The organism is Solirubrobacter phytolaccae, assembly GCF_027587195.1.
Taxonomy (GTDB): Bacteria; Actinomycetota; Thermoleophilia; order Solirubrobacterales; family Solirubrobacteraceae; genus Solirubrobacter; species Solirubrobacter phytolaccae.
The window spans coordinates 1-52,934 of record NZ_JAPDDP010000050.1 but is presented as its reverse complement, the minus strand read 5'-3'; the positions used below and the strand labels follow the sequence as shown (position 1 = coordinate 52,934).

At 72.1% G+C, this 52,934-nt stretch carries 43 protein-coding genes and 1 riboswitch; of the genes, 21 read left to right on the top strand and 22 right to left on the bottom strand.

Annotated elements, in window-relative coordinates; all coding sequences use genetic code 11:
- Positions 1-55 precede the first annotated feature (55 nt).
- Both OJ997_RS23485 and OJ997_RS23480 read right to left on the bottom strand, forming a co-directional pair.
- Complete coding sequence (locus tag OJ997_RS23485; protein WP_270027692.1) at positions 56-952, bottom strand: carbohydrate kinase family protein; 897 nt, start codon at positions 950-952, stop codon at positions 56-58.
- Between the two features lie 51 nt (positions 953-1,003).
- Positions 1,004-1,390, bottom strand: coding sequence for a nuclear transport factor 2 family protein (locus OJ997_RS23480; protein ID WP_270027691.1), 387 nt, complete (start codon positions 1,388-1,390; stop codon positions 1,004-1,006).
- A 25-nt stretch (positions 1,391-1,415) separates the two neighbouring features.
- Here OJ997_RS23480 and OJ997_RS23475 point away from each other — a divergent pair, with 25 nt between their 5' ends.
- From OJ997_RS23475 to glyA, 5 genes are all read left to right on the top strand, one after another.
- Positions 1,416-1,982 (top strand): hypothetical protein, encoded by a 567-nt coding sequence (locus OJ997_RS23475; protein WP_121247535.1) that lies wholly within the window; start codon positions 1,416-1,418, stop codon positions 1,980-1,982.
- Between the two features lie 53 nt (positions 1,983-2,035).
- A complete protein-coding gene (locus OJ997_RS37795) occupies positions 2,036-3,598 on the top strand; it encodes an OmpA family protein (RefSeq protein ID WP_270027690.1) in 1,563 nt (520 codons plus the stop codon).
- Positions 3,595-4,320, top strand: a complete 726-nt coding sequence (locus tag OJ997_RS23465) for a hypothetical protein (RefSeq protein WP_270027689.1) — start codon at positions 3,595-3,597, stop codon at positions 4,318-4,320. Before OJ997_RS37795 ends, OJ997_RS23465 begins: the two co-directional genes overlap by 4 nt.
- Positions 4,321-4,365: 45 nt before the next feature.
- A complete protein-coding gene (locus tag OJ997_RS23460) occupies positions 4,366-4,626 on the top strand; it encodes a hypothetical protein (protein WP_270027688.1) in 261 nt (86 codons plus the stop codon).
- 54 nt (positions 4,627-4,680) lie between these two features.
- Positions 4,681-4,765, top strand: a riboswitch (ZMP/ZTP riboswitch).
- Between the two features lie 18 nt (positions 4,766-4,783).
- Positions 4,784-6,022: a serine hydroxymethyltransferase gene (gene glyA, locus OJ997_RS23455; RefSeq protein ID WP_270027687.1), complete on the top strand. Its 1,239-nt coding sequence runs from the start codon at positions 4,784-4,786 to the stop codon at positions 6,020-6,022.
- A gap of 5 nt (positions 6,023-6,027) precedes the next feature.
- On the opposite strand, the gene OJ997_RS23450 is transcribed toward glyA, so the two are convergent.
- The 6 genes from OJ997_RS23450 to OJ997_RS23425 form a co-directional block, all read right to left on the bottom strand.
- Positions 6,028-6,216 (bottom strand): hypothetical protein, encoded by a 189-nt coding sequence (locus OJ997_RS23450; RefSeq protein ID WP_270027686.1) that lies wholly within the window; start codon positions 6,214-6,216, stop codon positions 6,028-6,030.
- 110 nt (positions 6,217-6,326) lie between these two features.
- Positions 6,327-9,665, bottom strand: a complete 3,339-nt coding sequence (locus OJ997_RS23445; protein WP_270027685.1) for an esterase/lipase family protein — start codon at positions 9,663-9,665, stop codon at positions 6,327-6,329.
- Positions 9,662-12,967, bottom strand: a complete 3,306-nt coding sequence (locus OJ997_RS23440) for an Ig-like domain-containing protein (protein ID WP_270027684.1) — start codon at positions 12,965-12,967, stop codon at positions 9,662-9,664. The genes OJ997_RS23445 and OJ997_RS23440 overlap by 4 nt, the downstream gene beginning before the upstream one ends.
- A 5-nt stretch (positions 12,968-12,972) precedes the next feature.
- Positions 12,973-16,053, bottom strand: a complete 3,081-nt coding sequence (locus OJ997_RS23435) for an Ig-like domain-containing protein (protein WP_270027683.1) — start codon at positions 16,051-16,053, stop codon at positions 12,973-12,975.
- Positions 16,050-22,826, bottom strand: coding sequence for a PKD domain-containing protein (locus OJ997_RS37790; RefSeq protein WP_270027682.1), 6,777 nt, complete (start codon positions 22,824-22,826; stop codon positions 16,050-16,052). Before OJ997_RS37790 ends, OJ997_RS23435 begins: the two co-directional genes overlap by 4 nt.
- Positions 22,827-22,936: 110 nt before the next feature.
- Entirely contained in the window at positions 22,937-23,467 is a 531-nt protein-coding gene (locus OJ997_RS23425) for a cupin domain-containing protein (RefSeq protein ID WP_270027681.1), read from the bottom strand.
- A 94-nt stretch (positions 23,468-23,561) separates the two neighbouring features.
- Here OJ997_RS23425 and OJ997_RS37785 point away from each other — a divergent pair, with 94 nt between their 5' ends.
- The 5 genes from OJ997_RS37785 to OJ997_RS23400 are packed head-to-tail and all read left to right on the top strand — an operon-like array spanning position 23,562 to position 30,523.
- Positions 23,562-24,905 (top strand): ribonucleotide reductase barrel domain-containing protein, encoded by a 1,344-nt coding sequence (locus tag OJ997_RS37785; protein ID WP_270027680.1) that lies wholly within the window; start codon positions 23,562-23,564, stop codon positions 24,903-24,905.
- The gene (locus OJ997_RS23415) at positions 24,902-25,999 is read left to right on the top strand and encodes a hypothetical protein (protein ID WP_270027679.1); all 1,098 of its coding nucleotides are present in this window, start codon (positions 24,902-24,904) and stop codon (positions 25,997-25,999) included. The genes OJ997_RS37785 and OJ997_RS23415 overlap by 4 nt, the downstream gene beginning before the upstream one ends.
- Positions 25,996-26,667, top strand: coding sequence for a class I SAM-dependent methyltransferase (locus tag OJ997_RS23410; RefSeq protein WP_270027678.1), 672 nt, complete (start codon positions 25,996-25,998; stop codon positions 26,665-26,667). Before OJ997_RS23415 ends, OJ997_RS23410 begins: the two co-directional genes overlap by 4 nt.
- Positions 26,664-27,191 (top strand): dephospho-CoA kinase, encoded by a 528-nt coding sequence (locus tag OJ997_RS23405; protein WP_270027677.1) that lies wholly within the window; start codon positions 26,664-26,666, stop codon positions 27,189-27,191. The genes OJ997_RS23410 and OJ997_RS23405 overlap by 4 nt, the downstream gene beginning before the upstream one ends.
- A 47-nt stretch (positions 27,192-27,238) precedes the next feature.
- Positions 27,239-30,523 (top strand): serine/threonine-protein kinase, encoded by a 3,285-nt coding sequence (locus tag OJ997_RS23400; RefSeq protein WP_270027676.1) that lies wholly within the window; start codon positions 27,239-27,241, stop codon positions 30,521-30,523.
- Here OJ997_RS23400 and OJ997_RS23395 read toward each other — a convergent pair.
- From OJ997_RS23395 to OJ997_RS23380, 4 genes are read right to left on the bottom strand one after another with little or no spacing between them, the layout of a single operon-like run.
- On the bottom strand, positions 30,465-31,199 hold the full coding sequence (locus OJ997_RS23395; protein ID WP_270027675.1) for a N5-glutamine methyltransferase family protein: 735 nt from the start codon (positions 31,197-31,199) through the stop codon (positions 30,465-30,467). The genes OJ997_RS23400 and OJ997_RS23395 overlap by 59 nt on opposite strands.
- Positions 31,200-31,229: 30 nt before the next feature.
- Positions 31,230-32,429, bottom strand: coding sequence for a hypothetical protein (locus tag OJ997_RS23390; RefSeq protein ID WP_270027674.1), 1,200 nt, complete (start codon positions 32,427-32,429; stop codon positions 31,230-31,232).
- A 56-nt stretch (positions 32,430-32,485) separates the two neighbouring features.
- Entirely contained in the window at positions 32,486-32,971 is a 486-nt protein-coding gene (locus OJ997_RS23385; protein ID WP_270027673.1) for a J domain-containing protein, read from the bottom strand.
- A 40-nt stretch (positions 32,972-33,011) separates the two neighbouring features.
- Positions 33,012-33,464 (bottom strand): VOC family protein, encoded by a 453-nt coding sequence (locus OJ997_RS23380; protein WP_270027672.1) that lies wholly within the window; start codon positions 33,462-33,464, stop codon positions 33,012-33,014.
- Positions 33,465-33,666: 202 nt separating this feature from the next.
- Here OJ997_RS23380 and OJ997_RS23375 point away from each other — a divergent pair, with 202 nt between their 5' ends.
- Positions 33,667-35,451, top strand: coding sequence for a ThuA domain-containing protein (locus tag OJ997_RS23375; RefSeq protein ID WP_270027671.1), 1,785 nt, complete (start codon positions 33,667-33,669; stop codon positions 35,449-35,451).
- Positions 35,452-35,496: 45 nt separating this feature from the next.
- Here OJ997_RS23375 and OJ997_RS37780 read toward each other — a convergent pair whose 3' ends face one another.
- The 3 genes from OJ997_RS37780 to OJ997_RS23360 are packed head-to-tail and all read right to left on the bottom strand — an operon-like array spanning position 35,497 to position 39,221.
- The gene (locus OJ997_RS37780; protein ID WP_270027670.1) at positions 35,497-37,629 is read right to left on the bottom strand and encodes a putative bifunctional diguanylate cyclase/phosphodiesterase; all 2,133 of its coding nucleotides are present in this window, start codon (positions 37,627-37,629) and stop codon (positions 35,497-35,499) included.
- Between the two features lie 52 nt (positions 37,630-37,681).
- Entirely contained in the window at positions 37,682-37,948 is a 267-nt protein-coding gene (locus tag OJ997_RS23365) for an HAAS signaling domain-containing protein (protein ID WP_270027669.1), read from the bottom strand.
- Between the two features lie 22 nt (positions 37,949-37,970).
- Positions 37,971-39,221: a hypothetical protein gene (locus OJ997_RS23360; RefSeq protein WP_270027668.1), complete on the bottom strand. Its 1,251-nt coding sequence runs from the start codon at positions 39,219-39,221 to the stop codon at positions 37,971-37,973.
- A 52-nt stretch (positions 39,222-39,273) separates the two neighbouring features.
- Between OJ997_RS23360 and OJ997_RS23355 the strand changes: the two genes are divergently transcribed.
- Entirely contained in the window at positions 39,274-40,215 is a 942-nt protein-coding gene (locus OJ997_RS23355) for a methyltransferase (protein ID WP_270027667.1), read from the top strand.
- On the opposite strand, the gene OJ997_RS23350 is transcribed toward OJ997_RS23355, so the two are convergent.
- Both OJ997_RS23350 and OJ997_RS23345 read right to left on the bottom strand, forming a co-directional pair.
- Positions 40,212-40,976, bottom strand: a complete 765-nt coding sequence (locus tag OJ997_RS23350; RefSeq protein WP_270027666.1) for an inositol monophosphatase family protein — start codon at positions 40,974-40,976, stop codon at positions 40,212-40,214. The two genes, OJ997_RS23355 and OJ997_RS23350, sit on opposite strands and share 4 nt — an antisense overlap.
- Positions 40,973-41,914, bottom strand: coding sequence for an RNA polymerase subunit sigma-70 (locus OJ997_RS23345; protein WP_270027665.1), 942 nt, complete (start codon positions 41,912-41,914; stop codon positions 40,973-40,975). Before OJ997_RS23345 ends, OJ997_RS23350 begins: the two co-directional genes overlap by 4 nt.
- Before the next feature lie 68 nt (positions 41,915-41,982).
- Here OJ997_RS23345 and OJ997_RS23340 point away from each other — a divergent pair, with 68 nt between their 5' ends.
- Both OJ997_RS23340 and OJ997_RS23335 read left to right on the top strand, forming a co-directional pair.
- Entirely contained in the window at positions 41,983-42,747 is a 765-nt protein-coding gene (locus tag OJ997_RS23340) for an ABC transporter ATP-binding protein (protein WP_270027664.1), read from the top strand.
- A complete protein-coding gene (locus OJ997_RS23335) occupies positions 42,744-43,511 on the top strand; it encodes an ABC transporter permease (RefSeq protein ID WP_270027663.1) in 768 nt (255 codons plus the stop codon). The genes OJ997_RS23340 and OJ997_RS23335 overlap by 4 nt, the downstream gene beginning before the upstream one ends.
- Here OJ997_RS23335 and OJ997_RS23330 read toward each other — a convergent pair.
- Both OJ997_RS23330 and OJ997_RS23325 read right to left on the bottom strand, forming a co-directional pair.
- Positions 43,468-44,562, bottom strand: coding sequence for a sensor histidine kinase (locus tag OJ997_RS23330; protein WP_372517925.1), 1,095 nt, complete (start codon positions 44,560-44,562; stop codon positions 43,468-43,470). The two genes, OJ997_RS23335 and OJ997_RS23330, sit on opposite strands and share 44 nt — an antisense overlap.
- Positions 44,555-45,226, bottom strand: a complete 672-nt coding sequence (locus OJ997_RS23325; RefSeq protein WP_270027661.1) for a response regulator transcription factor — start codon at positions 45,224-45,226, stop codon at positions 44,555-44,557. Before OJ997_RS23325 ends, OJ997_RS23330 begins: the two co-directional genes overlap by 8 nt.
- Before the next feature lie 109 nt (positions 45,227-45,335).
- Here OJ997_RS23325 and OJ997_RS23320 point away from each other — a divergent pair, with 109 nt between their 5' ends.
- The 5 genes from OJ997_RS23320 to OJ997_RS23300 are packed head-to-tail and all read left to right on the top strand — an operon-like array spanning position 45,336 to position 49,132.
- Positions 45,336-45,893 (top strand): M15 family metallopeptidase, encoded by a 558-nt coding sequence (locus OJ997_RS23320; RefSeq protein ID WP_270027660.1) that lies wholly within the window; start codon positions 45,336-45,338, stop codon positions 45,891-45,893.
- Positions 45,890-46,390: a hypothetical protein gene (locus OJ997_RS23315; RefSeq protein ID WP_270027659.1), complete on the top strand. Its 501-nt coding sequence runs from the start codon at positions 45,890-45,892 to the stop codon at positions 46,388-46,390. The genes OJ997_RS23320 and OJ997_RS23315 overlap by 4 nt, the downstream gene beginning before the upstream one ends.
- On the top strand, positions 46,387-47,265 hold the full coding sequence (locus OJ997_RS23310) for an efflux RND transporter periplasmic adaptor subunit (protein ID WP_270027658.1): 879 nt from the start codon (positions 46,387-46,389) through the stop codon (positions 47,263-47,265). Before OJ997_RS23315 ends, OJ997_RS23310 begins: the two co-directional genes overlap by 4 nt.
- Positions 47,262-47,939: an ABC transporter ATP-binding protein gene (locus OJ997_RS23305; RefSeq protein ID WP_270027657.1), complete on the top strand. Its 678-nt coding sequence runs from the start codon at positions 47,262-47,264 to the stop codon at positions 47,937-47,939. The genes OJ997_RS23310 and OJ997_RS23305 overlap by 4 nt, the downstream gene beginning before the upstream one ends.
- Before the next feature lie 17 nt (positions 47,940-47,956).
- Positions 47,957-49,132 (top strand): ABC transporter permease, encoded by a 1,176-nt coding sequence (locus tag OJ997_RS23300; RefSeq protein ID WP_270027656.1) that lies wholly within the window; start codon positions 47,957-47,959, stop codon positions 49,130-49,132.
- On the opposite strand, the gene OJ997_RS23295 is transcribed toward OJ997_RS23300, so the two are convergent.
- A complete protein-coding gene (locus OJ997_RS23295) occupies positions 49,107-50,141 on the bottom strand; it encodes a Glu/Leu/Phe/Val dehydrogenase family protein (protein ID WP_270027655.1) in 1,035 nt (344 codons plus the stop codon). The genes OJ997_RS23300 and OJ997_RS23295 overlap by 26 nt on opposite strands.
- A gap of 50 nt (positions 50,142-50,191) precedes the next feature.
- Here OJ997_RS23295 and OJ997_RS23290 point away from each other — a divergent pair, with 50 nt between their 5' ends.
- The gene (locus OJ997_RS23290; protein WP_270027654.1) at positions 50,192-50,704 is read left to right on the top strand and encodes an RNA polymerase sigma factor; all 513 of its coding nucleotides are present in this window, start codon (positions 50,192-50,194) and stop codon (positions 50,702-50,704) included.
- On the opposite strand, the gene OJ997_RS23285 is transcribed toward OJ997_RS23290, so the two are convergent.
- On the bottom strand, positions 50,701-50,928 hold the full coding sequence (locus tag OJ997_RS23285) for a hypothetical protein (protein ID WP_270027653.1): 228 nt from the start codon (positions 50,926-50,928) through the stop codon (positions 50,701-50,703). The genes OJ997_RS23290 and OJ997_RS23285 overlap by 4 nt on opposite strands.
- Positions 50,929-51,052: 124 nt before the next feature.
- Between OJ997_RS23285 and OJ997_RS23280 the strand changes: the two genes are divergently transcribed.
- Entirely contained in the window at positions 51,053-52,390 is a 1,338-nt protein-coding gene (locus tag OJ997_RS23280; protein ID WP_270027652.1) for a TIR domain-containing protein, read from the top strand.
- Positions 52,391-52,450: 60 nt separating this feature from the next.
- On the opposite strand, the gene OJ997_RS23275 is transcribed toward OJ997_RS23280, so the two are convergent.
- Positions 52,451-52,934: helix-turn-helix transcriptional regulator (locus OJ997_RS23275; RefSeq protein WP_270027651.1), on the bottom strand; the 484-nt coding region annotated here is incomplete at its 5' end.

The following is a 52,934-nucleotide window of genomic DNA, read 5'->3' as shown; positions in this document are numbered from 1 at the left end:
CCGCCGCGCTTGCCGCCCGCCGCCGCGCTTGCCGCCGCGCTCGCCGGCCGCGCGCCTACTTCGTGACGCCCTGCGGCGGCGCCGGGAGGCCGCGCTGCGTGCCTTCGCCCACGAACTCGTCGAGCTTCGTCGCGCCGCCCGCGCCGGTCGGCACGCGCGTGGACAGCGCCGCGTACAGCGCGGCCCAGCGGAGCGTGTCCTCCACGTCCATCCCGACGGACTCGCCCCAGGCCCAGGCGGCGACGAACAGGTCGCCGGCGCCGGTGGTGTCGATCGAGTGGCCGACGTCGAAGCCGTCCACGGACACGACGCGGCCGTCGATCGAGGCGGCGGCGCCGTCCGCGCCCAGGGACACGACGACGATCGGGACGCGCGCGCCGATCATCGCGGCGGCCTCCTCGGGCGTGCCCGCGCCGGTGAGGACGAGCGCCTCGCGCTGCTCGATGAACAGGCCGCGCACGCGGCCCGCGGTGCCCGGCAGGCGACCGGCGAAGGCGCGGGCGTCGTCGTCCCCGACGCTCACGTACGCGCGCGAGCCCACGGGAACGACGTCCAGCTGGCTGAGGCCGACAATCACGGCCCGCGGCTCCAGCGCGGCGACATCCGACGCGCGGGCCCGCACGCCGGGGTCGTAGGTGACCATCGCGCGCTCGGAGCCGATCGGCATCACGGCCGTCACGGGCGTGCGCGGGCAGCGCGGCCCGGCGAGCCGGACGCCCTCGCGCTCGATCATCGGCCCGATCAGGTCGCCGGCCTCGTCCTGGCCGAGCGGCGCCACCAGCGCCGTCGACAGCCCGAGCCGCGCCGCGCCGATCGCCGTGATCGCGCCGCCGCCCGGCGTGCGGACGAGATCTCCGGCGAACCGCTCCTCCCCCAACGCGGGCAGCCCTTCGAGCCCGACGAAGGTGATGTCCAGGAACGCAGGCACGGCGACGACCACGTCAACACTCATGAGACCTCCAACTCTTTCAGGTCCCGCGGCGAACTTAAAGGCCCAGGGCCTTTAAGTAAGGGAGGCGATGCGCCAAGTGCCGTCGACGCGCGCCAGCTGGAGCGTGTCCCGCGACGGCGGCTGGCCCTGCGCGGCGCTGTTGACCTCGGCCGTCGCCTTGTCGCCGTCGACCTTGATCGCGCCGATCGTGAGCGTCGGCGCCTGCACGTCCCCGAGGCCCTGGCGCAGCGCCGCCTCGCACGGCAGCCCGGTCGACTCGACGTCCTCGACGAGCTTGGGCGCGAGCAGCTCGTCGCACAGCCGCTGGTAGTCCTTGGCCGCCGTGGCCTTGCCGAACGCGTCGACGACGGTGTGCACCTGCTCGCTGTCCGACGGCCCGCCGCCACAGCCGCAAACGCCCACCGCGCCCAGGATCAGAGCAATGAGCGGGCCGCGCACGAGGCGGAGCATAGAATGGCTGCGCATGTCGACTGCGGGACCGATCGGATCGTGGCTGCGGTGCTACCGCTGCTGGTCACAGGACCTCGAGGTCCAGGTCCATTACGAGGGCATCCACCGGATCGACCCGGACACGGGTCGCCGCGCCGAGGTGGTCGACGAGCTCCAGGAAGCCGTCGTCCAATGCCTCGACTGCATGCACGACCAGCCCCACCTCATCTTCCACAACGATCGCATCGAGCCGGTCGAGGACCGCTGGGAGCGGATGGTCGTGGGCACGCCGTGGGTGGCGTCGTGCACGGTCACCGTGGACGCGGAGTCCGTGGAGACGTGCAGCGGCCCTGAGGCCGCGGACGCGCTCGCCTACGCCGCGTTCGGCGACCACGGCACGCGCGAGTTCTTCACCCACGTGCGCTTCCACAAGCACGAGGAGGACCAGATCGTGGTGCATCTGCTCGTGGAGCTGTACGCGCGCAACAACGACGAGGCCACGGGTGTCCTGGAGGACGCCGCACGCGGCCAGCTCGCGATCACGAGCCTCGCCGAGGAGTCACGCCCGCCCGCAGCGACCAGCGGGGACCACCCGCACTAATCGTTGCCCGAAGGGGCTTGCCGGGCTCCCCTGAGCCCGGCTAGTGTCGGGCGGTGACACCGGAGCACAACCCCGGCGAGCAGCGCGAAGAGCAGACCGCGGCTCGCGTCCCGGACGTCGCGCCCGACGTCCCGCAGTCCACCCACGACCGCCTGCTCGGCCTCCAGCAGCAGGTCGGCAACGCCGCCTTCGGCCGCATGGTGAGCCGCTGGAAGGCGGGCAAGGCGATCCTCGCGCGCGAGGACATCCCGACCGAGGCCGAGATCGCGGAAGCCGAGGCGTGGGCCGCCGAAGGCAAGAAGAGCTCGAAGGACCTCACGCCGGGCGCCGGCGGCGCCGGGCTCAACAACGCGCCGGGTGGCTTCGACGCCGAGTACGACCCCAAGCTCGGCGAGCTCACGATCATCATGCGCTGCGGCGTCGAGTTCGTGGACGGCATCTCCAAGGCCGGCGTCGCGCGCAAGGGCCTGGAGAAGGAGCTCGAGAAGGCCAACGCGCTGCCGACCGAGATCGAGCGCCAGCAGCGGCTCGCGCTGTTCCGCTGGGGCGACGGCGAGGACGCGGTCGACAAGACCACCTTCCGCACCGACGTGGAGAAGGAGGTCGAACCGTTCTGGAGCGGCAAGCACCAGTTCTTCATGCGCAAGAAGGGCTGGAGCTGGCTCGGCGCGACGGTCAAGGTGGACCTGAAGGTCGACAACAAGTCGCGCGTGCCCGACGCGCATCTGACCATGAAGCCGGTCAAGGTGCCGGACACCGTCAGCCTCGGCGCGAACGTCGAGCCCGGCGGCGCCACCAACGCGCGTGACCAGGTCATGAACGTCACGAGCAACGTGCACGCGTCCGGCTCGTTCCTGAACCACTTCGTCACGTTCGACGTCGGCAAGTCGGACGTCAAGCCCGGCCAGGACACCAAGCTCCAGAACGTGATCGACACCTTCAAGGGGGCGGAGACGAGCGCCGGCAGCGGCGTCGCGGACGCGCGCTCGATCCAGACGCCCGTCTTCCTCACCGGCCACGCGAGCAAGACCGGCAACGCCGCCTTCAACCAGAAGCTGTCCGAGGACCGCGCCCGCTCCGTCGAGAAGTTCATGAAGGAGCACGGCTTCGTCAACACCGAGGTGCGCACGGCCGAGATGGGCGTCGGCGACACCGAGGCGACCGGCGGCGAGGTCGAGAACGACCGCCGGGTGGACATCCAGATCGGCTCCGGCAACAGCCAGAACACGCTCCGGCACGAGTTCGGGCACGCGTTCGGGCTCGGCGACGAGTACGCGTCCACGCCGCTCGTCAGCCCCGGCCAGACGCCCGCCCAGGGCACGCCGGCGATGGGCGACACCGCGACCCACGACAACCTCGTCAAGAACATGGTCGACGCGGGCGGCACGCCGCTCAAGGGCGCCGTGTGCGAGCCGACGGACTCGATCATGTCGGTCGGCGACGTCGTGCGCCCGCAACACTACGCGACGTTCCACGCCTCGCTGACCAAGATCACGGAACCGCACGGCCCCTGGGCGCTCGGCTCGCCCACCGCCAAGAACGAGGCGCTGCCCGGCTCCGCGGGCACCGGCGCGACGACGGCCCCGGCCCCCGAGCCCGACGCCGTTCCCGTGTGAGATGGCTGGCGTGCGCGTTGATCCTGCTCGCCGGCTGTGGCTCGGCCTCGGAGACCCCCGTGGCTGAGCCCGCGCGCGAGGCCGGGGTGCTGTTCGCCTACGAGGTCGGCAACCACCTGCACCGCTACGGCGGGCGCGTGTTCGAGGACGGGCGCTACGAGCTCTTTTCCGGCGAGCCCGACTGGGAGACGTTCGAGCCGTTCACGCCCGACCAGGTCGAGCAGATCGCCGCCGCGGTGGACAAGGCCGAGTCCCTCCCGGGCGAGATCAAGGGCGGGAGCGACCCGATCCCGCCGGACACCGCCCGCGCGACCTTCACGCTGCGCGGCCGCGAAGTCGTCGTCGACGAGTACCCGCAGGCCTCGCCGCCCGAGCTGGAGGCGATCCTCGAGCTGATCGCGCGGCTGCGCAAGAAGCCGCCGGTGGCGAGCACGTGGGAGGTGTGGACCGGCTCGGAGACCGTCAAGCTCCAGGTGCCGTGCGACATGGGCGACGTCGCCGTGCTCGCCGACCTGCGCGACGCGCTCTTCATGCCCTCCCCCAGCGCGACGGCGTCCCGCTTCCCCGATCCGCCGTCGGGGACCCCGCTCGTCCGGATCGAGTTCGCTGACGGCGAGACCCACGCGGTCGCCGCCGACGACGGCGAGCCCGGCCGCGCCGACGCGGTCAAGGCCGCGCTCGCCGGTACCGACTGGGCCAAGCTCCCGCCACGGCTGTGCTGAGCGTCTACCATCTACGGTCGATTTCGACCCTCACGAGGACGCACCATGGCTGAGAAGAAGAAGAACGCCAAGATGGCGAACCGCAACGTCGGCGTCGAGGTCATCAAGGATGACGGCGACAAGTACGTTGTGATCCGCGACGGCTTCCGCGTCTACGGCGGCAAGGGCGTCGTCCTGGCCGAGGCCGTCCGCCTGGCCACGAGCCTGGAGGAGTCCGCCGGCGTCTCGCGCGTCAACGGCGACGGCTCCGTCACACCCGGCTCGGTCACCGACGCCGGCGAGTTCATCGAGTACCAGGCCGCTTAAGCAGCATTCCGCGAGGCGCCCCTTCCGGGCGCCTCGCCCTTCAGGTACGCTCCGCTCGCGCGCTGTGACTGGCGCTCGGGTGGAAGTGACCACCGGGAAGCGGCGCGCATCCTGATTGCCGCGCGCCTGGGCACCAATCCGCTCCACGGAGGTGCTCATGCCCAGCCCGATCGCCGTCGCCGACCCGCAGGTCGCCGAGCTGATCGACGCGGAGATCGTGCGCCAGCACGACACGCTCTGCCTGATCCCGTCGGAGAACCACGTCTCCCCCGCCGTGCTCGCGGCGACCGGGTCCGTGCTGACGAACAAGTACTCCGAGGGTTACGCGGCCCGTCGGTACTACCAGGGGAACGCGGTCATCGACCGCGTCGAGACGCTCGCGGTCGACCGTGCCCGTGCGCTGTTCGGGGTCGAGCACGCGAACGTCCAGCCGCTCTCCGGCGCGCCCGCCAACCTGGCGGTCTACGCCGCCTTCCTCGACCCCGGCGACACCGTGCTCGGCATGGCGCTGGACGCCGGCGGGCACCTCACCCACGGCTGGGGCGTGTCGGTCACCGGCAAGTGGTTCCGAGCCGCGCGCTACGGCGTGCGCCGCGACACCGGCCGGATCGACCTCGACGAGGTGCGGGAGATCGCGCTGAAGGAACGCCCCAAGCTGATCTGGTGCGGCGGCACCGCGATCCCGCGCACGATCGACTTCGCCGGCTTCGCGACCATCGCCGAGGAGGTCGGCGCCGTGCTGGCGGCCGACGTCGCGCACATCGCGGGCCTGATCGCCGGCGGCGCCCATCCCTCCCCCACCCCGCACGTGGACGTGATCGCCACCACGACGCACAAGACGCTGCGCGGCCCGCGCGGCGCGATGCTGCTCACGCGCGAGCAGCACGCGCGCGCCATCGACCGCGCCGTCTTCCCCGGCCTGCAGGGCGGCCCGCACGACCACACGACCGCGGCCATCGCCGTCGCGCTGCACGAGGCCGCGCAGCCGGCGTTCTCCACCTACGCGCACGCGATCGTCGCCAACGCGGTCGCGCTCGGCGAAGCGCTGCTCGCGCGAGGCTTCGACCTCGTCTCCGGCGGCACCGACAACCACCTGCTGCTCGTGGACCTCACGGCCAAGGACGTCGGCGGCCGCGTCGCCGCCGAGGCGCTCGAGCGCGCCGGCCTGGTCGGCAACTACAACGCGGTGCCGTTCGACCCGCGCCCGCCGCTCGACCCCTCGGGCATCCGCATCGGCACCCCGGCGATCACCACGCGCGGACTGGAGCCGCACCACATGACCGACCTCGCCCGCTGGATCGACGACGCCGTCCAGGCGGTCGAGGCCCCGGACACGCTCGACCGCATCCGCGGCGAGGTCACCGAGCTCGCGCGGGCCTTCCCACCACCCGCTTAGCGCCCTCAGCGCGTCTTGAAGAAGCCGCCGCGCAGGTTCTCGCTCTCCGCCCGGTTCGTGGCGTCGTAGGCGTCCACCACGCCCTTACGACGCTCGCGACGCCAGGCCCGACGCTGGCGCCGATCGCGGAGCCGTGTGCGGAAGCGCTCGGTCCGGCTGGTCTCTGCTGCTGGTCGGGTGCTGCGGTCGTCCATCCCAACCTCCTTGGTCGGGTCGACGCTACGCCCTCCGGCACGCCGGCGTCAAGGCGACCCGTCTGCGGCGGATACCCGAGCGTGGGTACCCGCCGCGAAGGGCTCTCCTCCTAGCGGCGCGCGGGCTTGCCGCCCTTCACGATGCGCGCCTTGCCAAGCTTGCCGTCCACGCGGACCGCGCGAACAGTAACCGATGCGGCGCCGTCGTCAAACATCCGCTTGACGACGACCCGCCGGGCCTTGGTCTCGTAGTGGATCGCGCGGTCGTCGCTCGTGGCCACGTCGACCGTGTAGCGGATGGCGCCGGGGACGGAAGCCCACGTCGCCGTCAGCCGCTCACCGCGCCGCACGAGCTTGAGCTTCCGCGGCGCTGCGAGCTTCCGCGGCGCGCGCGCCACGAAGCGCGCGACGTTCAGCTCGGCCCGCGGCATGCCGCGCTGCTCGACGAAGGCCACGATCCGGCGCGTGCCGCCCTTGCCGAAGCTCGGCGTGAACGTGAACGCGCCCTTGGTGCCCTTCGCGTCGGCGAGCGGCTTGTCGACGTCGCCGCCGACTTCACGGAAGCGCACGACCTGGCCGGGGATCGACTTGACGGTGTAGCTGACCTTCAGCTTGCCGTTCTTGGCCTTGGTCACCTTCGCGCTCGCGGACGGCTTCTCGAGGCCGTTCGCCGCGCGAACCGCCAACAGCGCCGCCGAGCCGGGCTGCGGCTCGACCGTCCAGTCGCCCGCCGCGGGCTTGCCGACGATCAGGTAGCTGCTGTTGGTCGCCGGCGACTGGATGATCATGTAGCCGTCGCCGCGGGTGATGCCGGTCGTCTCGGCGGGCGCCGGGATCGTCTTGCCGTCCGGCCCCTTGAAGGCCACACGCGGCACGCCGCCGTTGCCCTCGACGCCGATCACCGCGTGCGGGAGCCCGCCCTCGACAGCGACCGTGTTCGGGGTGCCGCCGGCCTGTGAAGCACTGGCGGGAGCGGTGTGCCAGGCGTCCACGTCGCACGTGCCCGTGATCGCCTCGGACTTGAGCTCGTCCGGCTGGTCCTTGCCGGCCGTCGCCGACCGCAGGCCCCAGCCGAACGCGCCGTTGAGCACGCCGATGTCGACCTGGCCGCACGCCGTCAGCGCCAGCAGGCCCTTCTTCACCGAGAGCCGCACCTCGCCCTGGCCGAGGCAGGTCTTCTCCTGCTCGCGCTCGTAGTGGGAGCCGATCCGCAGCTCACCCTCGAAGCACGCGGTCGCGTCGCCCTTGAGGTCCACGCCCTTGCTGTCGGCGCTGCCGGTCACGTTCGCCGCGATCGACGTCTTCAGGCGCAGCGAGGCGACGCTGACCTCGGCCCGGACGTTCGTCTCCTTGTTGATGCCGGCCCGGATCTTCACGCCGGCGCCGGTGACGTCGACGTTCGCGTTGCCCCACTCGTCGCCGCCCAGGTACAGCTTGGAGTCGAGCTTGACGCCGTCGGAGCTGAACGCGATGCCGCCGTCGACCTCGATCGCCGCGTGCCGGCGCTTGCCGGCGAAGCCGCCGAGGATGCGCGGGCCGACGGAGACCGCCGCGCCAAGCGAGTACTCGCGCGGGGGACCCTGCGCGTACCCGATCTTGACCTTCTGCAGGATCAGCCCCGCGAACAGCGGCTGGTTGATCCCGTCGCCCTCGGCCTCGAACTTCGTGACCGCGCCGTCCTTCATGGCGATCGCGATCGTGACCTTGGGCTGCTGGAACCATGGGATCGTCGCGCTGATCGAGGCGCCCCACGCGTTGTCGTTCGGCGCGATGTAGAAGGAGGCGCTCGGGAGCGTGAACCCGCCCACCGAGAGGTTGCCCTCGGACTTGAACTGGACCTTGTCGAAGATCAGCCCTTCGACGTTGGCCGACTTGAAGCCGATCGCGACGCCCGGGTTGTCGGCCGCGTCCTCGTAGTTGTCGCCGCGGTCCTCGCAGTTGTCGTCGAGCCCGTCCGTCTTGCCGTCGTCGTCGTTGTCCTTGCCGTCGCCGCACTCGGCCACGCCACCGTCCGGGACCTTGCCCTGGAACATGCCGGGCAGGGCCAGCGAGCCGTCGAAGTTGAACGCGCCCTGGCTGACGGAGAGCTTCAGCGAGCCCTTGAGCTTGCGGCCGAACAGCTTCGCGCCGCCGGCGACCTGGAAGCCGTCGGCGTCGGAGCCGCTCAGGCCACCCGCCTCCTTCGGCAGGATCCAATCCAGCGCCGTGTCGCTCTTGAGCGGGATCGGGATGCCGCCGAACCACTTCGACGGGATCCGCATCGTCATCTTGGTCGCGGTGACGCGGCGGGTGGCCGGGTCGATCGTGATCTTCGTCGCCGGCGCCGGGACGATGTCCAGGCCGTTCAGTCGCACGGTCGTCTCGGAGACGTAGACCTCCGCGCCCTTCTCGCCCTTGCCCTTCTTGAAGCAGTTCGAGTAGGCCTCGAGGATGCCGCTGCGCACGTAGGACATGTCGCCGCTGGAGTTCCAGTCGACGAGGCCCGGGTTGCGGACGATCACCGCACCGCCGGTCTGGTCGTTGGAGCCGGAGCAGCCGATCGGGCTGGTCGTCGGCGTCGTGTACTGGCCGTCGGAGCCGAACACGAGGTTCAGCGCGACGCGGTCGACCAGGTGCGGCGCCTTGCGCCACTCGATGATGTCCGTGCCGCGGTGCTGGTAGGTGACCTTCGCGTCGTACTCGGTCTTGTCGTCGGCGACCATCGACGTGTGCGTGAGCGCCTCGTCGAGGAACGTCGCCTCGTGCGAGGCGTCCATGCCCAGCGCGGAAGCCGCCGGGACGACCTCGTCCTTGAGCGCGGCGATCGCGGTCCAGTCGGTGCCGCCCGCGCCCTGCGGGTTCTGGAACTCGGGCTTGGCCAGCTTCTCGACGAAGAGCTTGCCGGAGGCGGTGCCGGGATCGAGGTCGATGCACGCCTGGCGCGAGCACGAGGCGCTGAGCCCGGCGACGCCGCTGTGGGGCGCGCCGAGCGTCACAACGTCCTCGACGATCAGGTCCGTCGGCCAGCCGGCGGCTTTCTGCGCCGACATCGCCAGCGCGTAGCGGACGACGACGCCGCCCGTGCCGTGCGCGACGACGTCGACGGCCTGCGCCTTGCTCGAGTAGGTGGCCTTCAGCCAGGTCGCGAAGTCCTTGGCCTGGCCCTCGAGGGGCTTCGCGCCGCCGCCGACGAGCACCTTGTCGCAGCCCTTGTCGGCGTCGTAGTCGGTGACGGAGACCCGCGCGCCGGTGAAGCGGAACTTCTTGTCCTTCGCCTCGAGCTCGATCGCGCTCAGGCGCTGCTCGAGCTTGCCCCAGAGCGCGTTGCAGTCGACGGAGGTGCCGTTCTCCCCGCCGCTGAGCAGGACGACCGGCTTGGCGCCGTCATCGGAGCGGCCGGCCTGCGCCGCCGGGGCGGCGAGGCCGAACGTGGCGGCCGCCGCGGCGACCAGCGTGACGAGACGCCTCATCGACGGCCTCCCTTCTTGTTCTTCTTCGTGGGCTTGGAGTTGAGCGGCTTGGCCTTGGCGGGCGCGACGTTGGCGCGGCGCGTGGCCTTCACGCGCAGCTTCGACGCCTTGCCGACCGCGCCGTCCATGCGGGTCGCGCGCAGCTGCACGCGCACCGTCGTGTCCCGGCCGACGCCGCTGACGCGGATCGGCGCCTTGGCGTTGGCGGGCGCGAACGAGAGCTTGCGCCCGTCGCTCGTCGTCACCGTCGCGGTGTAGCCGTTGGCGCCGGGCACGGCCGCCCAGCGCACCAGCACGTTGGAGCCGGAGCGCCGCGCGCGCAGCAGCCGCGGACGGCCGGGCAGACGGTCCTTGGGCGCCGTGTAGGTGGCGATCACCTTCTGATCGCGCGGGCGGCCGTCCTGCTCGATCACGGCGACGATCTCGCGCTTGCCCGCCGGGCCGCGGCCCGGGGTGAACTTCAGCTGGCCGCAGGCGACCGTGCGGTCGCTGTCGACGCCGCCCGGCTGCGCCTTGCAGCGACCGGCCTTGGCGGTGCCGAGCACCTTGGTGGTGCGCGGGCCGCGCTCGACGAACGTGATCGTCTGGCCCGGGTTCGGCGCGTAGGCGTAGCCGAGCGTGCGCTTGTAGCCCTTGCCGCCGACGCCGCCGCCGAGGGTCGGCTCCGGCTCGGCGTAGGCGCGGTCGACGCCGGTGATCGCGCTCGAGTCCGCGTGCGGCTCGATCTTCCACTCACCCGCGCCCGGGTTCGCGACCATGATCGAGGTCGAGTTGTCCTCAGGGTTGGTGGCGATCATGTGCGAGCCGTCGACGAGCGCGCCGTTCTCGGCGTCGGTCATCGCGATCCGGCGGCCGTCCGGGCCGACGAGGTCGACCTTCGGCGGCGCATCCTTGCCGTGCAGGCGCACGGTGAAGGCCGGCATGTCGCCCGGCACCCGGACGAGCAGCATGTCCCCGCCCACCTGCGACGGCCGCGCGAGGATCCACTTGCCGATCGAGCACGAGGCGATCATCAGGTCCAGGTTCTTGGTCTGCCACGTGTAGCCCGCGCCACCGTTGACCTTGATCGGGACCATCTCCCAGTGCATGCGCCAGGGCGCGTACCACTTCCAGTTGTCGTTCTTGACGAGCATCGGGATCTTCACGATCGAGACGCTGATGCAGCCCGCGGCGCCGATCGTGGAGAACACGGCCTTGCCCTCGGCGCACGCGAGGTTGTCCACGCACACCTCGACGTGGCCCTGGACGTTGAAGCGCGACGGGCTCTTGGTCTCGATCCAGCCGCTCACGCCGCCGCCGATGTGGGCGGGGCCGAAGCGCAGCTCGGCCTCGAAGCCGAAGTCGATCATGCCCGTGCCCTGGTACTGGAAGAACGCGGACGCGACCTGCTTGTCGAACAGCGACAGGCGGCCGTCGGCGCGGATCACCCACGGCTCGTTGCCGTAGGCGTCGGAGTAGTACAGGTCACCGTCCAGGCGCACGGCGGACTTGCCGGCGACGGACGGGCCGAAGGCCACGGCCGCGCCGCCCTTGACGCGGAACGGCGGCGGATCGAGGCAGACGCCGAGGCGCACGCTGTCGAGGAAGACGCCGGGCGCGAGCGGCACGGTCGTGCCGAGCCGGTCCACGTAGGCGCCCGCGTGCGAGAGCTTGCCGCCGCGGAGGCCGCCCCAGAGGCCGAGCTCGGTCTTGGAGGCGGTCGGCAGGACGATCGCGATCGCACCGTCCCAGCGGTCGGCCGTGTTGTCCGAGCGGCACTCGATGTACGGCTGCGGCTTGCCCGGGCCGATCGACGGTGCGGTGCACGGCGCGACGGCCGAGGAGCCAGCCGCGGCGAAGCTCAGGCAGACCATCTTCACGCCGAGCTTGCCGATGTAGGCGTTGGTGACCTGGATCTTGAGGCCGTCGAGGTGGACGCCCTCGTTGTCGATGTTGATCGAGACGTCACCGGTGACGCCGCCGGCGCCGCCGTCCGGGCCCGACTTGAAGACCTCGGGCAGCGCGACGTGCAGCGCGAACACCGTCTTGTACGCGCCACCGGCGTTGGCCGGCCGGCGCAGGCGCAGGGCGGCGAAGCCCTCGACCTTCATGCCGAAGAGCTTCTGCCCCATGCCGGAGAGGTCGATCTTCTTGAACTCCTTCTCCTCGCCGGCCCCGCCCTCGGGCAGGTCCCACGAGAAGCCGCCCTCGTAGAGCTTGATGCCGGCGATCTCGATCTTGATGTCCTCGACCGCCAGCGCGCCGCCCTTGCGCTCGGGCGTCGGGCCGGTGAGGACGATCTTCGAGCCGCCGACGACCGGCAGGCGCAGGCCGTTGACCTTGACCGGCTGCGTGGATTCCCACACCGGCGCGTCGCTCGTGCCGACGTTCGCCAGGCAGTCGCCGAGCGCCTCGATCAGGCCGAAGCGCACCTCGGTGTCGCAGACCAGGACGGTCCACGTGCGCTTGGCGGGTGACGGGTCCGTGTTGCCGGCCGCGTCGATCGCGCGCATCTCGACGGTGTGCTGGCCACCCTCGAGCTCGGCGAGCTTCCACGCCGCCGCGCACGGCTGCCAGGCGACGGTGTCGACGCCCTCCTTGGCCTTGTTGTCGAGGCGGCACTCGAAGGTCGAGCCCGGCTCGGACGCGGTCGCCGTGAACGTCGGCGTGCGCAGGACGGACTTGGAGCCGTCGGCCGGGCCGTCGGCGATCGTGGTCTCCGGCGGGTCGGCGTCGACCGTGAACTGGCGCTGCTCGGGCGTCGCGTCCTTGACGCCCTTCGTGTTCTTCGCGCGCACCTTGAACGTGTAGGCACCGGAGCGCAGCTTCGGCGTCTTGAACGGCGCCGAGCAGTCGGCCCACGCCGGCAGCGGGCTGCCGGCGCCTTCGATGAGGCACTCGAACATCGCGCCGGTGGCCGGAGAGCTGAACGTGAACGACGGCGTCGCGTCGTTGGAGAGGCCCTCGGGCCCGGCCTCGAGCACGGTCTCGATCGCCGCGGTGTCGACGGTGAACGCGCGCGACGGCGGGCTGGACTCGACGTTGCCGGCCGCGTCCGTGGCCCGCACGGAGAACGTGTAGGAGCCGTCGGTCAGCGCGACGCTGTAGGGCGACGTGCACGGCTTCCACGCGCCGGGCGGGTCGATCCGGCAGTCGAAGGAAGCGCCCGCCTCACCCGTGAAGGTGAAGGTCGGCGTGGCGTCGGTGGTCGTGCCGGTCGGCCCGCCGTCAACGGTCGTGCCCTGGGCGAGCGCGGGTGCCGCGCTCGCCAGGAGCATGGCCGCGGTCGCCGCCACGAGGCGGCGGAGGATGCGTCCTTGCATCGGTCTTAGTCCCTCTTGTTGGTCGTGTTGGCGGTCGCGGCCGGGCCGGCGCCGTTGTCGGCACGCAGCCCCACCACCCGGACGTCGACCAGCTCGGCGCGGTCGGCTCCGGGGATGCGCACGACGCGCTCATCCGCGTCACGCAGGAAGAACAGGCGGCGGCCGTCACGCAGCTCGACGGTCACCCCGTAGCGGGCGGCGCGCTTGGCGGCGCCCCACTTGATGGTCAGCGGCGTCGCGCGGCTGGCGCGCGCGCCGGCCCCCGACACCTGCAGCTTCGCCGGCTTGCCCGGCTTCGTGCGCGGCGGCGCCTTGAAGGTCGCCACGGTCACGCGCTTGCGCGGCAGGCCGTCCTGCTCGACGAGCGCGACGACCTTGCGGCGGCCACCGGGCCCGTCGGCCGGGGCGAAGCGCAGCTGCCCGCGCCCGCCCGTGCTCACGGCGCCGATCGTGCGCGAGACGCCGCGGCCCTCCTCGAGGAAGGTCACCTTCTGGCCGGTCGCGCGCTTGATCCGGTAGCGCAGCGCCTTGCCCGCGACCTTCGCGGTGACGGCCGGCGCCGGGCGCATGCCCGCGGTCTTGACCTCGGCGATCGCGGTCTCGCCGAGCGGCTTGACCGTCCAGCGGCCACCGCGCGGCGCGGCCAGCACGACGTAGGTGGTCTTCTCGCCGCGGTTGGCGAACGCGATCCCGGCCTTGGTCTTGACGACCTCGTTCGTGTCGCGCGCAGTGCGCACGACCGTCCCGCCGGGCCCGCGCAGCTCGAGCTCCGGCGCCGCGCCGATGCCGCGGACGGCAACCAGCACGCCGCGCGCGCCCTTTGGCAACTCGACGGACTTCGCGCCCGGCGCGGCGGCGCTGGCCTGCGGACGCTGCGCGCGCCAGCGGGCCACGTCGCAGGTGCCGGCCATGAACTTCAGGTCGCCGCCCCACTCGTAGCCGGCGCCCACGCCACCGAGCTTCTTGCCGTCGAGCTCGAGGTTGCCGCACAGCGCGATGCCCTTGCTGGACACGACGCCGGTGACGCCCGGGCACAGGCCCTTGGGGATGTTGACCGGGAGCGCGTCGGCGACGGTGAACTTGCCGGCGAAGCAGCCCTCGGCGTCGATGTCGGCGTTGAAGGCGCTGCCCTGGATCCAGCCCTTGATGCCGGCGTCGATGGTGACGGAGGCGTCGAGCGTGCCGATCGGCACCGAGCCCTTCAGGCCGAGCGCGAACTTCAGGCGCGCGCCGAAGTCGATCGCGCCGTTGGACGCGTACTGGACGAAGACGTCGCTGAAGGTGTAGTCGCGGTCGAGCTTGAGCACCGCGGTCGGCGCCTCCGCCCGCAGCGTCCACGGATCGCCGCCGGTGAACAGCAGGCCGGCGTTCGGGATCGTCAGCCGCGGGTTGCCCGCGTCGTCGGGCATCGCCGTCAGGGCGATCCGCCCCTCGGCCTTGAACGGATCCCCCGCGCAGACGGAGATCGAGATCTTCTGCACGCGGATGCCGCCGCCGATCGACTTGCCCGGCGACGGCCAGTTCAGCGTGCCCTTGGCGTAGCTGAACGCGCCGTCGGCGAAGCCCATGCCGACCGACTCGACCGTGAGCTTGTCCTTGGTCGGCAGCACGATCTTCTCCGCGCCGCCGTCCCAGCGCAGGCCGGGCGACTCCGCGTTGCAGGTCGCGGTGGCGTCGCCGTTGCGCTCGCCGTTGAAGCTCAGGTGCAGCTTGTGGACCTCGACCTTGCCCATGAAGGCGAGCGGCGCGTCGACCTGGATGCCCTGGATGTGGACGCCGCGTGTGTTGTCGGAGGCGACCTGGATCGCGCCCGTCAGGCCCTTGCCCTCGGCGTCCGTGAACACCTTCGGCAGCTCGATGTTCGCGCTCAGCAGCGCCTTGCCGCCCTTGAGCAGCTCGAGCTTCGCGGAGCCCTTGAGGTCGAAGCCCTGGACGTTGGCGCCGTCGTCGCCCTGCAGATCCAGCGCGCCCTCGGTGTCCTCCCCGTCCTGGGTCGGCGCGTCCGTGCGCGAGTGCGTGGCGAGGTCGAACTTGGCCAGCGTGACCTTGTCGCCCTCGGGCACCGTGTACTCGAGCTGGCCCTGGTAGAGGACGATGCCGGCGATCCGCAGCTGGATCTTGCCGAGCGAGACCTTGCGCTTGGCCGGGTCGAACACGAGCGGGCGGCCGGCGAGCGCGTTGATCGTGATGCCGTTGAGCTTCACGGCGCCCTCGGCCTGGTAGTAGCCGTCGGCGTTCTTGGCGAAGCAGTCGCCGACCGCCTCGAGCACACCGATCGTGAGCTTGTCGACGCAGTCCTTGACCTCGACCTCGACGAGCGCCGGCGACGCGTCGAGGTTGCCGGCGGCGTCCGTCGCGCGGGCCTGCAGCGTGTGCTTGCCGGCCGCGAGCTCGGGCGTCGTCCACGCCGCCTCGCACGTGGCCCAGGCGCCGTCGTCGACCTTGCACTCGAACGTCGAGCGCGCGCGGCTGGAGGCGAGCGCGTACTTGGGCGTGCGCTCCTTGGTCTGGCCCGTGATGCCCTCGAGCGTCGTCTCGGGCGGGCTCGCCTCGACGCGCACGAGCTTGGACGCGACGCTGCGGTTGCCGGCGTCGTCGACGGCGATCACCGTGATCGAGTGATGGCCGTTCTTGAGGTCGGACGTCGTGAACGGCGTCGCGCACTCGTCGCCGTCCTCGCCGTCGATCGCGCACACCGTGCTCGCGCCGGGTTCGGCGGTGAAGCTCACCGTCGCCCGCGTGTCCGTCGCCACCAGCTCGCTGGAGTCCAGCTCGAGAGTCGGCGCGACGGTGTCGACGGTGAACGAGCGGATCGCGTTGGCCGCGCGGTCCTTCGTGCGGACCACGAAGATGTGGCCGCCGTCGGTCAGCGTGGGCACCACGTACTGCTCCGTGCAGTCGAGCCACGGGCCGGTGTCGAGCCGGCACTCGGTCGCGTCGGCGGACGTGAAGGCGAACGCGGGGGTCGCGTCATTGGTCAGGCCCTCGGGGCCGTCGGTGATCGTCACGCCCGCGGCAGACGCCGCGGAGGTGAGGCCGAGCAGCAGGGCGATGCTCGTGAGTACGAGCACTGCGAGACGGGTCATCGACGGGCCTCCTGTGCCCTGAGGGTCAGCGTGAGCCGCTTGGACGGGGCCAAGCGGGTGTTGATCCGCACGGACAGCTCCTTGCCGCGCTTCGTGGTCTTGGAGACCGGGATGAGCACCGCTCCGCGGCGCTTGACGTTGAACTTCACGGCCTTGCCCGTCGCGAGCTTGACCGTGCCCTTGCAGGCGGAGCGGCAGGCCAGCCGGAGCTTGACCTTGCCGCCCTTGACGCTGACCTCGCGGCCGGCGTCCAGCAGGCGCGCCGTGCGCGGGTCGGGCGTGAGCACCACGTCGCTGCCGCGGACGGGACGCCCGTTGCCGGTGTCGATCGTGGTGAACACGGCCATCCGCGCCACGCGCTCGACGGTGTTGCGCACCGTCATGGTCAGCGGCAGGCGGACGGAGACGGTCTCCCCCGGCTGGGCGCTGAACTCGGCGCGCGCGAGCGTCACCGCGTTGCTCGGCACGCCCGGACGGGCCTGCGCCGCGCTCGCGGGCTGCGTGGCCAGGCCGACCGCGCCGTTGCAGGCCGGTCCGGTCTGCGGGCAGGACACGTTCACGCCGGCGCTGCCGTCGGCGCCGAGCGCGACCGTCGACCCGCTGCCGCCGCTCGCACTCGCCCCCGCGCCGGTGCGCGCCGCGCCCAGCACCTTGCGGGTGACGCCGTCGATGACGGTGACCGGCGGGGTCGTGTCGATCGCGAACTGCAGCGTCGCCGGGCTCGCGTCCTCGTTGCCGGCGGCGTCGATCGCCTTCACGGCGAACGTCCACTCACCGTCCGCGAGCGCGCTCGGCCGGTAGGTCGGCGCCTCGCAGGCGAACCAGGCGCCGGAGCGGCCCGGTCCCTCCAGCCGGCACTCGAAGCGCGCGCCCGCCTCGCTCGAGCCGAAGAAGAAACCCGGGCGGTTGTCGTTGATCGTGCCCTTCGGGCCGCTGGAGATCGAGGTCGACGGCGGCGCGGTGTCGACGACGAACGTCCGCTTGGCGGGCGTCTCGTCGGCGCCGATCGCGTCGACCGCGCGGGCCTCGAGCACGTACGGGCCGTCGGCCAGCGGGCCGGGCGTGTGCGGGTTGCCCTCGCACGGCGCCCAGGCCGCGTCGCCGAAGCGGCACTCGTAGGTCACGAGCTCCTTGGAGGCCTCGAGCTTGAACGCGGGGTCGCGGCTCGTGGTCATGCCGGTCGGGCCGCTGGTGATGGCCGTGTTCGGCTTGGCGCCGTCGTTCTGGCGCGCGGTCACCGACGCCTTGGCCGGAACCAGGTCGGCGAGGCTCGTCGACGCGAGGTCGGCGAAGTCGCCACCGCGCGGCGTGACCTGGGTGACCGCGACGCGCTGGCCGGAGCGGTGCGTGACGCCGAAGCGCAGCTCGCCCGTGCCGTGGCCGGCGACCTTGAGATCCTTCCAGCTCGCCGTGTCGCCGTTGACGGTCGGATCGGCCGTGGTCATCCCGGTCGTCGTGCCGGGGGTCGGATCCCACGCCGCCTCGTGCTCGACCAGCAGCGTGTCCACCGGCCGCTCACCCGCGTTCGGGTTGCGCAGCGTGACCGTGAACGCGTTCTCGTCCAGCGGCTGGACCTCGCCCTTGTCGGCCTTGAGCGCGAGCGTGAGCGGGATCGAGCCGTCGGGACCGAACGCGGCCAGCGAGCCGACGCGCGCCTGGCCCTTGCCCGGGACCTCGACGCCCCAGCCGATCGCCGTGCCCGGGTCGGGCTGGCTGCCACAGGCACACGTGTCCGCGAGCGGCTGGCCGGCGGCGATGCGGCCGAAGACCGCGGTCGCCGACGCCGAGTCGCGGCGGGCGTTCGGGCTCAGCGGCAACCATGCGGCGAGCGTGCGCCCGTCGTGGGCGCCGTCGCAGCCGGCCATCGAGGTGCCCGCGTCGTGCAGGGAGCGGCGGCCCGTCTCCTCGCCGATCGCGCAGCGCGCGGCGACGTAGACCGTCGCGGCCTGTGCCGCGTCCCCCGCGTTGAGCAGCTCCACGTCCGTGCGGTAGAAGGCCTTGCCGGCCTGGTAGCGGTCGGTCTGCTTGACCCGCACGCCGCTGTCGCCGAGCGCGACCGTCGTCACGAGCGTGGCGACGTCGCCGTCCTCCGTGCGCTCCTGGCTGACGGGCGTGTAGGTCTCGACGCCGTCGATCAGCTCCGGCGGGCCGTACGTCTTGCCGCCGACCGCCACGAACGTGCCGCACGCGCCGCCGCCCTGGGCGAGCAGCGGGATGCCGCGGCGGATGCTGCAGCGCAGGTGCTTGTCGATGCCGATGAAGTCGATCGGCTCCGCGCCCGTGGTCAGGACGCCCTTGATCGCGACGACCTCGAACGTGTGCACGACCTCGTTGCCGGCGTCGTCCTCGATCGTGAGCTTGACGGGGTAGTTGTCCTCGTCGGGGTAGGTGTGCTCGACGACCTCGCCGCTACCGGTCTGGCCGTCGCCGAAGCTCCAGTCGTAGTAGTCGACGGTGCCGTCGGAGTCCGTGGAGTCCGACCCGTCGAACTCGAGCTTGAGCGAGCCGGTCACGCGGGCGTCGGCGACCACCACGGGCGGCGCGTCGTACCACGTGAAGACGTCGGTGCTGTTGCGGGCGTTGCCGTCCCGGAAGCCGGGAAGGATGTTCTCGGCCTCGGTCATGACCGCGATGCGCTTGGCGTCCGCGCTCGCCGCGAACAGCTCGAGGTCGTCGTCGGCCGCCGTGATGACGTCGGTGAACTTGTTGCGCTTGATGTCCAGCCGGCGCAGGTCGTCCGTGCGGCGCTCGCAGTCGCACTGACGCGTCGGGATGAACGCGACGACGAAGCGCGCGTCGTCGGAGAGCCCGCGGATCTGGATGGGGAAGCGGACGCCGTGGTTGGGCTTGAGGTCGTACGTCGCCAGCGCGGCCGGCCCGGCCGGCGTCGCGCCGTCGAACCGGCGCGTGAACAGGTCCGGCTCCGGGCTGGTGTGCGGCAGGTCGTTCTGGTCGACGAAGTCCTCGATGACGGTGCCCGAGTAGGACGTCCACAGCACGGTCTTGCCGTCGCGGCTGAGCCGTGCGTTCTCCAGGTCGCCGCCCGTGCCGGTCTTGGCCGCGTTCGCCCCGTTGGTGACGAGCGCGGCCGGCCCGGTGGTCGTGACGTCGCGCAGGAACAGCTGGTCCTGGCGGAGCTCGGACTCGTGGCCGGCGTAGCCGTCGATGACGTCGCCCGCGCGCCCGCCGAACAGCACGATGCGACCGTCGCCGCTCAGCTGCGGCTCGCCCGAGGTGTCCCGGCCCGCCGGCTTGGACGGGTCGTCCCAGCGGTGGTCGACGAGCTTGGTCGTGCCCGTGTCGAGATCCCGCCAGTAGACGTGCGTGACGTTGCTGTCCAGCGGCTCACCCGGCAGCAGGTTGCGCGCCGAGGAGCGGAAGAGCACCCGGCGACCGTTGTCGCTGACCGCCGCGACGTAGCTCGAACCCGAGCCCGGGAACTGGCCGGTGTGCTCGACCGAGACGAGCGTCACCGCGCCGGTCGCCATCGAGTAGGCGAAGACGTCGCTGGCGCCGTTGGTGTCGTTCGGGACCAGCGCCGGCGCGTCCGCGGAGAACACGACGGTGCTGCCGTCGCGGCTGAAGCGGTACCCGTGCGGCTCGGCGTCGCCGCCCGACAGCCCGGTCTCGCGGTGGCTGACGAGCTTGGTCGTCTTCGTCTGCATGTCGCGGACGTAGAGCTGCTCGCCGGCCGGGAAGTCCTGGCCCGCGACGAGGTCCGTGGCCTCGGAGGCGAACAGGACGTACCGGCCGTCGGCGCTGACGGCGTTGGCGGTCGGCTCGGTCTGCGCCTCCCGGTTGGCGCCGCGCGGGCGGCCGTCGTCGCTCGCGTGCGGCAGGCCCGCGCTCACGACCTCGACCGCGCCGGTGACGAGGTCACGGCGGAAGACGTCGTCCTCGTGCTCGTTGGCGTCGATGAAGGACTCGACGAGGTTGGTCGCGCTCGAGGTGAACACGAGGTAGCGGCCGTCCGCGCTGTAGACGGGGTAGTGGCTGCTGCCGTTGCCGCTGGTGAGGTTGTCGCCGGCCTTGCTCCAGGCGCGGGAGGCCAACGCGGCCTTCTTGTTCGGCGCGGCCACGCGGTAGTCGACCGTGTCGCGCTTCTCGTTGCCGGCGTTGTCGGTCGCGACGACCTCGAACGTGAACGAGCCCGTCGTGGAGGTGTCGATCGGCTGGCCGCTCGGGACGGTGCCCTCGCAGCGCTTGAGCCCGGACGGACCCTCGTCGGCGCACTCGTAGTCGGCGAGCACGACGTCGCCCTCGCGGTACAGGCGGTCGTCCTCGGGCGTCGTGATCGTCACCGTCGGCGCGATCGGGTCCGACTCGGCCGCCGCGCGGGCGAGCCACGCGTAGGCGTCGGAGCCGTCGGCGCCGTTGCCGTCCTGGAAGCTCGCGAGCAGGTTCGTCGACGCGCTCGTGTAGGCGATCCACTCGCCGTCGCGGCTCATCGACTCCGACGCGATCGGCTTGTCGTTGGCGTCGTCGCCGAGCGCGCTGATCGGCTCGGCGTCCCAGTTGGAGGTGGCGACCCGGTAGAGGCTCGGCAGCTCGTCGTGGTGGCGCAGCGGCGCGGTCAGGTCCGTCGCGTCGGACTGCAGGAGGACGTACGCGCCGGTCGCGGAGACGTCGACCAGCGTGGACACCCCGTTGGCGCCGCTCGCCGGGTCAGAGCCCCGCGTGACCAGCACGGCCGGCTGCGTCGGGGCGCCGTTGTCGAGCGTCCGCGACCACACCTGGTCGGCGGCGGTGAAGGCGACGCGCGAGCCGTCCGCCGCGAGCTTCGCCACGGTGGGGGTCGAGCTCGAGCCCGTGATCAGGAACGCCTTGGGCACGACGAGGCGCCGGACGTAGACGTCGGGGGCGGCTCCGTTGCCGTCCACGAAGTCGTCGACGACGTCGCTCGCGGCCGACCGGAACAGCACGATCTCGCCGTCGGCGTCGATGCCCTGCAGCTCGCCCGCGTCGCCGCTCGTGTCGGTCGCGCTGCCGAGCGCGCCGTCGACCAGCGTGGTCGTCTTGGCGTCGAGGTCGGCGACGAAGATGCTCGCGTCGCCCTCGTTGTGGTCGACGAAGCCGGGCACGAGATCCGTGCCGGTCGACTCGAACGCGACACGGCGGCCGTCGTCGCTCAGGAACGCGCGCCCGGGTCGACCGGTGCTGGCGCCGCCGCCGACCTTGGCGGTGACGAGCGTCGTCTGGCCGAGGAGGTCGTCCCACACGAACAGGTCGGTGTCCATGTCGCCGAACGGCTCGGCCTGGTCGGCGAGGAGGTCGTTGCCCGTGGAGGAGAACAGGACGTAGCGGCCGGTGTCGCTGATCGCCAGAGGGCGGCTGTCGCCACTCGGGCCGGTCGTGGCGTGGCGCAGGAAGCGCGAGACGAGCGTGGTCTTGTTGTTGAGCGTGTCGCGGCGGTAGACGGCGGTCGCGCCGCCCTCGAAGCCGGCGAGCACGTTGCGCGCCGTCGAGCGGAAGACGACGAACTGGCCGTCGGCGGAGGCGAACGGCAGGTCCGAGTCACCCTCGGGCACGCCGCCGTCCTCGTCGGCGCTGACCAGCTCGGTCTCGCCCGTGGTCAGGTCGCGGTGGAAGACGTCCAGCTTGCCGTTGTCATCGTTGACGCCCGCGGCGAGGTTCGTGCCCGCGGAGGAGAAGTCGGCGTAGCGGCCGCCCGGGGCGACCTGGAGGTCGGCGGTCGACGCGTCGGCGCTCTCGCGGTCGGAGCCGGGGATGGCGGAGACCAGGCGCGTGCTGCCCTTGGCCGTGCGCAGACCCCAGTCGACGGAACCGACCTCGGTGGTGCCGCCGCAGCCGATCGAGCGCGGGGAGGCGGCGCCCTCGGTGTTGACGACCATCACGTCGCCGGCGCAGCCCTGCGGGTCACCCATGCGCGTGGCGCTGAAGACGACATGCTTGCCGTCGGGCGAGAAGGACGGGCGGCCCTTGACGAAGCGGCCCTGCTCGACCTGGTTGGACCAGAGGATGTCGGGCGCGCCGCCGCCGAGCGGGCGGACCGCGAGCTCGGCGTAGCCGAAGCCGCCGCCGGGCGCGAGCGGGGTGTTCACGTACGCGACGGTCGCGCTGTCGGGCGAGAACGCGGGGAACCCCTGGTGCGCGCCGCCGGTCGTGAGCTGGGTGACCTGCTCGTTCTCGAGGTTCTTGACGTAGACGCGGCGGTCGTTCTGCGCGTCCTCGGCGGAGAAGGCGAGCAGGCGGCCGTCAGGTGAGAAGGTCGGCTCGCGCGGGTCCTCGAAGGCCGCGGGGATCGAGACCTTGGTCAGCGTGCCGCCCGTGGCCGGGACGGTGAAGAGCCCGGAGGCGCCGTCGAAGCCCTCGAGGACGATCGTCTTGCCGTCGGCCGACCAGGCCGGGTTGGCGAGCCCACGCACGGGGGCGGCCGGCCCGGCGGCGTTGGCGACGACCAGCGGCTGGCCCTGGTGGCCGTCGGCGTCGATGACGCCGATCCGGCTCGTCTCGAGCTGGCAGCCGTCGCAGGTGAAGGCGCCGGCGAACGCGAGCTTGCGGCCGTCGGGCGAGGTGACGGGCGCGCGGAGCTTGAGCGTCGACCACGGGGCGCCCTCGCCGCCCGTGTGCCGGTCGAAGGCGGTCTTGCCGCGGGTGCCATCGCTCTCGACCGTGTTGATGGCGATGTCGCTCGTGGCGTAGGCGATCCGGCCATTGAGCCCGGGCGGCGCCGCTTGGGCGGCGGAAGTGGTGGCAGCGAGCGCAGCGGCCAGGCCAACGGCCGCGCGTGCGATCAGTCGTCCGTGAATCACGGTGGGGACCTTGCTGAGCCCCCATTGACCGAACCTTGACGCGCCCTTTAGAAAGGTTGCCGTGGCCTTGCCGCGGCGTCATCCTTAAGGTTGAGGTCGAGCTTTAGGCATTACTTCTTTGGGTTGATCCGGAGCTGGTCGCCGACGGTCACGGTGCCGTCGTCGTCGAGCACGACGACGACACCGTCGATCTCCACGGGCGACGGCGCGGTCACGATCGCGTCCGCGGGCTTGAGGCCGACCCCGTCCGCCGGTGGCTCGAACTGGTCGAACGCCACCTTGACCTTGTCGCGCAGCCCGCGCATGTAGTCGCCGAACCCGGTGCCCGGCATGTGCAGGTTCACGTACCAGACGTCCGCGGCCGAGCCGTTGCGGAAGCCGTGCGCGACCATCGGCGGCACCGCCACCACCGTCCCGGCGCCCACGACCCGCTCGCCGCCCTCGACCTTCAGCGTCAGGTCGCCCTCGAGCACCACGAACACGTCCGCGTGCGCGCGGTGGATGTGCAGATCGGCCCCGTCGCGCCCCGGTCCGAAGCGCGAGAGCGTCGCGTGCACCGCGTCGAGCTCGGCCAGCAGCTCGACCGTCCGCTCCGGCGAGTCCCCGATGATCTCGCCCTCCCCTGGCGTCACTTCATGCATCCGTCACACGCTACCGGCACGGGGATGTCGATCATCAATGCGGATCTGCCGACTGGTTTCGCGTGCTGCCGCACGAACCCGTACCGTATGGGTTGTGAGAGTCCACAGTCCTGCGTCGCTCGAGCGCTTCACGGTCGGCACGGAGACGTTCGAGGCGATGAGCGCACGGGTCGCGTGCGCGCTCGGAGGCAGCGAACGCCCTGAGCTGCAAGACGCGCTGCTCAGCGGTCGCGTCGTCCCCGCGGGCCAGCTGTGGCGAGGCGCGGGCATCGACGACGCGGTGCTCTACAACTGCTTCGTCACCGATCGACGAGCCGCGGAGGATCACGTCGACCTCGCGCGCAGGATCACGCGCTGGACGGCGTACGGCGCCGGTGTCGGCGTGGCGCTGGACGACGCCACGGAGCAGGAGGGGCAGTTGACGGCGGCCGTCGACGCGCTGGGCGCGTCACAGCAGACGCTCTGGGAAGCCGGCGTGAGCCGCACGGCCACGATGGTCTGCGTCGGCTCGGACGTAGCGGAGGCGGGCACGATCGCCCGACGCCTCACGCGGCCGGAGCTGCGGCACCTCAACATGGCCGTGCGTGTGAGCGACGCCTTCGTCCGGCAGTCGGTGGAGCACCCGCGCGGCGATGCGGCGGACGCGCTCCTGCGCCTGGCGGAGGCGATGTGGAGCACGGGCAATCCCGGGCTGACGTTCGAAGACCGGATCCGCGTCGATCACCCGTTCGACGAGGAGCTCCGGGCCTGCAACCCGTGCGGGGAGCAACACCTCGCGCCGGACGAGGGCTGCAACCTCGCATCGATCAACCTCGCCACGCACGTCGTGGACGGTCGTCTTGATCTCGCCGGCGTCGAAGAGGCGACCGAGCTGGCCGTCAGGATGCTCGATCGCGCCGTGGACCAGAGCGCGTTCCCGAGCGCACGCGCGCAGGAGCGCGCGCACGAGCGGAGGCGGATCGGGATCGGCATCCTGGGCCTGGCGACGGCGATGAACGCCGTCGGCGTGTCCTATTCCTCGAGCGCCGCGGCACACCTCGCGGACGAGATCGGGCGTGTCCTGCGGCGCGCCGCCGAACGGGCGTCCGCGGCCCTGGCACGGACGCACGGAGCGTTCCCGGGCTGGTCGCCGGAGCTCGGGGTTCCGTTCCGCCGGCACGCGTACCTGCTCTCGATCCCGCCGACCGGCGGGGTCAGCCGTCTCTGGGGCGTCTCCCCCGGCGTGGAGGCGATCGACCCCCTGGTGCCGTGGGAGCGCCAGGTCGCGATCGTGGCGGCGTTGCAGCGCCATGTGGACGGCGGGATCTCCAAGACCGTCTTGCTGCCGCAGAGATCCACGGTCGGTGACGTGGTCGCGGTCCTCCACGCCGCCTGGTCTCAGGGCCTGAAGGGGATCAGCGTGTTCCGGCTCGGCTCGCGACCCTCCCCCACCTCATGAGCGCACCTCTCCAGCTCGACCACATCGAGATCGACGACGTCGATCGCGACCTCATCGCGCGCCTCAGCCTGCGGACCAAGACGGTCTTCCTCGCCGCGCTCGACAAGGGGCTCAGCGGGTCCAGCGTGTGGCGTGCGCGCTGGGAGGTCGGCGGCGTCGACACCAAGGACCACGTCTTCAAGATCGGCGCGCTGTACAAGATCCAGCGCGAGCTGGACGCGTACGTGCAGGTCGCGTCGGCGATCGACGCGGGATCTCCGCAGATGGCGATCGCCAGGGACGTCGTCAACAAGCGCGGGATCCTCGTGCAGGAGCTGATGTCGTCAGGTCCCGGAAGTGGCAGCCTGCGTGCGCGCATCGCCGCCACGACCGTCCCGGACGAGGCCACGAAGCTCATCGATGACCTCTACCGCAAGCGGCTGCAGGGGTGGCATTTCCCGACGAAGAAGCGGTTCGCGACGGCGAACCTGCCCATGCGCGAGGCGCTCGACTGGTGGACGGACCGGATCGACCTGCCGAAGACCATGGACGAGATCGGCACCAGCGGGCTCGCGACGAGCCTCGAGCGCTTCGTTGCGATCACCCCGGACGAGGTCATCTCGCTGGTCGAGGACATCTTGGACCGGGAAGAGCGGATCACGCTCGGCCCGGTCCACGGCGACCTGCACTCGCAGAACATCCTCGTCGGCACCGGTCGGATCGACCTGATCGACTTCGGCTGGACCAACGAGAGCAAGTGGCGTGCCGTTGACTTCCTGATGCTCGAGTGCTCGCTGAAGTTCCTCGTCACCCCCGCGAACGCGCGCCTCGTCGATCTCCTCAGGATGGAGACCGCTCTCGAGCCGGCGCTCGTCGGTGACGCCGTCGACACCGCGTCGCTGCAGGCCTTGATCCACGGACGCGAGCTCGCCGTCGTGGCCGCCGCCGTCGGCGCGATCCGTCGCGCCGCGCTGGACGCCGGAGCGGTTACCGACGCGTCCCAGTACCGACGGGGGCTGGTCGCGTTGACGGCCGGCCTGGCGTCGCTGCCTGACAAGATCAACCGGGTGTTCCTCCTGCACAGCCTCGCGACCCACGTCAAGAAGGCCGCATGAGCCGGCAGCACGGAAACCGCGCGGCCACGCGCTCGGAGATCGTCGATCGGACGGGCGGCTCAGGCCGTTACGACGCGCTGTACGAAGCCGGCGCCGGTGCGCTGCTCTGGCCGGCCACGCCCGGTCGGATGGTCCGGCTGGCCGCCGAGCTCGCCCCACCCGGCACCGCGCTGGACATCGGCTGCGGCGACGGCAAGAACCTGCTGTACCTTGAGCAGCACGGCTGGACCGTCGACGGGATGGACGTGAGCCGCACCGCGCTCGAGCTCACCCACGCGCGGCTGCGCGACGCCGCGCACGAGCACCGGGGTGGGCTCACGTGCGCCGACGTGACGAGCTGGAAGCCCGAAGCCACCTACGACCTCGTGGTCTGCTACGGCCTCATCCACTGTCTGGACGACGGTGAGGTCGCACTGCTGTCGCGGCGGATCCAACAGACGTTGCGCCCAGGCGGCCTGCTCGCGTTCGCCGCGTTCAACGACGATCTGCCGGTCCCCCCCGGTCACGCGACGGGTCCGCTCGTACTCCGCAGCCGCCGGTCGTTGCTCTCGCTCTACCCGGGCTGGCACCGTCACGCGGTGATCCACGGGTTCATCTCCGAGGACCATCTTCCGCTCGTCGGCCCGCACCGCCACTCCCTCACATGGATGCTTCTGGAAAAGCCGTGAGCCGGCCCCAGGTCGTCGTGCTCACGGGCCAGTCCGGTGTCGGCAAGAGCCACGTGGCCACCTCGCTCGCGCACCACGGCTACAGCGTGCTCGATGTGGCTGAGGCGCTGCGCGACTCCCTCCCCCGCGACGAGCAGCGCAGTCGAGCGTTCCTCGGGGAGGAGTTCATCGCTCGTGAGGGCCGAGCCGCGATCTTCTCCGCGATCCGCGACGCGGTTGAACCGGGCGTGGACACGGTGATGGATGCCGTGCGCCTGGCGGAGACGTGCGAGGCGATCAAGGGGTGGCAGCCCGCCTCGGAGGTGTGGCTCGTCGAAGCCGAGCGGGAGCTTCGGATGGAGCGCCTGCGCAGCCGGCTGCGGGTCACGGGCGAGCTCGCCCCCCGAGCGCTCGAGGCCTATCAACGCTTCGATGACGAGCTGCCTCGTCTGCGGCAGCTCGCCGACGTCGTCCTCGTCAACGATGCGTCCCTTGAGCACCTCGAGGACCAAGTCGTTCGCGTGCTCGCCGCGCGCGAGCACTAGCAAGGGGTTCTTGTGCCCGCCCCGCGGGGGTGATAGAGGTCAAGCCCATGGCGGAACTGTCCGCCGGCGCCATCTTCGCCGGCCATGAGATCCGGGGCGTCGCGGGCCGCGGCGGCATGGGCGTCGTGTACCGCGCGCTCGACCTGCGCCTCAAGCGCGAGGTCGCGCTGAAGGTGATCGCGCCCGAGCAGTCGGCCGAGCCCGAGTTCCGCCTGCGCTTCCGCCGCGAGTGCGAGGTCGCCGCCTCGCTGCACCACCCGAACCTGATCCCCGTCTACACGGCCGGCGAGGAGGACGGGCACCTGTACGTGACGATGCGCTACGTCGACGGCGTCGACCTCTCGCACCTGATCGACCGCCACGGCCGGCTCGAACCCGCGCACGCCGCGCGGATCATCGCCCAGGTCGCCCGCGCGCTCGACGCCGCGCACGCGTTCGGCGTCGTCCACCGCGACGTCAAGCCCGCCAACGTCCTGCTGGACGGCGACCACGCGCTGCTCACCGACTTCGGCCTGCAGCGCGACCTGAACGCCACCACCCGCGTGACCGAGCCGGGCACGCTGATCGGCTCCTTCGACTACACCGCGCCCGAGCAGCTCGAGGACGGCGACGTCGACGCGCGCACCGACGTCTACGCGCTCGGCTGCGTGCTCTACGAGGCGCTCACGGGCGAGGTCCCGTTCCCGCGCGAGACGCCCGCCGCGAAGATGTACGCGCACCTGGACGCTCCCGTCCCGGACCTCGACGGCCCGCTCGCCGGGGTCGTCCGCCGGGCGCTCGCCAAGCAGCCCGAGGAGCGTTTCGCGAGCGCCAGCGCGCTCGGGCAGGCCGCTCTGGCCGTGCTCGGGGCCGCCCCGGCCACGCCCCCACCGCCGCCGAAGCCCACGCCGCTCCCGCCCGCCCTGCTGAACGAGACCGGCGAGCAGCCGTTCGTCGGCCGTGCCCACCACCGCGAGCGGATCGAGCATCACCTCGCCGCCGCGCTCGCGGGCGAGCGCCGCTTCATCGTCATCGAGGGCGAGCCCGGGATCGGCAAGACGCGGCTCGCGACCGAGATCGCCCGCGACGCGCACGCCGCCGGCACGGCCGTCCTCTACGGCCGCAGCGACCCGGACTCCCTCATCCCCTACCAGCCGTTCGCGATGGCGGTCCCGGGCGTGGACGAGCGGGAGCGCTTCGCGTTCTTCGACGCCGTCACGCGCCGGCTCGCGCAGCGCCCCACGCTGCTGATCCTCGACGACCTGCACTGGGCCGACCCCGCGACGGTCCAGCTGCTCGCCCATGTCCTCGGCGACCCCGAGCCGCTGCGCCTGCTCGTCCTGGCCACGACCCGGACGCGCTCCGAGCGCTTCCCGAGCCCGTCCGAGCGGTTGGCGCTCACCGGGCTCGAGCAGCATGAGCTGTCCGCCCTCGTCGTCGCGCTCGGCGAGCCCGCCCCGAGCCTCGACTCGCTCCGCAGCCTGCACGAGCGCACCGCCGGCAACCCGCTGTTCGTCGCCGAGACCCTGCGCGCCGACGGCCTGCCGGACACGATCCGCGATGTCATCTCCCGCCGGCTCGCCGACGTGGACGAACGCACGCGGCTCGCGCTCACGATCGCCGCCGTGATGGGCCGCGACTTCCGCCTGGACGTGCTCGAGACGCTCGCCGACGGCGCGCTCGACGCCGTCGAGGAGGCGTGCGCGAAGGGCCTCCTGCGCGAGGCCGAAGAGCTGGACCACTTCCTGTTCGCGCACGCGCTCGTGCGCGAGACGCTCTACGAGAGCATCAGCAACGCCCGCCGCGTGCGCCTGCACCGCAGCATCGGCGAGGCGCTCGAGCAGGCCGGGGTCGCGTCGCCCGGTGAGCTCGCGCGCCACTTCCACGCCGCCCGCCACCTCGATCCGGCCAAGGCCTTCGCCTACTCGGTCGAGGCCGCGCACCACGCCGACTTCGAGGAGGCCGTGGCGCACTACCGGCACGCTTTGGAGCTCGAGCCGCGGCTGGACCTGCTGCTCGGCCTCGGCCGGGCGGAGCTGCGCACGGGCGAGCCGACCGCCCGCGCGACGTTCGCCCGCGCCGCCGTCCTGGCCCGTGAAGCCCGCGACGCGATCGGGTTGGCGTACGCCGCGCTCGGCTTCAACGCGCGCCAGGCCGCGTCGGGCGTCCTGGACCGGGAGGGCATCGCGCTGCTGGAGGAGGCCGACGCGGCGCTCGAGGACAGCCCGCTGCGGGCGCGCATCAAGGCCCGACTCGCGGACGCGCTGCACTTCGCGCACCAGGCGGAGCGGACGATCGCGCTCAGCGCCGACGCGCTGACGCTGGCCGGCGAGGACCCCGAGGCCCGCGCCGCCGCGCTCGTCGCCCGCCACACCGCGCTCCTGCACGTCGAGCACCTGGAGGAGCGGCTGGACCTCGCGCGCGAGATCATCGCCGTCGGCCATCCCGAGCTCACCGCGCTCGGCCGCTGGTGGTACGTCTACGACCTGCTCGAAGCGGGCGAGCTGGAGGCCGCGCGCGAACAGCACGCTGCCTTGGTGCAGCTCGCCGATGAGCTGCGCCAGCCGCTGTTCCGGCACTTCGCGGCCGCCTGGGACGTGGTCTGGGCGCAGATCGCCGACCGGCCCGCGGACGTCGAGCGGCTCGCCGAGCACGCGTTCGCGCTGGGCACCCGCGCCGCCGCGCCGGACGCCGCGATGATCCGAGCCACGCAGCTGATGGCGCTTCGGATCCAGCAGGGCCGGCTGCGCGAGTACCTGGACGCGGTCGCGCCGCTCGCGCGCGAGTTCCCGCACCTGGCCGGGTGGCGCGGCGCGCTCGCGCTCGGGCTGCTGATCGCGGGCGAGCGCGAGGAGGGCACGGCGGTCTACGCGGCGCTCGCCGACGACGACGTCCCGCGCGACATGCAGTGGCTGTCGACGATTTGCTTCCTCACGTGGTGCTGCGTGCTGTTGCGGGATGGTGCGCGCGCGAGCGGCTTCTACGACGCGCTGCTGCCCTACCGCGACCGCACCGTGCAGGACGTGCTCGCCGCGAACTGGGGCTCGGTCGAGCGCTTCCTCGGTGCGTTGTCGGCCGTCCGCGGCGAGTTCACGCGCGCGTTCGAGCACTTCGAGCTGGCGTTGGCGCGCAACGCCGGCAACGCGCAGGCGCTCCGGCTGACCCGCATGGACTACGCGCAGGCGCTGCTCGCGGCCGGCGAGCGCTCGCGCGCCGTGCCGCTGCTGGAGCGGGTGCTCGAGGACGCGCACGCCGCGGGCCTGACGGCGCTCGCCGACGCGGTCGCGCTCCAGCTCAGCGACGCGTCGCTTCGATCCCCCGCGGGTCCCCCTCCTCGTCGCGCAGCACGCTGACGTCGGTGAACCCGTCCAGATCGAGCTGCTCGGCCTGGCTCCCGCCCAGCTCCAGCAGCAGCGCACCGCCGGACCTCAGCCGCGTGCGCGCGCCTTCGACCGCCCGACGCGCGATGTCCAGCCCGTCCGTGCCGCCGTCGTAGGCGAGTGTCGTCTCGAATGCGAACGTGTCGCGCTGGAGCAGCGGCAGGTCTGCCGTGGGGACGTACGGCACGACGCCCGTGATCACGTCGACGGGCGTGTCGGGCACGCCTTCGTAGAGGTCGGCGACGCGCGCGTCCACTCCGTTGCGGCGTGCGCAGGCAACGCATTGCTCGTCGAGGTCGGTGCCGACCATACGGGCTCCGCGTTCGGCGATCAGCACCGCCGCGATCGCGCCCGACCCGGTGCACAGGTCGATCCCGCTGCCGTTGCCGGGCATGCGCTGGACGGCCCGCTGGGCGAGCGACTCCGTGTGCCAGCGCGGCACGTACACGCCGGGGTCGATCCGGATCGCGTGCCCGCAGAACTCGACGGTGCCCGTGATCCACGCGAGCGGCTCCCCGGTCAGGCGCCGCGCGACGAGCGCTTCGAGGTTCCCGTCGCGCTCGGCCGCCCGCAGCTCCGCGGCCTCCTCGTCGGGCGCGACGAAGCCGTTGGTCATCAGCAACTCCACGAGCGGGTCGGCACCGGGCATCCCTCCGACGGTACCGACGACGTGCTCGCGCTACGGGCGGATCGTGGTCCTCGTCTTCGCCTGATCCTTCGAGCCCAGCTTCTGCGCGGTCACCGACGCCCGGAGCGGACGCTTGCCGACGAGCCGGCGCAGCGCGCGCAGCTTCGCGCCCGTCGCCTTCAGGGTGACCGTGCGCTCCTGCCCGGCCTTGAGCTTGATGACCTTGCCGATCTTCACGGTCTCGCCGGCGCGGCGGAACTCCGCGGTGACGCGGGTCCGCCCGTCGCGGATGCCCAGCACCCGGACCTTCACCCCGGTGTCGACCCGCGGGGACGTGGCGGTCTCGAGCTTGAGCGGCGTGGCGGCCGGCGCGGCGACGCGGACCGTGTTGTCGGCCTCGGCCAGGTCGGCGCCGTCGCCGGCGACGGTCACCGTGGTCGCGACCGCGTCCGGCGAGTCCCGCGTGAGCGTCACGGTGCGGGTCTCCCCCGGGGCGAGCGGCCGGTCGAGCGCGCACTGACGCCACTGCGCGGGCCACGGGCTCGCGGGTGTCTTCGGGCACGCGTCGCTCCGCGCGCCGGCGAGGTCGGTCACGAGCCGCGGCACCGTGGCGGCGAGTGGTCCGGCGTTGGTGATCCGCAGCGCGACGCGCAGGTTCCCGGCGTCGTCACGGCTCGGCGTCGCGCTGACCTTGAGGTCCGTGTGGTCCTCGGTGGTGTCACCGACGAGATCCTCGTCGAGGTCGGGCTCGTAGATCTCGGTGATCGCCAGCCGGGCGCCGCGCAGCGTCTCCGTCGGCGCGCCTTCGCCCGTGGAGGTCGTGAAGACGTTCACGCGCTGGATCTCGCACGGGTCCATCCACTGCCCGAGCGAGGGATCGCAGACGCTCTGGCCGACGACGGCGTGCCCGCCCGTGACCTGGTCGAAGCCGAGCTGGCTGCCGCGGGTGTCCCACCGGATGTGCGGCGCCGGGAAGCGGTAGGTCCCCGGCTCGGCCGGGAGCTGGACCGGGTCGCCGACCGCGTTGACGCCCTGGAAGGCCGCGCGAATGCGGATCGTGCCCGCCTGGCCTCCAGCCGCCACTTGGACCTCGGCGCCGACCAGCACGGCCGGAGGGCGACCCTCCAGCGTCGACGCACCGCGCCACTGGTTGAGCAGCGTCGCCGGCCCGGCCGGCGTGTTGTCCGCCGAGGCGGAAGCGGGAAACAGCGCGGCGCCGGCAACGGCGGCGGCAACGACGAACCTCCTCATAACCGCCAGCGTAGCTCCCTGATCAGGGATCGTGACGCGGTGGAGCGACGGGTCGGTCAGCGGCGCTCGAGGCGATCGACGACGTCGTCGATCAACTCGCTCACGCGCTGCGCGGCGGGATGCTTGCGCCCCTCCGCGAGCCGGTCGGCGAGCTCGTCCCGGATGTCCCCGAGGATCTTCCCGAAGCTGTCCTCGGTCGTGACCGGCGCCGGCTCCTCCGCGGCGCCTGCCGCCGCTTCACGCGCGGCCTGGCGGGCGCGCTCGCGGGCCACCTGCGCCTCCCGCAGCTCACGCTCGAGCTTGGCCATCCGCTCCTTGACGGAGTCCGCGGCCTCGCTGAACGTGTGCGACTGCGCCCGCCGCGGGTTCGCGCGGACCGCCTCGTAGGCCTCCTGGACCTCCGCGAACCGCCGCGCGGACTCCTCCGACCCACCGTTGCGGTCGGGATGGTGGAGCTTCACCAGCCGCCGGTAGGCGTCATGGAGCTCCTCGGCCGACGCGCCCGGCGAGACCTCCAGCACGCGGTACGGATCACGAGGCATCGCTTGAACCTAGCCGAACCGCGCGCCCGAGGAAGCCGGGTCAGGCCGGGGCGTGGGCGGCCGCCTCGGGGCCCTGCGCCGCGGCGGCCGGGTCCATCCACATGACCTGCCAGCCGTGGCCGTCGAGATCGAAGAAGCTGCGCGAGTACATGAAGCCGTAGTCCTCGGCGCCGTCCGCCTCGCGGGCGCCCGCCTCGAGCGCGGCAGCGCTGACGGAGTCGACCTCCTCGCGGGAGGACACGCTGAAGCAGAAGAGCGACAGCGCGTGCGTGGCGGGATCGGCCAGCGGCAGCTTCGAGAACTCCGCGAACTTCTCGCGGCTCAGCAGCATGACGAACGCCTGCTCGCCGACCAGCATGCAGGTGGAGGACTCGTCCGTGAACGCCGGGTTGAACGTGAACCCGAGCGTGGCGAAGAACGCCTTGCTGCGCTCGAGATCCGCCACCGGAAGGTTGACGAACAGCATGCGGCCGGGGTGCGTGGGAGTGGTCATGGTGGCGAAGACCGGCGCGGCCCGCGGAACTCATCGGTGGACCGAGGACTCGCCCGAAAGACCAGTTCGAGATTGTCAGACAGTCAGCTCATCCCTTAGAGTGGCGACAGCGTTTATTGGAGCGGCGTGAGTGCACGGTCCGTGCGGCGCGCCAAAAGGAGGAGAGGCCATGGATGGATGTCGTCGCGCCCTGACGGGGTGCTTGCTGGCGGCTGCGATGCTGCTCAGCGGGGGAGCGACTGCGTACGCGCAGAACGCCAACCCGACGGTCACCGCTTCACGCACCCCGACCGGTGCAGTCCGGGTCGGCGTGCCGATCCAGTTCACGGCGGTCGGCGCCGACGCCGACAGCGACGCCCTGACCTACGCGTGGACGTTCGGGGACAACACGACGTCGACCGAGCAGAACCCGAGCAAGACCTACCTCGCCGCCGGGACGTACACGGCGACGGTCACCGTCTCCGACGGCAAGGGCGGGACGGGCACCGCGTCCGTCGCGGGGATCTCGATCCAGGCCAACCGGGCGCCGAGCATCAGCGTCGGCTCGGCGACGCCCGCGGCCGGGGTCGTGCCGTTCACGACGCAGCTGGCCGCGACGGCCACCGACGCCGACGGCCACACGGTCAGCTACGCGTGGGACCTGGACGGCGACGGCACGTTCGAGACCACGGAGCGCAACCCGTCGCTCAACCTCACCGCCGCCGGGGACAAGACGGTGACCCTGCGCGCCAGCGACCCGTTCGGCGGCGTCGCCACGCGCGCCGTGACGATCGCCGGGCTGGCCGCGACGCCCGATCCCGCGAAGAAGTTCCACGTGCTCGTCTTCTCGAAGACCGCCGGCTTCCGGCACGGCTCGATCGGCCCGGGCATCACGGCGATCAAGCTGCTCGGCGAGCAGAACAACTTCGGTGTCGACGCGATCGAGGACGCCACGCTGTTCACGGACGCGTTCCTCTCCCGCTATGACGCGGTGATCTGGCTCTCGACCACCGGCGACGTCCTCAACGACACGCAGCAGGCCGCGTTCGAGCGCTACATCCAGGGTGGCGGCGGCTACGTCGGCATCCACGCCGCGAGCGACACCGAGTACACGTGGCCCTGGTACGGCCGCCTGGTCGGCGGCTACTTCCGCAACCACCCGAATGGCACGCCGACCGCGACGGTCGTCCGCGAGGACGCGACGCACGTGTCCACGGCCCACCTCCCGGAGCGCTGGACGCGCGTCGACGAGTGGTACAACTTCCAGGGCATCACCAACCCGGTGGTCAACGGCGGCGGCACCGACGTCAGCCCGCGCACCCAGACGCCGATCCACGTACTGCTCACCGTCGACGAGTCGACGTACAACGAGTCGGACGGCAACACCACCGACGACGACCACCCGGTCTCCTGGTGCAAGCGCTTCGACGGCGGGCGCATGTTCTACACCGCGCTCGGCCACACGAACCAGTCGTTCACCGAGGCACCATTCCTGCAGCACCTGGTGAATGGGATCGACGTGGCGGCCGGCTACACGTCCGACCTCTCGTGCGGCATCTACAAGGCGAACACGTCCGGTGACGTCGGCGGCACCGTGGCGCCCACGCTCTCCCTCGCGCTGGGCACCCCGACGCCGCTCGGCCCGTTCACCCCGGGCGTGGCCCGCAGCTACACGTCGACCGCGACCGCGACCGTCACCTCGACGGCCGGCGACGGCACGCTGTCGGTCAGCGACCCGAGCACCAACGCGACGGGCCGACTGGTCAACGGCGCGTTCTCACTCCCGCAGCCGCTCGAGGTCATGGCCGCGAGTGCCGGCGGCACCGGCGGCGCGTTCACGCCGCTGAGCACCACCGGCGCGCCGGTGAACGTGCTCACCTACAGCGGCCCGGTCAGCAGCGACGCCGTGACCGTCTCGACGCGCCAGGCGATCGGCGCCAACGACGCGCTCCGTACCGGCACGTACGCCAAGACGCTGACGTTCACCCTCTCGACGACAACCCCGTAGAGACCGACGACGCCCGTACCGCACCGCTGGTGCGGTACGGGCAGGTCAGGCGACGTCGATGACGCCGAGCTGCGCGTCGCGGGCGGCGCGGACCAGCGCCGGGAGCTGGTCGGCCGGAACGGGCGGCGAGTAGTAGAAGCCCTGGGCGAGGTCGCAGCCGATCGCGGCCAGGACAGAGGCCGCCGCGTGCGACTCGACGCCCTCGGCCACGACGTGCAGTCCCAAGGACCGGCCGAGTGCGGCGGTGGAGGCGACGATCGCGCGGTCCGCGGGGTCGCGGTCCATCGCCATCACGAAGGACTTGTCGATCTTGAGCTCGTTGACCGGGAGGCGCTTGAGGTGCTCCAGGGACGAGTAGCCCGTGCCGAAGTCGTCCAGCGCGAGGCCGACGCCGAGCTCCTTCAGGTCGGCGAGCACCTCGCCGGCGCGCTGCGGGTCGTGCAGCATCAGCGACTCGGTCACTTCCAACGTCAGCACGTGCGGGGGCAGGCCGTGGCGCTGCAGCGCGGCGGTGATCTGGCCCGGGGTGCGCAGGTCGAGCAGGTTCTGGACGGCGAGGTTGACCGCGATGTGCAGCTCGAGCCCTTCGGCGCGCCACTCGGCGAGCTGGCGCAGCGCGGTCTCCAGCACGTGGAGCGTCAGCGGCCGCATGAGCGCGGTGTGCTCGGCGTGCGGGAGGAACGCGCCCGGGCCGCGCAGGCCGTGGACGGGATGCTGCCAGCGCACCAGCGCCTCGACACCGTCGACCAACCCCGTGGTGAGGTTGACCTTGGGCTGGTAGTGCAGGATCAGCTCGTCGCGCTCGAGGGCGTGGCGCAGCTCGGCGATCAGCTGCAGGCGCTCGCGGGAGTGCCGGTCGCGGGACGGGTCGTAGCTCTGGAAGCCGGTGCGGGCCTCCTTGGCCTGGTACATGGCGACGTCGGCGTGCTGGAGCAGGCTGGCGGCGTCGGTCCCGTGGTCGGGCGCGAGGGCGGCGCCGACGCTCGCGTCCATCACGACCTCGAGGCCGTCGATCTCGAACGGCGTCTGGAGCGCGGAGCCGATCCGGCGGCCGACGTCGGCCGTCCGGGCCAGCCCCGCATCCGGGAGTAGGAGCGCGAACTCGTCACCGCCGAGCCGCGCGACGAGGCCGGAGCTGCCGACGGCCTCCTCGAGACGGGTCGCGAGCAGCGCGAGCAGCTGGTCGCCGGCGTGATGGCCGAGCGTGTCGTTGAGGTCCTTGAAGCGGTCGAGGTCGACCATCGCCACGGACAGCCGCCCGTCGCCGAGCTCGGCGAGCTCCTCGCGCAGCGCCTCGTGGAAGGCGCGGCGGTTGGCGAGGCCGGTCAGCTCGTCCGTCAGGGCCAGGGCGCGCGAGTGGTGCAGCTCGGTGTTCTCGACGAACGTGAGCGCCATCCGCACCAGCACGAAGACGAGCGTCGCGCCCGCGAGCAGGACGGCGGGCGTGCTCGTGCGGTTGAAGTGGTCGGTCACCAGCAGGCCGCCGGCGACGAGCGCGAGCACGGTCGGCGTGACCAGCGTGCGCCAGCCCTCGAGCGCGACCTTGCGCGGCTCAGCGGTCCGGCTCCACGCCGCGACGGCGATCACGACCGGCGAGATCAGGCCGAGCACCGGCACCCACAGGGGACGCTGCTCGCCGACGAACCCGGCGGACACGTAGCCGACGTCGGCCCCCGCGTGCGTCATCAGGCCGACGCCGAGCAGCAGCCAGACCGGGCTCACGAGCCACCCGCGCAGGGTGACGGCCACGAGCACCATGACCACGAGCAGCACGTCGAACATCGGGTACATGAGCGCGATCACGGCGTCCGATCCACCGCCGGTGGCGCGGTCCGCGGTCTCCCCCAGCAGCTGGGCGACGATCGCGGCGGCGCCGAGCGTGCCGATCGCGGCGTCGAGCCACAGCGCCGCGCTCAGGCGCTTCAGGCGGCGACGCGCGAACAGCAGCGCGGCGGCGAAGACGAGCGGGAAGAACAGCAGCAGCACGTAGTCCGCGTGCGCCGGGAAGGTCGAGCCGCCACCGGGCCACGCGAGCCAGATCGCGCCGATGGCCTGGGCGAGCACGGCCAGCCCGAGCGCCAGCCACGCGCCACGATCGTCCGGCCGCCGCAGCGCACGCGCCAGCACGGCGAGTGCGGCGAGAAGGACCGGCGTGCCGGCTGCGACGACGATGACCACTGGACTGCGCATCGGCCGGCGAGACCCGGAACTTGATCGACTGGACGAGTGTTCAGGCGCCCGGTTCGCGGCGCAGCCAGCCGAGCCAGCTCGGCAGCCGCGTGCGCGGCTCGGCGGCCGCCACGCGCTCGGGCGGCCCGAGCTGCCGCAGCGCGTCGTCGACGTCGTCGTCCGTCGGCGACCGGCCGAGGCGGCGCGCCAGCTGCTCCTCGATGCCCTGGAGCAGCGCGCGCCGTTGCGTCCACGGCAGATCCAGGGTCGAGCGCTCCACCTGCTCGAGATACAGGCGAACGCGGGGGTGCGTCAGTTCCTTCGCCATGCGTCGAACGCGCAGCGTAGCTTCACTGATCGCGCCTGGCAACCTCCGCAAACGTGCGCACGCTGACCCGCACGGTGTGCCCGCGCGACCAGGCGACGATCGCGTAGTCGCCGGCCGACCGGGCGTCCCGGTTGGTGGGGTTGGAGTGGTAGATCTCGGGCGCCGGACCGGCCGGAGCGGTGCGCTTGGCGAAGACGCCGTCCGGACCGGCGAGCGCGGCACCAAAGCCACGCCGGGTCGTCCACACCGCGAGCGTGCGGCCGCCGCTCAACGGCAGCGCGACGGGCTCGCTGGCGAGCTCCTTCGTGAGCGTCTGCAGCGGGCCGCTCCGCGTGAGCGACGCCGCGCGCACCGGGGCCTCGCGTGAGAACGGCTTGACCTTCGTCTTGAGCTGGAAGACGAGCGCGTTCGGGGCCGCCCACGGCGCGAACGCGCGATTGGGGCGCGCGACGGTCGGGCCGGTCGGCGCGCCGAGCGTGCCGTCGGGGTTGAGCGGGATCGCGCGCGGCTGGCCGGCGCAGCTGGTGTCCCCGCAGAGCGTGGTCATCGTCGCGCTGAGCACGGCTCCCCGCTCGCGATCAACGGTCACGCGCGGGTCGGTGAGGCCGTCGCCGACGACGGCCGGCTCGGTGAACGTGCCGCCGTGGGCGCGCAGCGCGTAGACGACCGGGTCGGGGTCGTCGTACGCGACGCCTTCGCGCTGGAAGACGAGCACGGCACGTCCGTCGGGGAGGACGGCCAGCGCCTGCGTCGGGCGGGCGTCGAGGCCGAACTGGCCGAGCCCGAGGTCCTGGGGAGGGGAAGTGGGGTTGCCGGCGGCGTCGAGGGAGAGGGCGCGGACGCGGTACGGCTTGCCGGAGCCCTTGCGCGGGAACTGGCGCTCGGCCACGACCCAGCCGCCGAGCGGGTCGGCGGCAATCGCGACGCCGTTGATCTCCGAGCCGGTGCTGCTCGCGACCTTGCGGTCCTTGAAGCCACCGCCCGACCGCACCGCGACGTGGATCCCGTCCTTGGCCTCGTAGGCGACGGCGCCGGGCGCGACCGCGTAGTCGAGCGTGTTGCGGGCGAGGACGCGCGGCGCGCCGAAGCGACCGCCCGTGCGGACCCGCACGACGAGCCGCTGGTCACCGGTCTCGTACGCGAGCAGCGCCTTCCCGCGCGCGTCGATCGCGACGCGCGGGACCGGTTCGTGGAACTTCGCCGCTCCGGCGTCGAAGCTCTGCGTCGGGCTCCACCCGGCGGCGGCGATCAGGGCGAGTGCGGCGAACGGCATACCTGCACTCTCGACGCATCCCGGCCGCCGCTCCATCACCATGGGTGTGAGCGTGCCCCCACCTTCCTTCTCCGACTTCCAGACCGTCTGGTGCGTGCAGGCCGTCGCGGCGCTGCGGGTGGCCGAGCGAATCGAGGCGGGGACAACGCGGATCGAGGCGCTCGCCGAGGGCGTCGACGAGCGGGCGTTGCACAGCGTGCTCGGCCACCTCGTCGGCGAGGGGATCTTCGAAGAGCCGTCCCCGGGCGAGTTCGCGCTCAACGACGCGGCGCGGGAGCTGCTGCTCGGGATCGGTGGGCGCTTCACGCTCGCCTGGAGCACGATGGAGACCTACGTGCGCACCGGCCGTCCGGGCTACGCGCACGTGTTCGGGCGCGGGTTCTGGGCCGACCTCGACGCGCATCCGGAGATCGCCGCCGAGTTCGACGACCTGATCGGCCCGGGCGGGCATCCGACGCCGGACCCGGACTTCGAGCTCGCCGACGGCTGGGATGACGTCCGCACCGTCGTCGACGTCGGCGGCGGCACCGGCACGATGCTGCGCGAGCTGCTGCGCGCCCGTCCGGGGCTGCGCGGCACGCTCGTCGACCTGCCGGGCACGATCAGCCGCGCCGAGGGTGACTTCGAGCGCGTCGCCCAGAGCTTCTTCGACCCGCTCCCGGCCGGCGCGGACCTCTACCTGCTGCGCAGCGTGCTGAACGACTGGCCGGACATGGAGACCGAAGCGCTGCTGGCGAACGTCGCGCACGCCGCCGCGCCCGCGGGCCGCGTGGTGATCATCGGCGGCGTCGCGCCCGACGAGGCGTCGCCGGCGTTCCAGATCGAGATGCTCCTGCTCGGCGGCCGGACCGACGCGCTGAGCACGTTCCGCGACCGGGCGGAGCGGGCGGGCCTGACCGTGGTCGGCACGTCCCACCAGGCCGACGGCAAGTTCGTGGTCGAGTGCCGGCCGCGCGATGTCGTTGCCGGCGCAATAAACGTCCAGGACGTTTAAGTCTTGGCCGCGAGGTCCCGGGCGAGCGCGGTGAGGTCGCTGTGGACGGAGGGCACGGCGGCCATGGCGCCCGGTGAGGAGAGGGTCAAAGGCGCGCCCGCGTAGTCGGTGACGACCGCGCCGGAGGCCTTCGCGATCGCGTGGCCGGCGACGACGTCGTACGGGTTGTTGTGCGCGAGCACCATGCCCTGGATGTTCCCGCTCGCGAGCCACGTCCAGAGCACGGAGGCCGCGCCGACGCAGCGGAACCGCATCGCCTTCCGGTGCACGTCGACCGTCATCTGCAGGTAGGCGTCGAGGCGCTCGCCCCCGCCCTGGTGGAACGCGTCGCCCATGCCGATGATCGCCTCGTCGAAGCCGTCCACGTCCTGCACCGCGCCGCTGTCCACGCGGGTGCCGAGGAACGGCAGGTCGATGATCCCGAGCGTCGGCACGCCGTCCTCCAGCAGCCCGAGCATCACGCCGCACAGCGGCGAGCCGGTCGCGTAGTTGATCGTGCCGTCGAGCGGATCGGCGACCCAGACGCGCCCCGTGTTCAGGTCCGCGCCGCCGCCTTCCTCGCCGAAGAAGCCGACGTCCGGCGTCGACTTGGCCAGCGCGGCCTTCAGCGCCGCCTCGGACGCGAGGTCGACCTCGGTCAGGAAGTCCTTGGCCGCCTTGCCGATCCGGTCCAGCGGCTTGTCGCGGCCCGCCCGCAGGACCGCGACCGCTTCGTCCACGGCGGCGTGGGCCGCCGCGCGCACCTCGTCATCGGAGCTCACACCGCCAGCGTATTGGGCAGCCCGAACGGCTTGAGCGCCGGGCCGTAGAACGCGGTGATGTCGGTGATCACGCCGCCCTCGATCCGCAGCACGTCGAGCGCCCCCAGCTCGAAGACCTCCGCGCCGGGCTTGCGGATGTAGTTGACGACGGCCGGCTGGCCGTTCGCCCGCGTGGTCACGCACTTGAAGTCACCGAAGTCGGGCGCCCCGAACCCACCGGAGAGCCAGGCGTCGACGATCGTGTCGCGCCCGAAGTACGTCCCCTCGTCGGGCGGCATCGCGAACCGCGCGTCCTCGTGCATGAGCGCCTTGATGCCGAGCGCGTCGCCGCTCTCGGTCAGCGCGATGTAGCGCTCGAGCAGCTCACGCTCGGAGCTGCTGCCCGCCGCCGTCCAGTCGCCGCGCTCGGGCGGCAGGTGCTCCTTGAGCACGGCCCGCGCCCGCTGCAGCGCGGAGTTCACGCCCGCGGTCGTCGTCTCCAGCAGCTCGGCCGTGTCCTTCGCCCGCCACCCGAGCACGTCGCGCAACAGCAGCACGGCCCGCGGCCTCGGCGCGAGGTGCTGGATCGCGACCAGGAACGCCAGCTCGATCGTCTCGCGCCCGAACACGTCCTCGTCGGCCGCCGCGACGGCCTCCAGCTGCTCCTCGGGGTAGGGCTGCAGCCACGTGATCTCGCCGTTCGCCGTGGGCGTCTTCGGCCGCTTCTCCAACGCGTCCAGGCAGGCGTTGGTCGCGATCCGGTACAGCCACGCGCGCAAGGAGGCCCGCTCGGCGTACGTCTCGCGCCGCCGCCACGCGCGCAGGAACGTCTCCTGCGTGAGGTCCTCGGCCTCCTCGTAGGAGCCGAGCATCCGGTAGCAGTGCACCTGCAGCTCGCCCCGGTGGCGGTCCACCACCCCCGCGAACGCGGTCTCGTCGTTCAGTTCCGCAACGGTCATGACTGGTTTGACGGGCAGGGGCCCGAAAACTCATCATCGCGCCTTCCTGCTATCACCACGCGCCGCAGATGTATGCACTTGCAATAAACGAGCTCGTCAAGCGCTATCCGACCGGCACCGAGGCGCTCAAGGGCGTGTCGCTGGAGATCGAGGAGGGCGAGTTCTACGGCCTCCTCGGGCCCAACGGCGCGGGAAAGTCGACGCTGATCCACTGCACGACGGGGCTCGCGCAGCCGACCTCCGGGTCGATCGAGATCTTCGGCCACGACGCCGTCCACCACTACGGGGACGCGCGGCTGGCGGTCGGGCTCGCGCCGCAGGAGCCCAACCTGGACTGGTTCCTCACGATCGAGGAGTCGCTGGACTTCCACGGCGGCTACTTCGGGATGCCGCGCAAGGACCGCAAGGAGCGCGCGACCGAGCTGCTGGACGCATTCAGCCTCACCGACAAGCGCCACGAGAAGACGCGCTTCCTGAGCGGCGGCATGAAGCGCCGGCTCATCCTCGCGCGGGCGCTGATGCACCGGCCCAAGCTGCTGATCCTGGACGAGCCGACCGCCGGCGTGGACGTCGAGCTGCGCCTGGAGCTCTGGCACTACGTCCAGCGGATCAACCAGGAAGGCACGACGATCCTGCTCACCACGCACTACCTCGAAGAGGCGGAGCAGCTGTGCACCAAGATCGCCTTCATCAACGGCGGTGAGATCGTCGCGACCGGCACCAGCGCCGACCTCGCCCGCGAGTACAACGTGACGAGCCTGGAGGACGCCTACCTTGCGCTCGTCGGCCGCGGAGAGCTCTCCCGCGCGCACGTCCCGGTGGCGGACGCGTGACCGGCGCGCAGATCCGGTTCCTCACGCTCCTGCGGCGTGAGACCACCCGCTTCTTCAAGATCAAGCGCCAGACGCTCGGCGCGCCGCTGCTGGAGACGTTCCTCTACATCTCCGTATTCGGCGCGGCGCTCGGCTCCCGCATCGACCAGCTGCACGGCGTCGACTACGTCGTCTTCATCATCCCCGGCCTGATCATGATGGCCTGGGCGACGAACGCGTTCTCCAACAACTCGTCCTCGCTGCTCCAGCAGAAGTTCCAGCGCTCGATCGACGATCAGCTCTCCTCTCCCGCCTCGCCGCTGGAGCTGCTGCTCGCGCTGTCGCTCGGCGGCTTCCTGCGCGGCGGGATCGTGGCGGTGCTGACCTTCGTCGCTGCCCGGATCCTGATCGACGTGCCGATCGAGCACATCGAGGTCCTGCTGCCCGGCCTGTTCCTGGTCGGCTTCTTCTTCGCCCAGCTCGGCGTGCTCGTCGGCCTGCGCGCGGAGCAGTTCGACGACGTGAGCTTCTACCAGACGTTCATCCTGCAGCCGCTGATCTTCCTCGGCGGCGTCTTCTACTCCGCGACGCTGCTGCCGGAGCCGTTCGAGACGCTCACGCAGTTCAACCCCGTCTACTACATGATCGGGCTCGTCCGCTATGGCTTCATCGGCTACAGCGAGACCAACATCGCGCTCTCGCTGGTGTTCCTCGTGGTCGCCTGCACCGCGCTGTTCGCGCTCAACCTGCGGCTGTTCGGCCGCGGGTATCGCCTGCGGGCGTAGGCAGCTGCACCGTCACGCGGAGCCCTCCCCCGTCGCGCGGCGTGAGGGTGAGGGTTCCGTCGTGCGCCGCGGTGATGCTGTTGACGATCGCCAGGCCGAGCCCGACGCCGCCGTGGTCGGTGCGCACGCGCTCGCTGCCGCGGCGGAACGGCTCGACCAGCGTCGCCACCAGCTCGGCGCTGAGCCGCTCGCCCGTGTTCTCGACGGTCACCCCCTCCGCTCCGGTCGTCACCCACACGCGGCCGCCGGGCACGTTGTGGACGATCGCGTTGTGCACGAGGTTGGTGGTCAGCTGCAGCAGGAGCGCGGGTGAGCCGACGGCGGCGGTGACCTCGCCGGCGGTCTCGATCGTGAGCCCGCGTTCCTCCGCGAGCGGCAGGAGCGCCTCGGTGGCCTCCTCCGCGATCAGCGACAGGTCAACGGGCACGCGGGTGAAGGACCGCTGGTCGGCGCGGCTGAGCAGGAGCAGCGCCTCGGTGAGGTCGATCGCCCGGGTGTTGACGGCGTAGAGGCGCTCGACGAGCTCGCCGACGTCGCGCGTCGGATCCTCGCGCGCGACTTCGAGCAACGTCTGCGTGATCGCGAGCGGCGTGCGCAGCTCGTGGGAGGCGTTGGCGGCGAAGCGCCGCTGCTCGGCGACGTGGGCCTCGAGCCGCGCGAGCATCGCGTCGAAGGCGTCCGCGAGCTCGCGAAACTCGTCACTGCGGCCCGGCAGCTCGATCCGGTGGGCGAGCGACCCGGTCGCGGCGGTGCGCGTGGCGTCGGTGATCCGGTCCAGCGGGGCGAGCATCCGGCCGGCGAGCAGCCACCCGCCCACGAGCCCGAACAGCAGCAGCATCCACAGCACGATCGCCGCCGGCAGGCTCAACCCGTTCAGCGGGTCGGAGCGGTTGGGCGGGAACCACGGCAGCCCGTACGCCACCCCGTCGGGGATGTAGCGCAGCAGCGACACCCACACGGCCGCGAGCAGCAGCGCGCCGGCGACCATCAGGAACCCGGCGTAGCTGAGCGTGAGCTTCAGGCGCACGCTCATGCCCGGCTCTCTAGCCACGGTCGGCGGCTTCGATCCGGTAGCCGACGCCGGCCACGGTGGCGATGATGCCCGGCTCGCCGAGACGCTTGCGCAGGCCCGAGACCGTGATCCGCACGGCGTTGGTGAACGGGTCGGCGTTCACGTCCCAGGCGCGCTCCAGCAGCTCCTCGGCGCTCACGACGCCGCCCTCGGCCGCCACGAGCACCTCGAGCACGGCGAACTGCTTGCGGGTCAACGCGACGTAGCGGCCGTCGCGGTAGACCTCGCGGCGGAACGGGTCCAGCCGCAGCCCGGCGAGCTCGCGCACGGGTGGCCGGCTGTGCGCGCGCCGGCGGTCGAGGGCGCGCAGGCGGAGCACGAGCTCCTGGAGCTCGAACGGCTTCGTCAGGTAGTCGTCGGCGCCGAGCTCGAACCCGCTGGCCTTGTCGTCGAGCCGGTCGGCGGCGGTGAGCATGAGGATCGGCATGCCGCTGCCGGAGGCGACGATGCGCTTGGCGATCTCGTCACCGGACGGGCCGGGAACGTCGCGGTCGAGCACGGCGATGTCGTAGGCGTTGACGCTCAACAGCTCCAGGGCGGTGTCGCCGTCGCCCGCGATGTCGGCCGCGATCGCCTCCAGGCGCAGGCCATCGCGGATCGCGTCCGCCATGTAGGGCTCGTCCTCGACAAGCAGCACGCGCATGCTCCGAGCGTAGAGCCGGCGCATATCGCGCGCGTATCGAAAACCGCATACGGCCGGGCAACGCCCCGTGGCCGTCAATGGAGGCGTGACCTACAGCCAACGCAGAAGGGTGCGGATTCGCCGGCGGCGCCTCGTGGGGCTGCTCGTGGTCGCGGCGGCGATCGCCGCCGCGCTCGGACGCCAGTCGCCGGAGTCGTCGCTCCCGACAGTGCCGACGATCTCCGCCGCGCCGTCCGCCTCCACCGTGACCCCGTCGCCGCAGCTCGCCCTCCCCGGGACCGACAACCTCGACGCCGAGCTGCTCGCGGCGCTGCAGCACGCCGCCGCCGAGGCCGCGGACGACGGCGTCGAGCTGGTCGTCGACAGCGGCTGGCGCTCCCCGGAGCACCAGCAGCAGCTGCTCGACGAGGCGGTCGTCAAGTACGGCTCGGCCGCGGAGGCCGCTCGCTGGGTGGCGACGCCCGGCCGGTCCGCGCACGTGTCGGGCGACGCCGTCGACATGGCGACCGCCGGCGCGAAGTGGCTGTCCCTGTACGGCGCCGACTTCGGGCTCTGCCAGATCTACGCCAACGAGCCCTGGCACTACGAGCTGCGGCCCGACGCCGCCGAGTACGGCTGCCCCGGCATGTACGCCGACCCGACCCAAGATCCGAGGATGCACCGATGACCCGACTCTGGCCACTGCTGATCGTCGCCCTGCTCGTCGCGGGCTGCGGGAGCACACCCGAGACCGAGACCACCGCCGGCGGGACCACCGCCACGCCCACGCAAGCCAAGGCGTCGACGTTCTCCGCCTGCATGCGCGAGCACGGGATCAAGGACTTCCCGGACCCCGACGCGTCGGGCGAGTTGACCGTCGAGAACGTCGTCAACGAGGCCAAGATCGACACGGATACGCCGGCCTTCAAGCAGGCCCTGCGTGCCTGCAAGGACCTGCAGCCCGCCGGCTACGCGGGTCGCGGCAAGCGCACCCCGAAGGAGCAGGACGGCGCCCTGCAGTTCGCCGAGTGCATCCGCGAGCACGGCGTCAAGGACTTCCCGGACCCGGTCAACGGCGAGCCGCTCGTCAACACCTACAAGATCCCCTCCTCGAACACGGAGGCGGGCATGGCCGCCCTCAACGCCGCCATGGCGGCGTGTGGCAAGTACGGGCCGAAGCCGTGAGGCGCGCGCTGTGCGGCCTGGCCGTGCTCGCCGTCGCGGGGTGCGGCGCCGAGCCCGTGACCACCGCCGCCGCGCCGGCGAACACGCTGCCCGTGGAGCGCGGCGCGCTCGCGGACATGGTGTCCCTCAACGGGATCCTGACCTATGGCGCGGGGCCGGACGGCGCGCCCTACTCCGCCGTCAACTACGCCCGCGGGATCTACACCAAGCTCCCCAAGCCCGGCGACGAGGTCGGCTGCGGCGACGTGCTCTACCGGGTCGACGACGACCCGGTGCGGCTGACGTGCCGCACGCACGCCTACCGGTCCCTCGCGAAGGGCAAGGCGGTCTTCCTGCCCCGGGCCGGCCGGATCGCGAAGGTGAGCGGGCAGCTCGGGGGCGTGGCGCAGCCGGGCGCCGAAGTGGTCCAGGCCACGTCCGCCACGCTCGAGGTGCAGGTGGAGCTGGAGCCGTCGCAGCAGGCGGACGTCAAGCCGGGCGACGCGGCCCGGATCACCCTGCCCGGCAACCGCTCGGTGACGGGGAAGGTGGCGCGGCTCGGGAAGGTCGCCCGGACCGCCGAGGAGGATCAGGCGCCGGCGGCCGCGACGATCCCGGCCTCGATCCGCCTCGACGCGCCCAAGCAGGCGCGCGGGCTCGAGAAGGCCCCGGTCCAGGTGGAGATCACGACCAAGGGCGTGGAGGATGCGCTCAGCGTCCCGGTCACCGCGCTCGTCGGCAAGGCCGGCGGCGGGTTCGCGGTCGAGGTCGTGCGCGCCGGCGATCGGCGCGAGCTGGTCGGCGTGGAGCTGGGGCTGTTCGACACCACGGGCGGACGCGTCGAGGTCGCGGGCGCGCTGCAGGCCGGCGACCAGGTCGTGGTGCCGTCGCCATGAGCACGGTCCTGGAGCTCGACGGCGTGACCAAGCGCTACGGCGAGCAGCCGCCGGTGGCCGCGCTGCGCGGCGTGTCGTTCTCCGTCCGGCAGGGTGAGCTGGTGGCGATCGTCGGGCCGTCCGGCTCGGGCAAGTCCACGCTGCTGCACGTGATCGGGACGCTGGAACGGCCGACCAGCGGCGTCGTCCGGATCGGCGGCGTCGACGCGGCGCAGCTGAGCGACCGCGAGCTCTCACGGCTGCGGGCCCGCGAGATCGGCTTCGTGTTCCAGCAGTTCTTCCTGGCCGAGCACGCGACCGCGCGCGAGAACGTCGCCGACGGGCTGCTCTACGCGGGCGTGCCCGCCGAGGAGCGGTTGCGGCGCGCGGACGAGGCGCTCGAGCGCGTCGGCCTGGCCGACCGCGCGACCTTCAAGCCCACCAAGCTCTCGGGCGGAGAGCGCCAGCGTGTGGCGATCGCCCGCGCCCTGGTCGGCAAGCCCGCGATCGTGCTCGCCGACGAGCCGACCGGCAACCTCGACAGCGCCACCGGCGCGTCGATCATGGCGCTGATCCGCGAGCTCAACGCGGCCGGCGCGACGATCGTGATGATCACCCACGACGCGGAGCTGGCCGACGGCCTGCCGCGCCAGGTCCGGGTGCGGGACGGGCAGGTGGTCTCGGATTGTCCCTGAGGGATGCGCTGCGGGTGATGAGCGTCGGGCTGCGCGCCCGGCCGCTGCGGGCCGCGCTGTCCGCGCTCGGGATCGCGATCGGCACCGCGGCGATCGTCGCGGTGCTCGGGCTCTCGTCCTCCTCGCAGGCGGGGCTGCTCGCGGAGATCGACCGGCTCGGCACGAACCTGCTGACCGTCGAGGCCGGGGAGCGCCTCACGGGCGGGAAGGCGGAGCTGCCGCTGGAGGCGCCGGCGCGGCTCACGCACCTCGGCGACGTCGAGCAGCTGGCGCACACCGGGCTGATCGAGCGGGCGAACGTCTACCGCAGCTCGCTGATCCCGGCGGCCGAATCCGGCGGCCTGCAGGTGCGGGCAACCAGCCTGAACCTGCCGGCCGTGCTCGGCACCGGCGTCGCCCGCGGCCGCTGGCTGAACGCCGGCACCGCGCGCGAGCCCGTCGCGGTGCTCGGCGCGGTCGCCGCGCGGCGGCTCGGGCTCGAGCGCGTGTACCCGGACGCGCGGATCTGGCTGGCCGGGCAGTGGTTCAACGTCGCGGGCATCCTGCGGCCCTCGCCGCTGGAGCCGGACATCGACAGCAGCGCGCTGATCGGCTACGCCGCGGCCGAGCGGTACGTCGGCTACGTGCGGCTGGTGGGCGGCGAGGGGAAGGCCGGCCCGCCGAGCTCGATCTACGTGCGCACAATGACGGGGCACGAGGCCTCGGTGCAGGAGCGGCTGGCGACGACGGCCAACCCGGCGGCGCCGAACGAGACGAGCGTGAGCCAGCCGTCCGACGTGCTCACCGCCCGGGCCGCCGCGGCCGGCGCGTTCGACAGCCTGTTCCTCGGACTCGGCGTCGTCGCGCTGATCGTCGGTGCGGTCGGCGTGGCCAACATCATGATCATCTCGGTGCTGGAACGCCGCTCGGAGATCGGTCTGCGGCGCGCGCTCGGGGCGACGCAGGGGCAGATCCGGGCGCAGTTCCTCGGGGAGTCGATCCTGCTCGCCGTGCTCGGCGGCGCCGTCGGCGTGCTGGCCGGCATCGCGGCGACGGCGGCCTACGCCGGCTCGAAGGGCTGGGCCGTCGTGATCCCCGTCGAGGCGTGGACGGGCGGCATCGCCTCCGCCCTGCTGATCGGCGCGCTCGCGGGGCTGCTCCCGGCGGTGCGCGCTTCCCGGCTCCCGCCTACCGTGGCCCTGCGGACGGTGTGAGCCGGCGCTCGACCAGGCGGTCGGCGGCGTGCACGGGTGAGCCGTCGCCGTCCGCGTAGAGCGCGAGCAGCTGGTCGCCGATGCCGCGCAGGCGCTCGTCGACCTGCTGCTCGCTCCAGCCCAGCGACTCCAGGCCGGCGCCGTGCAGGACGCCGCCGGCGTTGATGACGTAGTCGGGCGCGAACAGGATCCCGCGCTCGTGCAGGCGGTCCGCGAGTGAAGGCACCGCGAGCTGGTTGTTCGCCGCGCCCGCCACGATCCGGCAGCGGAGCTGGTCGATGCTGACGGCGTTGATCACCCCGCCGACGGCGCACGGCGCGAGGACGTCGCACGCGAAGCCGGTGACGTCCTCGGGGGCGACGGGCGTGCCGAGCGTGAGGCGGGAGGCGTCGACGTCGGAGACGTAGAGGTCCGCGCCCGCCTCGTCCAGATAGGACGCGAGCAGCGCGCCGACCGAGCCCATGCCCTGGACGAGCACGCGGACCCCGGTGAGGTCACGGTCCAGCGCGAAGCGGACGCTCGCCTCGATCCCGTGGAAGACGCCCTTGGCGGTGGCGGGCGACGTGGACCCCGAGCCACCCTTCTCGGCGGTCTTGCAGAACACGTACGGGCAGGTCTCGGCGATCACGTCCATGTCGTACTCGGACGTGTTCATGTCCGGCGCGCACGAGTACAGGCCGCCGAGCGACGTGATGAACGTGCCGAAGCGGTGCAGCAGCTCGGTGCGCGCTTCGCCGGTCGGCAGCTCCGGCACCGCCAGGACGGCCTTGCCGCCGCCGCGCGGGACGTCGCAGACCGCGAACTTGCGGGTCATCGCGGCGCTCAGCTTGAGCACGTCCGCGAGCCCTTCCTCGGGCGCGCTGTACACGCGCAGCCGCGTGCCGCCGCCCGTCGGCCCGCGCACCGTGGAGTGCACGCCGATGAACATCCACGTGTCCAGGTCCGGCTCGTAGCGGACCGCGACCTGCTCCCCGTCCCAGCCCTTCAGCAGCTGCTCGAACGCGCTCATCTAGGCAGCCTATAGGTAGGCCTGGGCGCAAAGTTAGGTGGGCGGTGCCGATGATCGACCGCGCCACGTGCGGGACCGTCAGTCCCGTGCTGTTGAACCCTGAAATCGCCGCTGAACACCGTCCCCGCCTCGTCGAAGTCGCCTCCGCGATCTGCGGCTCACGCCAACTCGCGGAGGACCTCGTGCAGGAGACCTACGCCCGCGTGCTGGCCAAGCCGCGCGTGCTGACCGAGGGCGCCGTCTTCCCCTACCTGGTCCGCGCGCTGCGCAACGTCGCCAAGGACCACTGGCGCTCCGAGCAGCGCCGCCCGCAGGTGGTCGGCGACCTCGACCCCGAGGACCCGAGCCTGCGCCACGACCGCGACCCCCAGCACGACGTGATCGCCGCCGAGGTGTACGCGCACGTCGAGCGCCTCCCGCTCGAGTTCCGCCGCGTCGTGAAGGCCGTCGACATGCTCGGCCTGAGCTACGCGCAGGCCGCCGGCTCGCTCCGCATTCCGCAGGGCACGGTGATGAGCCGCCTCTCCCGCGGCCGCCGCCAGCTCGTCTGCGCGCTCACTTAGTTCGCAGCCTCACGCTCGGGGGATTGCTCCGCGGCGGCGCCGATCGATGGCGCTGCAGAGGACGGGCCCTGACCGACGCGGCGGCCAAAGATCAGCGCCGACGCCGCCGCGACAAGCGCCGAGGCACCTCCGGTCATGGCGGTGAGCTGCGTGGATCCAAGAGCCGCGCCCACGAGCGCGACGATGAGCAGACAAAGGCAGCCACCGAAGGCGATACGACGCATCCACAGGTCGTCCCGGCACCAACGGAGTTGCAGCTCGCGGAGATCCTCATCAGAGGCCGGGAGCTTCTCTCGCGCCAGCCAAGACGGTGTCATCTACCAAGTGTTGTACCATACTGGACACTTAGTGGACGCAAATAGCCCGACAACTGGATACGAGCAGGATTCGGCGCAACTGGCGGACGCGCTGCGCGGTCAAGCGCGACGTGGGTTTGCTCCCGCGGAACTGATTCGAAACGAAGGTCTGCTTCGATTTGCTGAAGAACTCGGTCTCAGCGGATCTTCAAGTCCCGAACTCGCCCTTCAGCTGCATAACGAGCTGGTTGAAACCGTTCAGGAGCTGGAAGAGGGTGTCCAACCGGCGACGCGCGTCCTGCTCGGCGTCGACGACAGTCCAGACCGGGTGACGCTCACAGATCGCCGCGAAACGGCAGCTTCGCTGCTCGGACGCTCCGGCGACAGCTTTCGCAAGAACGTAGAGCCGGAGCTGTTCAGACGCGTCGCGGATGAGATGCGGATGCGATCCGTGTTCCGCACCGCACAGGTGAACCGCACGGGCTCGGTCTCGGTCGCTTCAGGCAACACACCGATCAGCGCGCGGCGAGTCCTGCTAAGCCACGGCAGTGATCAAGACGCCGCCGACAACGTGAAGAGGTTCCTGCGCGCGCTAGGGCTAGCGCCGGTCGACTGGGGCGACGGAATCGCTTCGACAGGGCTCGCTTCTCCAGACGTCGCTCACGCACTCCGCGCGACGACGGACCTGGTCCAAGCGATCATCATTCTGCTTACGCCGGACGACGATGGGAAGCCGTCGTCGAACGTACTCGTAGAGGCTGGGCTTGCCCTCGGCATCGCGCCGGATCGAACGCTCCTTGTCGCCACTCACGAGGTTGAGCTACCCGCGATCCTGATGGACGTCGGGGTGATCCGCCTGTCGGACTCAGTGGCCTCGCGCAACGGCGTACGCTCGAGGCTCGTGTCGGCCGGGTGCGAGATCAGCGTCCGCAACGAGTCGTGGAAAGTCGTTGGGCATCTGGACAGGCGCTCTGAGCGCGCCGAACCCGGAGATGCTCAGCCAGACGTGTCCGCACCAGTCGCTCGGGTCGCGTGGGTGCTTGAGTGCTGGCACGCCGTGCTGGAGACGTTGCGAACGAGCTCTCCACTTCTCGCGGCGGCGGTCGAAGACGCGTCACCGATGGCCGACCCGGCGGACCGGTTGACGCTGGTGTGGCCCGAGGAGTCGGCGTTCCTCAAACGTAAGGCGGAATCGGGTCGCGACGCCTTGACGCAAGCCATGCGCGCGGTGACGGGGATCTCGGTTGAGGTGGCCTATGAGTTGCGAGGGTCGCGTACGCCGCCCACGACGACATGGACGCCCACGGTGTCGGACGAGGAACTCGTGAAACGGTTCATGGATGAGTTCGATTCCGAAGTCCTTCCTCCTGAACCGGAGGAAGACAGCTGACGCCTCCAACCGTTCGAGACACCTCGCAGTGCCCGCGGACAGGTCGTGCGTCTATGCGCCCTAGTCGAGTTTGAGTGCCGCGGCCTCGTGCCGCGTCTTGACGCCGAGCTTGAGCAGGATCGCGGCCACGTGGTGGTCGACGGTGCGCACCGACAGCACGAGCCGCTCCGCGATCTCGGTGTTGGTCAGGCCCTCGCGCAGCAGGTCGAGCACGGCCAGCTGGCGCTTCGTCAGCCCGGCGGGATTGCCGCGCGTGGCCGCGTTTGGGCCGCGCGGGACCCTCGCGCCGCGCTCGCGGAGTCCGGCGCGCGCGAGCTCCGCGGCCGGCTCCGCACCGAGCAGGTCGAGCGTCTCGAGCCCGTCGGCGATCGCGTCGGGCTCGCCGGAGAGCGCGAGCTCGAGCGCGGCCTCGTAGGGATCGCCGGCGCGCCGCCAGTGCCCGGCGGCCGCGCGCCACTCGCCGGCCAGGCCCGCCGCCCACGCGGGGGGGAGCCCGGCGAGGTCGCCGGCCGCGGGCGCGGGGCCCGGCGAGAAGGCGGAGGCC

Coding starts and splice junctions, on each gene's coding strand:
- OJ997_RS23345 (WP_270027665.1), bottom strand. CDS start 41,914: ATGACCGTTGCGGAACTGAACGACGAGACCGCGTTCGCGGGGGTGGTG.
- OJ997_RS23450 (WP_270027686.1), bottom strand. CDS start 6,216: ATGGACGACCGCAGCACCCGACCAGCAGCAGAGACCAGCCGGACCGAG.
- OJ997_RS23445 (WP_270027685.1), bottom strand. CDS start 9,665: ATGAGGCGTCTCGTCACGCTGGTCGCCGCGGCGGCCGCCACGTTCGGC.
- OJ997_RS23340 (WP_270027664.1), top strand. CDS start 41,983: ATGTATGCACTTGCAATAAACGAGCTCGTCAAGCGCTATCCGACCGGC.
- OJ997_RS23410 (WP_270027678.1), top strand. CDS start 25,996: ATGAGCCGGCAGCACGGAAACCGCGCGGCCACGCGCTCGGAGATCGTC.
- OJ997_RS23305 (WP_270027657.1), top strand. CDS start 47,262: ATGAGCACGGTCCTGGAGCTCGACGGCGTGACCAAGCGCTACGGCGAG.
- OJ997_RS23460 (WP_270027688.1), top strand. CDS start 4,366: ATGGCTGAGAAGAAGAAGAACGCCAAGATGGCGAACCGCAACGTCGGC.
- OJ997_RS23435 (WP_270027683.1), bottom strand. CDS start 16,053: ATGACCCGTCTCGCAGTGCTCGTACTCACGAGCATCGCCCTGCTGCTC.
- OJ997_RS23295 (WP_270027655.1), bottom strand. CDS start 50,141: ATGAGCGCGTTCGAGCAGCTGCTGAAGGGCTGGGACGGGGAGCAGGTC.
- OJ997_RS23300 (WP_270027656.1), top strand. CDS start 47,957: ATGAGCGTCGGGCTGCGCGCCCGGCCGCTGCGGGCCGCGCTGTCCGCG.
- OJ997_RS23415 (WP_270027679.1), top strand. CDS start 24,902: ATGAGCGCACCTCTCCAGCTCGACCACATCGAGATCGACGACGTCGAT.
- OJ997_RS23485 (WP_270027692.1), bottom strand. CDS start 952: ATGAGTGTTGACGTGGTCGTCGCCGTGCCTGCGTTCCTGGACATCACC.
- OJ997_RS23400 (WP_270027676.1), top strand. CDS start 27,239: ATGGCGGAACTGTCCGCCGGCGCCATCTTCGCCGGCCATGAGATCCGG.
- OJ997_RS23315 (WP_270027659.1), top strand. CDS start 45,890: ATGACCCGACTCTGGCCACTGCTGATCGTCGCCCTGCTCGTCGCGGGC.
- OJ997_RS23290 (WP_270027654.1), top strand. CDS start 50,192: ATGATCGACCGCGCCACGTGCGGGACCGTCAGTCCCGTGCTGTTGAAC.
- OJ997_RS23390 (WP_270027674.1), bottom strand. CDS start 32,429: ATGAGGAGGTTCGTCGTTGCCGCCGCCGTTGCCGGCGCCGCGCTGTTT.
- OJ997_RS23395 (WP_270027675.1), bottom strand. CDS start 31,199: ATGCCCGGTGCCGACCCGCTCGTGGAGTTGCTGATGACCAACGGCTTC.
- OJ997_RS23285 (WP_270027653.1), bottom strand. CDS start 50,928: ATGCGTCGTATCGCCTTCGGTGGCTGCCTTTGTCTGCTCATCGTCGCG.
- OJ997_RS23475 (WP_121247535.1), top strand. CDS start 1,416: ATGTCGACTGCGGGACCGATCGGATCGTGGCTGCGGTGCTACCGCTGC.
- OJ997_RS23380 (WP_270027672.1), bottom strand. CDS start 33,464: ATGACCACTCCCACGCACCCCGGCCGCATGCTGTTCGTCAACCTTCCG.
- OJ997_RS23360 (WP_270027668.1), bottom strand. CDS start 39,221: ATGCCGTTCGCCGCACTCGCCCTGATCGCCGCCGCCGGGTGGAGCCCG.
- OJ997_RS23325 (WP_270027661.1), bottom strand. CDS start 45,226: ATGCGCGTGCTGCTTGTCGAGGACGAGCCCTACATGGCGGACGCGATC.
- glyA (WP_270027687.1), top strand. CDS start 4,784: ATGCCCAGCCCGATCGCCGTCGCCGACCCGCAGGTCGCCGAGCTGATC.
- OJ997_RS23385 (WP_270027673.1), bottom strand. CDS start 32,971: ATGCCTCGTGATCCGTACCGCGTGCTGGAGGTCTCGCCGGGCGCGTCG.
- OJ997_RS23440 (WP_270027684.1), bottom strand. CDS start 12,967: ATGCAAGGACGCATCCTCCGCCGCCTCGTGGCGGCGACCGCGGCCATG.
- OJ997_RS23365 (WP_270027669.1), bottom strand. CDS start 37,948: ATGGCGAAGGAACTGACGCACCCCCGCGTTCGCCTGTATCTCGAGCAG.
- OJ997_RS23425 (WP_270027681.1), bottom strand. CDS start 23,467: ATGCATGAAGTGACGCCAGGGGAGGGCGAGATCATCGGGGACTCGCCG.